Source organism: Vreelandella indica, assembly GCF_037070225.1.
Taxonomy (GTDB): Bacteria; Pseudomonadota; Gammaproteobacteria; order Pseudomonadales; family Halomonadaceae; genus Vreelandella; species Vreelandella arctica.
In genome coordinates this window covers 56,804-113,540 of sequence record NZ_JBANSO010000002.1, presented here as the reverse complement: position 1 = coordinate 113,540, position 56,737 = coordinate 56,804, and the positions used below count along the sequence as shown (strand labels likewise).

The following is a 56,737-nucleotide window of genomic DNA, read 5'->3' as shown; positions in this document are numbered from 1 at the left end:
ACCCGTAATGATATGGACTTTCGGCGCGGCACCTACCGGGTGCGTGGTGATGTGATCGATATCTTCCCCGCTGACTCCGATGAAGAGGCGGTGCGCGTGGAGCTGTTCGATAGCGAGATCGATACGATTCGGTTGTTCGACCCGTTGACCGGTGCCGTTAAGGGCGAGGTGCCGCGTATGACCATCTACCCTAAATCGCACTACGTGACGCCGCGGGAAACCATCCTAAGCGCCATTGATGCCATTAAAGAAGAGCTCAAACAGCGTCTTGAGTGGATGCGCAAGCATGAGCGCCTAGTCGAAGCGCAACGACTAGAGCAGCGCACGCTTTATGACATTGAAATGATGCTGGAATTGGGCTATTGCAACGGTATTGAAAACTACTCCCGCTATCTATCAGGGCGTGCGCCCGGCGAGCCACCGCCGACATTTTTTGATTACCTGCCCGATGATGCACTGCTGTTTATTGATGAGTCGCATGTCAGCGTGCCCCAAGTGGGCGGCATGTATAAAGGTGACCGTTCGCGCAAAGAAACATTGGTGGAGTACGGTTTTCGGCTGCCTTCAGCGCTTGATAACCGACCCATGAAGTTTGAGGAGTGGGAGGCGATTTCCCCGCAGACTATCTTTGTCTCCGCCACCCCTGGGCGCTATGAGGGCGAACACGCCAGTCAAATCGTTGAGCAAGTGGTACGGCCTACCGGTCTGTTGGACCCTGAAATCGAGGTGCGCCCGGCCAGCACCCAGGTAGATGATTTGCTCTCAGAAATTGGTCTGCGTACCGCCGTAGGTGAGCGGGTACTGGTCACTACGTTAACCAAACGCATGGCGGAGGACCTGACCGAGTACTTTGACGAGCACGGTATAAGGGTTCGTTACCTGCACTCGGATATCGATACCGTTGAGCGTGTCGAGATCATACGCGACCTACGTTTGGGTAAGTTTGATGTGCTGGTGGGCATTAACCTGTTGCGTGAAGGGTTGGATATTCCCGAAGTCTCGCTGGTAGCTATTTTAGACGCCGATAAAGAGGGCTTTTTACGTGCGGAGCGCTCGCTGATACAGACCATTGGCCGGGCTGCCCGTAACGCGCACGGCAAGGCGATTCTGTATGGCGACCGCATTACTGACTCGATGCGCAAAGCCATTGATGAAACCGAGCGTCGGCGAGCGAAGCAGACTGAGCACAATCTAGAGCATGGCATTACGCCGACGACGATAACGCGCTCGGTGTCCGATATTCTGGAAGCCGCCCAAGCACCGGGCAAAAAGAACAGCCGTCGGCGCGGCAGTGAACGCAAAGTGGCGGAAAGCGCCGCTGAATATGATGTGTCCACCATGAATAAGCATGATCTGCTGGGCGCGATCAGCAAGCTTGAGGATGCCATGTTCGAAGCAGCGCAAAACCTGGAGTTTGAAGAGGCGGCGCGGCTACGCGATCAGCTCCATCAAATGAAAGAAAAACAGCTGGCGCTGGGCTAGCGGTATGCCAGAAGGGCCAGAGATTCGTCGGGCGGCCGATCGTGTTCAGCAGCAGATAGGCGGGCGGGTAATTGACAAAGCTTGGTTCGCCTTTCCCGAGCTTTCCAGCCAAGCAGACTCTTTCACTGGTGTTCAGGTGTCCCGGGTAGAGACGCGTGGCAAAGCAATGCTGATCCGGTTTGCTGATGAGCGGGTGCTTTATTCACATAATCAACTCTATGGGGTTTGGAAGCTGCATAGCGAGGATAAACCTCCCGCCACAAAGCGCACGTTACGCGTTCGTTTGACGGCAGAAGGGCGCTGCGCAAGTCTTTACAGCGCTTCCGATATCTCGCTTTTGCATCGCGATAATCTCGCCGAGCACCCATTTTTGGCCCGTTTAGGGCCTGATTTATTGAGCCAGGATGTAACCCCCGCCGATGTTCTGCAGCGGTTAACTCTCAAGCAGTTTCACCGGCGAAGTTTGGGCGCACTGTTGCTCGATCAAGGATTAGTGGCAGGGCTCGGCAATTATCTGCGCTCTGAAATCTTATTCTTTACCCAGTTGCCAGCCAGCGCTCGGCCGGTAGATCTCACCACCCATCAACAACAATCGCTTGCGCACGCTATTATCGAAACAACTCGGCAAGCGTACCAAACCGCAGGCGTGACTAATCGAGAGGCCTGGATTGAACAGGCTAAAGCAGCCGGTGAGTCACGTAGGCAGTGGCGTTTTGCGGTGTTCGATCGCGCTGGTCTTGAGTGCCACCGCTGTGGTGCGGTGATCGAGCGCCGGATGGTGGGATCGCGAAGGCTCTACTATTGCCCGCATTGCCAAGGCAGTTAATAGCTTCGATGAGTCAATACCGCGCTTTATTGAGTATTTATACCGTTATCTTGATTGCTGCTAGCAATAACTAAAGTACTAATTTCTGAACCCAAGACGCTACCAAGGAGTGCTGCTGCCGACAGGGCAATACGGTATACTGGCGTCACGCTAAGACGGCACTTGCGCCGATACGCAAGAATGCCGCTGACTAGACGATAACCTAGGAGCTGTTAGTCCATGACCGTGATTCGCCAGGACGACGTTATTCAAAGCGTTGCCGATGCTCTGCAGTACATCTCTTACTATCATCCTAAAGATTTTATTGACGCCATGGCGGCCGCCTACGAGCGTGAAGAGAACCCCGCTGCTAAAGACGCTATTGCGCAAATTCTGATTAACTCGCGTATGTGCGCCACCGGGCATCGCCCGATTTGCCAGGACACCGGCATCGTCACCGTGTTTGTTCACGTGGGTATGAACGTTACCTGGGAAGCGGACATGAGCCTTGACGACATGGTCAACGAAGGTGTTCGTCGCGCTTATTTACTGCCCGATAATGTCCTACGTGCCTCGGTGCTAGCGGATCCTGACGGCAAGCGGGCCAACACCAAAGACAACACGCCGGCCATTATTCACCACCAAATTGTGCCTGGCGACACTGTCGATATTCACGTGGCTGCGAAGGGCGGTGGTAGTGAAGCCAAGTCTAAATTTGCCATGCTTAATCCTTCCGACAGCGTCGTCGATTGGGTAATGGAACAGCTGCCGAAGATGGGCGCAGGCTGGTGTCCGCCCGGTATGCTGGGCATTGGCATCGGCGGCACCGCTGAAAAAGCGATGATGATTGCCAAAGAAGCGCTACTGGATCCCATCGATATTCAGGATTTACAGGCCCGCGGGCCCAGTAATCGCGCCGAAGAGATACGCCTAGAACTGTTTGATAAGGTCAACAAAAGCGGCATCGGTGCTCAAGGGTTAGGCGGCTTAACCACCGTGCTGGATATTAAAGTAAAAGACTATCCGACCCATGCCGCCAATAAGCCTGTAGCGATTATTCCCAATTGCGCAGCAACCCGTCATGCCCACTTCACCTTGGATGGTTCAGGCCCTGCGGCGTTAAAAGCACCGAAGCTTGAGGACTGGCCGGAAATCACTCGCGAAGCAGGCGATAACGTCAAGCGGGTCAATCTTGACACCGTAACGCCCGCTGAGGTCAAAACCTGGCAGCCAGGCGATACGCTACTGCTGAACGGCAAGCTGTTAACCGGCCGTGACGCTGCTCATAAGCGTATGGTGGATATGTTAGCCAAAGGTGAGCCGCTACCTGTAGATATGAAAGGGCGCTTCATTTATTACGTGGGCCCGGTTGATCCAATCGGTGATGAGGTAGTGGGGCCCGCAGGCCCAACGACTGCCACGCGAATGGATAAATTTACCCGCACCATGCTAGAAGATACTGGCCTGTTAGGTATGGTAGGAAAAGCAGAGCGTGGCCAAACCGCCATTGACGCGATTCGTGACAATGAGGCGGTGTACTTAATGGCGGTAGGGGGCTCAGCTTATTTGGTCGCGCAAGCGATTAAAAAATCCCGAGTCGTCGGCTTTGAAGATTTAGGCATGGAAGCGATCTACGAATTTGAGGTCGAAGATATGCCGGTGACGGTTGCTGTTGATAGTCTGGGCACATCAGTGCATCAAACCGGGCCTGCGAAGTGGAAAGAGATTATCGCTCAGTCGGCGTAACAGAATGATAAGATTGATTAGGCTTTGAACGCTTAGGTTTTTAAGCGCATAAGGGCCTCGCTGACGGCGAGGCCCTTGCTTTTATGAGGACGTGGCTATGACCTCCTGGTTGCTAGGGACCAGCATCTTATTGATACACTTATTGGGTATCGTTTCGGCCATTATGGCGTTAATGTCCAGTCGCACCTCTCAAGGGGCTGTGGCATGGATCATATCGTTGCTTACGTTTCCCTATGTCGCGCTTCCTGCTTACTGGTTCTTTGGACGACCAAGATTTTATGGCTATGTGTCTGCTCGGGGGCAGCGTGACACTGTGCTACGCCGTGTGCTGGTACGTTACCGTGCCAATGTAGAGCCTTTTGTGGCACCCTCGAGTAATGCGGATATTCAAGCGGTTGAGCAGCTTGCCATGATGCCCTTAACCCATGGTAATCACGCCACGTTATTAATCGACGGCCCCGCGACCTTTGAAAGCCTTTTTGATGGCATTGATCGTGCCGAACAGTATGTATTGATACAGTTTTTTATTGTTCGCAGCGATGCCCTGGGGCAGCGCTTGAAACAGCATTTACAACGCGCTGCCCAGCGTGGCGTGCGTGTCTATTTCCTCTACGATGAGGTAGGAAGTCGTCAATTAAACGATGGTTACCTAAATGATTTAATCAGCGATGGGGTGGCCGTCAGTGCTTTTCGCTCATCAAGGGGCTTCAAACACCGCTTTCAGCTTAACTTCCGGAATCATCGCAAAGTAACAGTCATTGATGGCAAAGAGGGTTGGATAGGGGGCTTTAATATTGGGGTTGAATATTTAGGCGAAGATCCTCGGCATGGCCCCTGGCGTGACACCCACCTAAAGCTTGAAGGACCCAGTGTCTTAGGCCTGCAAGAAGCGTTTTGGGAAGATTGGCACTGGGCTACCGATGAGGTGATTAGCCTGAACTGGATGGCTGAAACGTCTTCTTCAACTGATCATCATGTTGTTATTGTGCCCTCTGGGCCTGCAGATCGTCAGGATACTGCCAGCCTGCTGGTACAACAGGTTATTCATAGCGCAAAACAGCGCCTATGGGTGACCAGTCCTTACTTTGTTCCTGACCAAGGGGTTCAGGATGCACTGCGACTTGCAGCCATGCGCGGGGTAGATGTACGCGTCATGATTCCCGAACGACCAGATCACTTATTGGTTTTCCTATCCGCCTTCTCGTTTTTACCGGATATGTTAAGAGCAGGTGTAAAAATATACCGTTATCTTCCTGGGTTTTTACATCAAAAAGTAATGCTTGTAGATAGCAGTGCAGCCACGGTTGGCACTGTAAATCTGGATAACCGTTCATTTCGGTTAAATTTTGAAATAACTGCTTTTATTCCAAACCAAGACTTTGCTGCCAGCGTGGAAAGTATGCTGGAAAATGACTTTTCACAATGCCGCCGGGTCAGCATTGATGAAATCAACCAGCGCTCAATGTGGATGAAAGTCGTATCACGTGCTGCCTATTTAATGGCGCCCGTCCAATAGACCGCAAAATAGGAAAACAATATGCGTGCACAAAGGGTGAGACAAGGAGTCCCGGGGTGAATCTCGAAACAAAATGGCTAGAAGATTTCGTAGCACTCGCCAGCACACGCAGCTTCTCTGCGTCAGCACGACAGCGCCACGTAACGCAGCCTGCATTTAGTCGTCGCATTCGTGCACTGGAGCAGGCTGTGGATGTCACTCTTGTCGATCGATCAACTACCCCTGTTGGGCTAACACCGGAAGGGCAGCTGTTTTTGGTTACCGCCCGTAATTTGGTCGAACAGTTAAACGAATCGCTTAGTCATTTGCGCGGCCTTTCGATTGCCAATGAAGCGTTGGATATCGTCGCCGCTCACTCCCTGGCATTAAGCTTTTATCCGCCCTGGATCTCCCGTTTACAACAGGGCTTAGGCGAATTGCCGACACGCCTAGTGGCAATGAACGTAGGTGAGGCGATACATGTGCTACGTGAAGGCAATTGCGATTTAATGCTGGCTTATTACGATCCCTTTGCCACCATGCAGCTCGATGCCGAAGTGTTTCCCTCCTTCTCGATCGGTAAGGTCAATATGCTGCCTGTCTCGCTGCCGGATGCACAGGGAAAAGCCAAATTTTCCCTTCAGCATGACACTTCCATCCCTTACCTTTCCTATACGCAGGGTGCATTTTTGGGGCGCAGTGTGCGTATGCTGCTGAAGAATGATCCGCTACGTATGAAGCTGCGTACCGTGTATGAAACGGCCATGGCCGAAGGCCTGAAAGGGATGGTGCTGCAAGGGGTAGGCGTTGCCTGGATACCGGATTTCTGTATTCGTGAGGAATTGAAAAGCGGCCGCTTGGTCAGGGCGGGCGACCCGAGCTGGGACATTCCCTTAGAAATTCGCTTATACCGCTGCTCAATGGTGCATAAGCCCGGCGTGGAGCGTTTATGGCGGCAAATGATGAAATTACCCAGGGATTTCCTGCAAGCATGAACGTCCCAAGCGATTGCCGCCCTAATTCCTGGAATTTCTAGCTGCTTCCAAAATCGGCAGGCAGGCCTAGAAAATTCTGAATAATAAAAAAGTGGTCTTCAAACAGGCTCTCAGGTTCAAGGTCTGCAAGTGCTACCCAGCGCGCATGATCTCCCCCTTTAACAGGTTTTAAGCGAGGCAGCTGTTGGTCTGGGCGCAACGCAAAGTAGAAAGCTTCTGCCAAAGTGCGCCCCCGCCAACTGCGGTGGGGTTCATCAAACAGACGCTGGCCACGCAGTGACCCCTTAAGCACAGGCTCGGGGACTTTTAATCGCAACCGTTCGCGCAGTTCACGCAAACAGGCATCGAGTAAACGCTCATGAGGGTTAATAAATCCGCCTGGCAGGGCGTAAAGCCCTTTACCCGGTGCCGCCATACGCCGTACCAGCAATACATGACCCGACTGCACCACGACAGCATTTACTGTGACAAAAATAGGCGGGTAGGGGGCATGAGCCCACGCCTGACGGTATTGATCCAATAACTGCTGCTCTTCCAACAGGCGCTTATAGGCGCTGACGTGGCAAAACTTCTTTACACTTTCGACAACGCCAGGGGGCAGGTCGTGGTAAGCCCCCGTACTTAAGTAGTCATCGGTGGAGCTGGGCGAACGGAACAGGCGCTCTCGAATTTGACTCGCTGAAATCCCTTCTACCGACGGCACGCTGACCGACTCCCATTGAGGGAATAGCGACAGGTAGTAGCTAGACTGCCCGCGGCTGGCTCCAATCAAACCAATGCGTGGTAGGCGGGCATTGGCAGGGGCGGCTAAATCACGCACTTTGCGCTGAACATCGCGCACCCAGACATCATCATTGTAGAGTGCGTCCAGTAGCGGGGTAATCTCTAAGCGTCGATTATCAGCCTCATCAAACCCTGAGCGGAGCATGGTTTGACGTTCGTCAAATCGCCACGGGTTACGCAATGAGCGTGCTTGCCACGCAGACCCCACCAGTACAATCACTTGCCGCGCGCGTTTTAGTGCTTCTCGAATAATCGCCAAGTGGCCAAGGTGAGGCGGTTGAAAGCGACCAATAAACACCAAACAGTCGAAATCGCAGGCGGTTGTAGAGCGCGCAATATCGGTGGCCATCCAAGCTTCCTTTTGGTTTGGTGATATTAGGGGGTCAACGTACCAGAAAACTGCGCTAAACGCTGTGGTTAGGTATGCTAGAAAAAATAGGCTATTGATTACGTTTAAAATTGGCCTTAGTACCAACGACACAGGGAGTGGATATGATAAAACGTGCGGCTAATTTTTGGTGGAAAGTCACCCAAGACGCCACCGCATTATGGCTGGAACGTAATGCGTTTAGCTATGCGGCTTCGCTCGCGTTTTATACGCTTTTCTCACTGGCACCCACGATTATTATTGCAGTCACTGTCATCGGTGTTGTGATGGGAGAAGAGGCCGCTCAGGGACAAATAGTCGCTCAACTACAAGGCACTTTAGGCACGGATGCCGCCGTCGCGATTCAAGAAGCCGTTGCTCAATCCAGAATCGAAGAGTCTGGCCTTTTGCCCACGCTATTAGGTGTCGGCGCGCTTGTGGTAGGCGCCACCACTGTTTTTGCGCAAATGCAGTTTTCACTCAATACGATTTGGGGCGTGACAGCCAAGCCAACCTCTAACAGTGCGTTAAGGTTTATCAAAAGCCGCTTGCTCTCGCTGACTGTAGTGCTGTCTATTGGATTTATACTGCTAGTGTCATTAGTGCTAGGGGTTGTGTTACGTGGCATGCTGCTTGCGGCGGACAATCTATTCCCATTCGCTAGCCTGTTTACTACTACCCTTGAGTCGCTCATCTCTGTCGCCATGGTGACCCTCCTATTTGCGACTATTTTTAAGGTGCTTCCGGACGTGGTGCTGCGCTGGCAAGATGTGTTGATTGGTGCCGTTGTTACCGCCGTACTATTTACGCTCGGCCGCAGCGTGATCGCGATCTATCTGGCTTATACGGCGACAGCGTCTACCTATGGTGCTGCCGGTTCAGTGGTAATGATCTTACTATGGGTCTACTACAGTTCGCTGATACTGTTGTTCGGCGCGGCATTTACACGCTCCTTACTACTACGCCGTGGTCGTCCACTGGTACCGCGTAATAGCGCAGTGCTAATTAAGCATGAGTTTGTGTAATAGTGTGTATGGTACGAGGAGGAAAGGATGACTGACTGCTGTGTACGTGCCTTGGTCACTGGTAAAGTGCAAGGTGTCTGGTATCGCCGTGCTACTCAAGAGAAAGCGCTTCAGCAGAGCCTTACCGGTTACGCTAAAAACCTGCCTGATGGGCGTGTCGAAGTGTTGATGTGTGGCCACTCCGATGCCATCAAGCTGCTGAGCGAGTGGCTATGGCAAGGCCCGGAGGGCGCGCAAGTTACCCACGTCGAACTTGAGGTTTTGGATAATTGCCACGCCCCTAGCCATTTTGCTACGCACTAGGGCCTAAGAAGGCCCTAGTGCTATCACATAATGCGCTAATACTTTTATTTAAGCACTTTTCCATTCACGGATATTATTCGCCGTCAGGCTGACAATATTCTGGCGTGCTTCCGGTGTAATCCAGGCGTTGTGGGGTGTTACGATTAAGTTGAGCGGCTCGTTAAGTGCATCGAGCAGTGGATGGCCGTCTCTGGGCGGTTCTGCAGGGAGTACATCAACGCCCAAGCCGCCCAGCTTGCCACTGCGCAGCGCCTCTAGCGCAGCGACTTCATCGATAACTCCGCCGCGGGCGCAGTTGATCAGCAGTAGTGATGGCTTTGCACTGGCCAGACGCTGTCGATTAATCAAATGCTTAGTAGCGTCACTAAGCGGGCAGTGAAGGCTGATCACATCTGCTTCTGGGAGCAGGTCATCCAGCGCAGGACGCTTATCATTGGCTTCATTGCCCGGCCTGGCGGCGAAGGTCACGCGCATGCCAAACGCCTCCGCTAGGCGTGCCACTTCTGTGCCTAGCTCACCTTGCCCCACCATGACTAAATGTTTATCTGACAACTGCAGTGTCGGGTAGTCTTGCAAACAGAAAAAGGCGCTACGCTGCCATTCGCCTGCCGCGACATCACGCTGATAAAGCGGAAGCCGATTGGCTAATGTCAGCATCAGCATCAAGGTATGCTGAGAAACACTGGCGGTGCCGTAAGCCGCGACGTTTTTAACCTCGATATTCTGCTCTTTTGCCGTTTCAAGATTGATATTATTAAGCCCCGTAGCGAGCACACATATCAGTCTGAGTTTAGGTAATTGCTGTAACGTTTCAGCGTCAAGTACCACCTTATTTACAATGGCGATGTCGGCATCCGCTAGGCGTTCAAGTGCTTGCTGGGTGGTACTTTGCTCAAACACCTCAAGGTGTGTGACTGACTCTCTAATAGCGCTTAAGTTGATCCCAGGGCCGAGGCTTTGCGCGTCCAGTATTACTGCATGAGACATTTTATTCTCTCCATTAACTGCCGAAGGCTGCATAACCTTGCTCGGCAGGGGTCACAAAAGGGTATAATGGCGGCGCTTATCAACCGCAGCCTTGGAATTTATCCCGACTGGCCACATATTGGCAGCTTGGCAGCGTTTGTGTTCGCCACTGTTCTTTTCTTTCAGCACTTGGTCTTACCGGACTAGGTCTGTCAGTACTGAATCTGTCAGGGTTGAGCTTTTTAGGAGCCAATAACATGCCCATCTATGAATATGAGTGCAAGGCCTGTGGCCATCGCCTGGAAAAATTGCAAAAAATTAGTGCCGATCCGTTGAAGGATTGCCCTACATGCCAAAGCGATGGCTTGGAACGGCTGGTCTCGGCCGCGGGTTTCCGCTTGGCCGGCGGCGGTTGGTACGAAACCGATTTCAAAACGGGTAGCAAAAAGAATCTGGTTGCTGATGGTAAAACTGCATCCACAGAGACCGCTAAATCAAGTGATTCCAGTGCTACTCCCAAGAGCGTTACTCCCAGTGACAAAGGCGCCGCAGCATAACTGCGGCAGTCAGGGTCGGGGACGCCCGCGACACATTAATTGCCACGTAACAGAACAGGATTTGACATGCGCAGCCATTATTGCGGCCAGCTAAACGAAACTTTGGTGGATCAAACGGTTACGGTATGCGGATGGGTTCATCGCCGCCGCGACCACGGTGGGGTCATTTTCCTCGACATGCGCGATCGCGATGGCATCGCTCAGTTCGTGGTCGACCCTGATACCGCCGAGGCGTTCGCCACTGCCGACCGTGCCCGCAGTGAGTATGTCCTGCGTATCACTGGACGTGTTCGGCTGCGCCCTGAAGGTACTCAAAACGCCACCATGCCCACAGGCATGATTGAAATATTGGCGAAAGAGGTCGAAGTACTTAACACTGCGATTACACCGCCTTTCCAACTGGATGAGCATGGCAAGGTAGGCGAAGAGGTGCGCTTAAAGCACCGTTATATCGACCTTCGCCGCCCGGATATGATTGAGAAGCTGCGCTTGCGTTCAAGCATTTCTCACAACGTACGTGCTTATCTTGAAAGCCAGGGCTTCCTGGATATCGAAACGCCGGTACTCACGCGTGCCACGCCTGAAGGGGCCCGCGATTACCTAGTGCCAAGCCGCACTCACGCGGGAAGTTTCTTTGCGCTTCCCCAGTCACCACAGCTCTTTAAGCAGCTGTTGATGGTGGCCGGTTTTGACCGCTATTACCAAATCGCCAAGTGCTTCCGCGATGAAGATCTGCGCGCCGACCGTCAGCCTGAGTTCACTCAGATTGATATTGAAGCGTCGTTCGTGGAAGAGAACGACATCATGGGCATTACTGAATCCATGATTCGTCAACTGTTCCAAGATGTGCTTAACGCTGAATTGCCTGAATTCCCGCGTATGACCTGGCAGGAAGCGATGGATCGTTTCGGCTCTGATAAGCCGGATCTACGTATTCCGCTAGAATTGACCAATGTCGACGACCTGATGCAGCAAGTCGATTTTAAAGTCTTCTCTGGCCCCGCCAGCGCTGATGATGGTCGTGTCGCGGCGCTGAAAGTACCCGGTGGCGCTAAGCTGTCGCGTAAAGAGATCGACGAATACACCAAGTTTGTCGGCATCTACGGTGCCAAGGGTTTGGCGTGGATCAAGGTCAACGAGCGCGCTAAAGGGCTTGACGGTCTGCAGTCGCCGATCGTTAAGTTCATGGAAAATATCGTTGAAGAGTTGCTCGATCGGGTAGGCGCTGAAGATGGCGATATCATCTTCTTTGGTGCGGATAAGACCCGTATCGTCAACGAAGCCATTGGCGCGCTGCGCGTCAAGCTGGGCGCTGACCTTGAGCTCTACACTCAGGAATGGGCACCGCTGTGGGTCGTCGACTTCCCAATGTTTGAAGCTGACGACAATGGCCGCCTTAGCCCGCTTCACCACCCCTTTACCGCGCCTTCTTGCAGCCCGGAAGAGCTAAAGGCCGACCCAGCGAGCGCACTTTCGCGCGCTTACGATATGGTGCTCAACGGTACCGAATTGGGCGGCGGCTCTATTCGTATCCACGACCAAACCATGCAGAGCACTGTGTTCGAGATCCTCGGCATAGGTGAAGAAGAAGCTCAAGAAAAATTTGGCTTCTTGCTGGATGCGCTTCAGTACGGCGCGCCGCCTCATGGTGGCTTAGCCTTTGGTTTGGACCGCCTCGTCATGCTGATGGTGGGTGCTAAGACTATTCGTGAAGTCATCGCCTTCCCGAAAACCCAAAGCGCTGCTTGCTTAATGACGAATGCCCCAGGCGAAGTCAGTCCTGAACAGTTAAAAGATTTAAACATCCGTCTACGCCAGAAGGCCAAGCCGGAAGCAGCCACCGAATAACGTGGCTGGTTAAGTGCCTAACACCGACGCCCCGGCGTCGGTGTTTTTGTATAAAGCCCCAACGAGTTTCGACGACATGGATGAGAAAAAGCCTGCTAATCCTGTCCGTATCCTGGGTATTGACCCAGGGTCACGCGTGACAGGGTATGGGGTAATTGACGTGGTCGGTGTGAAGCCCTGCTACGTGGCAAGTGGTTGTATTCGCACGGCGGAAGGGGCGCTAGAACAACGGCTGGCACAGATTTATGCCGGTCTTAGCGAAGTCGTCGGGTTGCATCGGCCCAACCAAGTGGCTATTGAGCGCGTGTTTATGGCCAAAAACCCTGATTCGGCGCTCAAGCTAGGCCAGGCGCGGGGTGCGGCGCTTGTCTGCATGGCCAATCATGGATTGAGCCTTGCCGAATACGCCGCGCGGCAGATTAAACAGGCGGTGACAGGCCAGGGCGGCGCGGACAAAGAGCAAGTCCAGCATATGGTGACCGCTATTTTGCAGCTTTCCGCTACTCCCCAGGCTGATGCGGCGGATGCGCTAGCAATTGCATTAACGCATGCCTTTAGTGGTTCTGTCTTTAGCAGCCATGGCCTACCCGCCGCGCCAACACGGGCCCGTCGTCGCTCTACCGGTCGCTGGCGGCTGTAGCGGTTGCTCTGCGTGTGGCTGAACTACTGGTCACCTGTACAGAGTCGCTTTATAGTAAATGTCTGTTTTCACCCTCTTGTTTTATTATTTCAACACCTGTGCGAGCGACTTTATGATTGGACGTCTAAGTGGCCAGTTACTGGCAAAGCAACCTCCCTGGATTGTGATCGACGTTCATGGTGTAGGCTATGAGCTGGAAACCTCGATGAATACGCTGGTAGCACTGCCTGCCGTCGGTGAAAGCGTTTCATTATTTACTCATCTAACAATTCGTGACGATGCCCATTTGTTATATGGGTTTGGTAGAGAGCATGAACGAGCGCTTTTCCGCGCGCTGATCAAAGTCAATGGGGTGGGGCCCAAGCTGGCGTTAGCGATTTTATCAGGTATGGATGAAGACGCCTTTATGCGCTGTGTGCGTGATGATGACAGCAAGGCGCTGACAACACTTCCGGGGGTGGGCAAGAAAACCGCCGAGCGGCTGATTATCGAAATGCGTGACCGCTTCCCCGAATGGGAAGATGGCAGTAACGCACTACTGCTTCTAGAGGCAACTAATGGCCGAGCATCCGCCCGTGATAGCCTTGCCGATGCAGAAGCCGCCTTAGTAAGCTTGGGGTACAAGCTGACTGAGGCATCGAAAATGCTTGCCGACATTGACCCTAATCAGTCCACTGAGGCACTGATTAAAGCCGCGCTCACCCAACGCATGAGTGGCTAAGCGAGCTCGCATTAGAAAACGTCAATTCGACACTGTCATTTTGTAATCGTTATTAAGAAGAGCACTTATGCTAGAACACGATCGGCTGATCGCCGCTGAGCCCGAACAGGGGGAGGTGCGTATTGATTATGCAATTCGCCCTAAGCGGCTGGATGACTATATTGGCCAGCCGCGTGTCCGCGAGCAGTTGGAAATCTTTATTGGCGCTGCACGGCTGCGTGAAGAGAGCCTGGACCACACGTTGGTATTTGGTCCGCCTGGGTTAGGTAAAACGACACTCGCGCATATTATTGCCACCGAGATGGGGGTCGGAATGAAGTCGACCTCTGGCCCGGTGTTGGAGCGGGCGGGGGATCTCGCTGCCATGCTGACCAATCTTGAGCCTGGCGATGTGCTTTTTATCGATGAAATTCACCGTTTGTCGCCGGTGGTCGAGGAAGTGCTTTACCCCGCCATGGAAGATTTCCAACTGGATATTATGATTGGCGAAGGGCCCGCGGCACGTTCTATTAAGCTGGATCTTCCCCGCTTTACGCTGGTGGGGGCAACCACCCGGGCCGGTTTATTGACCTCTCCGCTTCGTGACCGGTTTGGGATCGTCCAGCGGCTCGAGTTTTATAACCTCGAAGAGCTGACCGAAATTGTTTCTCGCTCAGCGCGATTGCTGGGTGTAGAAACCAGCCAAGAAGGGGCGATTGAAGTTGCCCGCCGCTCGCGTGGAACGCCGCGAATCGCTAACCGGCTGCTACGGCGTGTACGTGATTACGCAGAGATGAAAGGTAACGGCGTTGTGGATGTCGCCATGGCCGATGCCGCACTCAATATGCTCAATGTTGATCACCACGGCCTGGACCATATGGATAGGCGGTTACTGCTGGCCATGATCGATAAATTCGATGGTGGGCCGGTGGGGATTGATTCGCTATCAGCTGCTATCAGTGAAGAGCGCGATACGATCGAGGATGTCATTGAGCCCTATCTGATTCAGCAGGGCTTGATAATGCGCACGCCACGCGGGCGCGTCGTCACTCGTCAGGCGTGGCTGCACTTTGAACGTGTGCCCCACGAGCAGGCGACCGACATGGAAGGGGAGCGCCGTCCGTGAGTGATTTGGCTAACAATCGTTATCGTCTGCCGCTGCGTGTTTATATGGAAGATACTGACGCAGGCGGCATTGTCTACTACGTTAACTACTTGAAGTTTATGGAGCGGGCGCGTAGCGAATGGCTGCGCCAATTGGAGCTAAATCAGCAAACGCTGCTAGACGAAGGCACACAGCTAGTGGTATACCGCTTGGCCTGTCACTATGCTAAACCGGCTTGCCTCGATGACATGCTGGAGATTAGTACTCATGTCACCGACATTGGGCGCTGTCGAATGACATTTGAACAGCAAGTTTGGCGTAATGAGGAACTCCTCTGCTCAGCGACAGTCGAGATAGCCTGCTTGAGCGTCGAGCATATGCGACCTAAAGCATGGCCAGAATCGCTTAATAGTTTGATACGGGCCTCTTAACCAAGAGGTCATTCACTGCGTCGGCAATACCGACCCTAATAGATTGATGAGGGCACCTGTGAACGATAACACCATGTCCATTCCCCACTTAATAATGAATGCCAGCACCGTGGTGCAGCTGGTTATGTTGCTACTGTTGGTGGGGTCGATCCTCTCTTGGGTGGTGATTTTCCAGCGTAGTATTGCAATGCGTCGTGCCAAGCAAGAGTACAACCAGTTTGAGGAGTCTTTTTGGTCGGGTGTCGACTTAAATGAACTCTACCGTGAAATTCCCGCTGATGATCCACGCCATGGTGCCGAGCATATTTTTCAAGCAGGGTTTCGCGAGTTTAACCGCTTAATGCCTAAAACCCGGGATGCAGATACCGTATTGGAAGGCGTGCAACGCAGCATGCGCGTTGCCTGGTCGCGTGAAGAAGATCGTCTAACCCAACATCTGGTGTTTCTGGCGACGGTTGCTTCTGCCAGCCCCTATATCGGTCTTTTCGGTACCGTATGGGGCATCATGGGGTCATTCCAAGCACTGTCACTGACCCAACAAGCGACGCTCGCAACGGTTGCTCCCTGGATTGCGGAAGCATTGATCGCAACGGCTATGGGTCTGTTTGCGGCTATCCCAGCGGTGATTTTTTATAATCGACTGTCCAATACATCTTCTCGCTTACTCGGCAAATATGAAGATTTTGCCGAGGAGTTCCACGCTATCCTGCACCGTAATTTACAAGGTCGTGATGGCAAGCCAAGCGCGGGTTAAGGGAGACAGCCATGCAAGGACCTTTCAATCGCAGTGGTAAAGGCAAACCAATGGCGGAGATCAATGTGGTCCCTTTCATTGACGTCATGCTGGTACTACTCGTTGTGTTTATGATTACGGCGCCCATGTTAACCCAGGGCGTACAAGTTGAATTGCCACAAGTCACCTCTCAACCTATAGAGACGCAGGAAGATAATGACCCCATTGTCATTTCGGTTGATAGCGAGGGTGCGTATTTCATCACGTTGGGGGAAGACTCCAACTCAGTCTCGCTGGACGAGATGGCCGCGCGGGTAACCACGATCTTAGAGCGACGCCCCGGCACGCCAGTAATGGTGCGTGGTGACCGCAATGTGGCCTATGGACAAATTGTTGTCTTGATGAGCACGTTACAAGGCGCTGGTGTGGCTAACGTGGGGCTGCTTTCTGAGCCGCCGCAAGATGGGTAAGGGCAGCGCGCACATGGCAGTAAATTCACCACGTGATCCTCAAGATGTCGGCTATAAGTGGCCGACTGTTCTGGCGATAGCCGTGCACGTTGCGATTGTCGTGTTTAGCTTAATCAGTTTGCCGACCCGCAACGCGGAGCCCGATAGCTCTTCGATTGTTCAGGCGACGCTGGTGAGTACGGAAACGTTTACCGATCAGGCTCAGCAGGCAACGGAACAACAAGCGGCGATGAATGCACCGGCTGAAGCGCCTACTGAGCCCGATGCACCAGAAGAGCCGTCGGCCAGTGAACAGCAAGCCGCTGCCGAACAGCAAGCGGCCGAAGCAGAAGCTGCCCAGCAGGCAGCCGAAGAGGAAGCGCAAGCATTAGAAGCCGCGCGCGAGGCAGCTGAAGCAGAGGCAGCGCGCCGGGCTCAAGAAGTGGCAGAGCAGGCTGAGCAACAAGCCGCTGAAGCTGCCGAACGTGAGGCCGAGGCGGAAGCCGCTGCTGAGCGTCAACGTGAAGTCGAAGAGGCGCGCCGCCAGCAAGAGGCTGCCGAGCAGCAACGCCAGGAAGAGGCCGAAGCTGAACGCCAGCGTGAAGCAGAGGAACAGCAGCGCCGCGAAGCGGAAGAAGCCGAACGTGAGCGTGAGCGTGAAGCGGCAGAACAACAGCGCCAGGAAGAAGCAGAAGCCGAGCGTCAACGTGAAGCAGAAGAAGAGCGTCTTCGTGAAGAGGAGGCGGCTCAACGAGAGCGCGAGGCAGAAGCTCAGCGTCAACGCGAAGCGGAAGAGCAGCAGCGCCGCGAAGCCGAAGCGGAGCGCCAACGCCAAGCCGCAGAAGCAGCAGAGGAGGCCATGCAACGACAGCTGGCGGGTGAGGCAGAAGCCGCGGCCAATGCTCAGCAGGCTGAGCAGGCAGCCAATAGCTTTATCAATATTGTCCGTCGCGCTGTTGAGCAGGCGTGGTTGATTCCTGCCGGTGCAAGTGATTCGATGAGTGCTACCCTACAAGTGAGGCTAGGACCGTCTGGAGAAGTATTGGCAACATCGATCGTGACATCCAGCGGCGATAGTGCTTTTGACCGGTCTGTGATGCAGGCCGTGGAACATGCTGCACCGTTTGGTGAATTGAGAGATTTGCCAGCCGATCAGCAGCGTAATTTACGTCAGTTTAATCTGCGATTTACCCCGGGGGATGTTCGCTGATGCAAAGCTTGAGCAAAGTGTGGTTGTTCTGTGTGCTGCTGCTAGTCAGCAGTGTAGCGAGTGCCAATTTAACCATTGAAATCACGCGAGGTAGCGATCAAGCGCTGCCTATCGGCGTAGTACCGTTCGCAGGTTCAGACGGAATGCCCGAAGATGTTGCGCAGATTGTCCAAGATGACCTTGAGCGTAGTGGCTATTTTGATCCGCTAGAGCGTAGCGCGATGTTTGAACAGCCCAATCAATCTGACGATGTTCAATTCGATACTTGGCGTTCATTAGACGTACGTTACTTAGTCGTAGGTAGCGCAGAACAGACCAACGGCGGTTTTGAAATACAGTTTGAGCTCATGGATATTAGCGGTCAGCGGCGGATGATTGGTGAAACCGTGACGGTGAGAGGCAATGACCTGCGCGGCGCCGCTCACTATATCAGTGACCAAATCTTTGAAGCGATTACTGATATTCGTGGTGCGTTTTCAACTAAAATTGCCTATGTCACCGCACAAGGTATTGGAGACAATATGCAGTTCGGCCTGTACGTTGCCGACGCCGATGGACGTCGCAGTGAACAGGTATTGACCTCTGACGAACCCATTATGTCGCCCGCATGGTCACCGGATGGCACTAAGCTTGCTTATGTCTCGTTTGAAACTGAGCGCCCAGCTATCTACATTCAGGATGTAGCAACGGGCCAGCGGATAAAAGCAACGTCATTTGATGGTATCAATGGCGCGCCAGCCTGGTCACCAGATGGCCGCCGTATCGCGATGTCTCTCTCCAAAGACGGCCAGCCAGAAATTTATACCATGGATGTGGCTAACCGCTCCGTAGAGCGTATTACCAATAACAACAGCATTGACACTGAGCCCGCTTGGGCACCTGATGGTCGTAGCTTGCTGTTTACCTCTGATCGCAGTGGTGGCCCCCAGCTTTACCAGTACTCGATGGGCGGTGGCGAAGCCGAACGCTTGACGTTTACAGGTAATTACAACGCCCGTGGGCGCTTCTCTCCAGACGGCGAACAGATATTCTTGATCCACCGCTCTAGCCGCGGTTATCAAGTGGCAAGACAAGATTTGAGCGGCGACCGCTTAGTAATATTAAGTGAATCAACAAGAGATGAATCTCCTAGTGTTGCGCCGAACGGGACCATGGTAATCTTCGCTACCCAACAGGGTAATAGTGGGGTGCTAAGTGCTGTTTCTGCCGATGGCCGCTCATCTTTTAGACTGCCATCAGCACAAGGCGATGTACGTGACCCAGCTTGGTCACCCTTCTTAAATTGATCAACATCATTGATTAATATCGAAATTTTTAGTTTTCAGGCAAGGAGTCTGATTATGCAACTTAAACCGTTGGCTCGCTCATTAGCAGCAGCGCTATCTATCGTGGTAATCGCTGGCTGTTCCAGCACCGGCGGAACCCAGGACGGTGACTCGTACGGTAGCCAGGATGGCAGCACTACCGGTTCCAGCACCTCTGGTACAGGTACGGGTAGTCAATATGGTTCTTCCTCTGGTTCAGGTTCTGGTGCTAATGCAGGCCAGCAAGCTGATTCGCGCATTCCAGAAGTACGCACCATCTATTTCGATTACGACCGCGATACGATCAAGAGCGAATATGAGTCTGTCGTAATGTCGCATGCACGTTACTTGCGTGCCAACCCGAGTGCTCAGGTGGTTCTACACGGGCATACGGATGAGCGCGGCACTCGTGAATACAACATGGCGCTGGGTGAGCGTCGTGCTAATGCTGTAGAGCGCTTCCTAAACATTCAGGGCGTCTCTCCTTCACAAATGAGCGTTGTTAGCTATGGTGAAGAGCGTCCGGCCGTTAATGGCCAAGACGAGAGCGCCTACTCGCAGAACCGTCGTGTTGTATTTAACTATTGAGCATTTAACGATTGAATGCTTAACCACTGATGAATTCGGCGTGCGGCTTATCGCACGCCGTTTACGTCTACGGAGTCATCATGAATCACAGTCTCAAGCGTTACGTTGAGAGGCTGTGCGGTGCGGGAGCCTTAGCGCTCCCGCTGTCCGTATTGCCTTTAATGGCCGTCGCTCAACAGCCGCTCGTCCAAGATCTTTCCAACTCTGACGCTTCCAGCAGTAGCTTCTATCAGCAGACGCAGCGTCAGGAAGCCTCCAGCGGTAATCTGGTGTTATTTAACCAGGTACAGGAGCATCAGCAGGAAATCCAGCAACTGCGCGGTCAGATTGAAGAGTTGCGTCACCAGTTAGAGCAACTGCGTCGTCAATCACAGCAGCAGTATCTCGATATTGAAGACCGGCTGATGAGCAGTGGGCCAACGCAGATTGAGCAATCAACCCCAGCGGTTGAACCCGAAGCTGCCGAGGAAGTGGTTAACGCGCCTTCTACTAGCAATGTGAGTGAAGAGGCGCAAGCCGATTACCAAGCGGCCTTTGCACATGTTCAAGCACGCCGTTTTGAGGAAGCTATCGCGGCGTTTGAAACCTTTGTCAATGATCATCCTGATACCAGTTTAACGGCCAATGGCCACTATTGGCTGGGTGAGTTATATTCGGCTGAAGGTGAGTTGGACGCTGCTGACCAAGCGTTTAGCCGCGTTATTGACGAGTATAGCGGTAGCAGCAAAGTACCTGATGCGATTTATAAGTTAGGCTTAGTAAAAGCGCGTCAAGGCGAAGCAGAACGTAGCCGTGAGCTACTTGAGCGAGTGCGTGACGACTACCCACAAAGCAGCGCTGCGGGCCTTGCCAGTGACTTTTTACGCCAGTCAGCAAGTTAAAATTTGCTCTTTATCGCTTCTAAGAAAAGTTTCAAGGAATCAGCATGAGCTGCAAGATCGACTATCAACCAGCGCCCAACCTATTGGAAAATCGCATCGTGTTGGTAACCGGCGCAGGAGACGGGATTGGCCGAGCGGCAGCATTAAGCTATGCCCAGCATGGGGCCACCGTGATTCTATTGGGGCGCACCATTGCCAAATTAGAGCGTGTTTACGATGAAATTGAAGCGGCAGGCGGGCCTCAGCCAGCGATTTTTCCGCTCAATTTTGAAGGCGCTACCCTAAAAGATTTTCATGATATGGCCGAAACGCTGGATCAGGAGTTTGGCCGGTTAGATGGTTTGCTGCATAACGCTGGGCTATTAGGTCGCATTACGCCTTTTGAGCAATATAACCCTGAGCTATGGCAGCAGGTGATGCAGGTCAATATCAATGGGCCTATCTGGATGACCCAAGCGTTATTGCCACTACTGCAACAGTCTGAAGATGCCTCGGTAATTTTCACTTCCTCTAGCGTTGGCCGTAAAGGGCGAGCTTACTGGGGTGCTTATTCTGTCTCTAAATTTGCCACTGAAGGCTTTGTCGACGTATTGGCTGATGAGCTGAATAATCAGTCACATATTCGGGTGAATTCACTCAACCCAGGCGCCACACGCACCCAAATGCGGCGGACGGCGTTTCCTGGTGAAGATCCTTTCACCCTGCGTACGCCGGAAGAGATTATGCCGACTTACCTGTGGCTAATGGGGCCAGACAGCACAGGCACCAGCGGACAAAAGCTAGATGCCCAGCCACCTCGCACGTAACCGCTTGTTCGTATAATCGCGTCGATGCCCGCCCGCCGTCATGCTTACCTAGAGCTTGAACGCGCCTAGGGCATCTACCAGCGCCGCACACTCTTCAAACCAAATATCAGCGGGCCACTGTTGGTAGTCATCCTCTTCGCTGATATAGCCATAGCCAACCGCGACGGCAGTCATGCCGGCGGCGACTGCGGCCTCCATATCACGCACATGGTCACCGATGTACCAGCAATGCTTGGGATCAACGCCAAGGCGGCGGGCCGCTTCCCAAAGCGGTTCAGGCGCTGGCTTTTTAACACTGAGATCATCCGCGCATAGCAGCGCACCAGGTTCCAGCAGCAGAGCTTCTAGTAGCGGCAAGGTATAGCGGCGCGGTTTATTAGTAACAATTCCCCAAGGCCGCTGATCGCCGTGCCACTCTTGTAACCACACATCAAGCGGCGAGAAAACCCGGCTGTTTACCGCTACGGCTTGCTCATAAGCATCAAGCAAAAACTGACGTGCTTGAGTGTGTCCCTCAGCAGAGGCCTCTAAGCCCAGCGCCAGCGTGACCAGCGCACTGCCGCCATTAGAGACCTGACGGCGAATTACCTCAAAGGGTAACGGCGCTAACCCATGGTGAGCACGCAGTGCATTGGTCGCTTCTGCCAAATCGGGGGCCGTATCTACCAGCGTTCCGTCCAGGTCGAAAAGTATTGCTTGAGGTGCTTGCATCGTCATTTAATCGCTTACCTTGCGGCAGTACATCATGTAATTGACCGAGACATCATGGCTGACCAAGCGGTAGTGGCGGGTAAGCGGATTGTAGGTTAGTCCCGTCTGTTCACGCACTTCTAAACCGCTGTGGCGAGACCAAGCCGCCATTTCTGAAGGGCGAATAAATTTTGCATAGTTATGCGTGCCTCGTGGCAGCAGTTTAAGCACATACTCGGCGCCTAAAATTGCGAACGCGTATGACTTGGCAGTCCGGTTTAACGTAGAGAAAAACACATAACCCCCCGGACGCACGAGGGCGCTGCAAGCACGAATGACGGAGGCAGGATCCGGCACGTGCTCCAGCATTTCCATGCAAGTTACCACATCGTAAAAACCAGGCTTCTGAGCGGCCATGGCCTCCACGCTGATATGTTGGTAATCAACTTTTACGCCACGCTCTTCGGCGTGCAACCGGGCCACTGCTAATGGCGCTTCACCGAGATCAATGCCCGTTACCGTCGCACCGCGGTGGGCCATTGACTCGCTTAGAATGCCGCCGCCACAGCCTACATCAAGCACTTTTTTACCCGCCAGCCCCGCACGCGCATCAATAAAGTCAAGACGTAAGGGATTAATATCATGAAGGGGTTTGAATTCACCCTGCGGATCCCACCAGCGGCTAGCAAGAGCCTCAAATTTGGCGACTTCTGCTGCATCGACATTGTCTTGATAGTGATGAGCAATGCTATCCTGTGGTGTCGCTTGCATAGTGTGACTCCCATAACTTTTGAACATTTAGCAAAATATTGACGTGTAGCCACTTGTTCGCCGTTGCGAGGTGGTATCCATCCACGCCTTCAGTATTATGGACATTCTAACCACTCCTGTGTCGGAACGCATGAAAAGGACCTCTTCTATGATTCGTAAAGCCGTACTTCCTGTTGCCGGGTTTGGTACCCGCTGCTTGCCAGCGTCTAAGGCTATTCCCAAGGAGATGATTACGATTGTCGATAGGCCGGTGATCCAGTATGTCGTTGAAGAGGCAATTGCCGCTGGTATCCGTGAGATTGTGCTGGTCACTAGTAGCAATAAAAGCGCTATCGAAAATCACTTCGATACCCATGCTGAGCTGGAAGCTAGCTTGGAAAAAAAGGGAAAACATGAGCTTCTGACAATGTTGCGCAATATAGTGCCTGACGACGTCAGCATTATTAGCATTCGTCAGGGCGTGCCGTTAGGGCTAGGCCATGCAGTGCTCTGTGCCCGTCCCATCCTTGGCGACGATGAACCTTTTGCGGTGCTATTGCCCGATGTGTTGGTCGATAACAGTGCCAACTCAGCAACGGACTTGGCCGGTATGTTAGCGGCCTATGATCAGCAGCAAACGGCGCAATTGATGGTGGAAGAGGTCGCCTGGGAGCAGGTGGAAAAATATGGCATCGTGGCGCCAGCAGGGGATGTGCCCGCTGCAAACGAGTCAGCCGATTTAGCCGGCATGGTGGAAAAACCCAAGCGTGATGCTGCACCCTCGAATTTAGCAGTCATAGGCCGTTATGCGCTACCAGGCCATATTTTCTCCATATTAGAAAAAACACCGCCCGGTGCCGGTGGTGAAATTCAGTTGACCGATGCGCTGGAAACACTACGAGAACAGATGGGCGTCCAGGCATATCGTATGCAAGGGGTTACCTACGACTGTGGGCAGCCCTTAGGTTACCTTGAAGCCACACTCGCCTATGCGCGCCGTCATCCTGAGTTTGGAGAAGCTTTCCAAGCCCTGCTGTCACGATACCACCAGGGAGAGTAACGCATGCGGGTGTTACTTTACGGCAGCGAATTAAGCGCAGCGACGGCAGCCGCTGCGCTGGCTTGGGTGGGGCATCAGGTTCAGTGGTTACCCCACGCTGATGCGCCTTGGTCAGTGCTTTCTGAGGTGGACTGGTTACGCAGTGAACCTCATTTAATGACGCATCTCGAGCAGGGCTTAGCAGAGGGTACCCTGCAGCTCATTGAGCAGATTGATGATGCCGCCATTCCAGAGGTGGTTTGGATGGCGTTATCACCTTCACAGCGCAGTTCGGCCAGTGCACTACTTGAGGCCCCGTTATTAGCGAATCAGCACGGTATTGTACTGATTAATAACTCGACGTTTCCGGTAGGCGAGACCGAACGCCTGCATACGTTAATGGGGGGGCAGCACTCCAGTGTGGCACTACCCGACACGTTAGAAGAGGGCCGTGCATGGGATTCTTTTACACGCCCAACCCGGCGCTTGCTAGGCTGCGATGATGCGACGGGTGAGCAAGTCACCAGAGAGCTGTTACGCGCCTTTAATCGGCGTAGCGAAGTGTTTCAGTGTATGCCTCGCCGTGCTGCGGAGTTAACCAAGCTGGCCATTAACGGCATGTTGGCCACGCGTATCAGTTATATGAATGAAATCGCCGGTTTGGCTGATACCCTAGGTGTTGATGTCGAACATGTCCGCCAGGGGATGGGGGCCGATTCGCGTATCGGGTTTGAGTACCTGTACCCTGGATGCGGTTTTGGAGGTCCTAACTTCTCCCGCGATTTGATTCGCTTGGCCGATGTGCAACTGCAGAGTGGCCGATATTCAGCGCTGCTTGAGCAGGTAATGGATATTAACGAACAGAAAAAAGAGACGCTGTTCCGCAAGCTGTGGTCCCATTTTTCCGGCGAAATGGCCGGAAAAACCGTGGCGATTTGGGGAGCTGCGTTCAAGCCCGGCACTGCACGTATTGACCACGCGCCCGTAATAACATTGCTTGAAGCACTTTGGGCGCAGGGAGTTAAGGTTCAGCTACACGACCCAGCCGCCGTTCCAGCTCTCCATGCCCTGGTAGGCGAGCGCGAGGATTTGCGCACCTTTACTCATGACCCCTACCAAGCCTGTGCGGGCGCCGATGTACTGATGTTGGTGACAGAATGGAAAACCTATTGGAACCCAGACTGGCATCGGCTGAGCTCGTTATTAAACGCTAAGCTCGTATTAGATGGACGCAATATTTACGATCCTGAATTTGTTGCCAGCTGTGGATTAATGTATCGCGGGATAGGCCGTCGTGCCGACCCGAAGACTCTCTGAGGAAATGTTATGCCAGACGCCACTGCATCCTCTCGTATCGTACCCGATGTGGATCAAAGCTTGACGGCGCAGCATTTGCGCCACCGAAAGGGGCCTACTTTGTGGCCGCTATGGCTATGCTTGTTATTAATCATTGCCCTATTGGGTGCGGCGGCGGCTGGGCTTTGGTACGAACGTGAAAGACTGTTAAATGAGTTACATCGAGTAAGTGGCGAAGTTTCCAATGTTCATGCTCGCTTGGATTCGGATGACACCGATGTACAAGATACGATAACCTTTGTACAAGCTCAGATGTCGACGCTTTTTCAAGAGCAAGAGCAGCTGTCCATTGCGCTGACCGATACTCGCGAAGAGTTGTACAGTCTGCTAACAATGAATGAGGACATGGCCTCTAGTGATTCGATCAATTCGTTGCTGCAGCAGCTGAACCAGCTTAATGAGCAAGCTGAGTTGCGCGACAGCCAGCTGTTGGCGATGCGGGAATCATTGAATGCCCTGGAACAGGCTGGTACCTCAGGACGGCAAAACCTGATTGAGGAAGTGTCCCACCTTGAGCAACTGACCGAACAACGCCTATCCGTACTGGATAGTCAGATCAGCAACATTAGTAGTGATTGGGACGAGCAATTATCAGCGCAAAGAAGCGCTATTGAATCGCGCTTTGATGAGTTGGAGACTTCTGTTGCTGAGGTTGAAACGTCACCGGATCAAGATGCTCTGGCGGCATTAGAGCAGCAATGGTCTCAACGCCTGAATGCACTAGAGAGTGATGTTCGACAAGTCCGTCAGGCACAGCTTGCCTTTAGTGCCCAGTTAGAAATGCTACGTTAAAAGGTAGTCAGAATAGTTGTATAGCGTTGATGCATTCTAGTGCCGAAGAATATTATATAAGTCGTTGAAACTACTGGGTTTTGAGATGACTGGGTAATGAAGCCGCTGATTTAGGTTAGGATAAAAATGTATGGGAAGACAACGGCGATGGACTTCAGCCACCGGTCGCACAGTGTTGGTAGTGCTACCACTGTTATACGCAACACACGGGGCATGGGCGTTAGAGGCGAGCATCACGGGTGTTTCCGATGAAGTCGAAAGTAATATTCAAGCCTATCTACAGAACGTAGAGGCTGAGCAATACACCGAAGCACGTTTAGAAGGTGAGGTTCGTCAACGTACTGAAGAAGCCATGCGTGTGTATGGGTATTATGAGCCTGATATAACCTTTGAGCACACCGGCGATGAGCGCGTCTCGCTTGAGGTTGAGCCAGGACCTCAAATTGAAATTGAAATTTTATCAATTAATGTCAAAGGCGACGCCAGTAACGACCCACCGTTTCAACAAGCAGTAGAAGACTTCCCACTGGAAGAGGGTGACGCACTGCGGCATGCCCCGTGGGAGCGGCTGCGTGGTCAGTTTTCTGGTTTAGCTATCGAGCGCGGTTACTTTGACTGGGGCTTTACGGATCGGCGTATGGAAGTCCGCCCGTATTTACAAAGTGCACGCCTCTATATGGATTTTGACAGCGGCCCCCGCTACCAGTTTGGAGAGACTTCAATAACGGGTAGCCACATAGAGATCGACCGATTACTCCGTATACAGCCGTTTGAAAGAGGCGATCCCTATCTAGCGCAAACGCTGGCTGACTATAACCAATCGCTTGCAGAAACCGGCTGGTTTAGCTCAGTGTCAGTGCGGCCGCGGCTTGAAACAGCGCAAGAGCTGGCGATGTCTCCGTCTGGTGGTGGAGACGCCTGGTGGAGCGAGGCGACTGCTTCCCAGCCAGAGCGCCCACGAGTCACCGGTGCGGCTTTAACCAGTGCTCTAAGCATCAATAAGCCCAGTGATACGCAGTTACCTATTGATGTCAGTGTAGAGCCTGCTGATCGCCACCAGTTTGAAGTCGGCATTGGCTACGCAACCGATGTGGGGCCCCGTCTGCGTTTTGGTTGGGAGCAACCATGGATCAATCGCTATGGTCATAGTCTTGACCATGACCTCTATGTATCCTCCCCAGAGCAGCGGTTTACCGGGGTATATAACGTTCCGCTAGAAGACCCGCTGCGCGATAGCTACCGGCTTCAATACGGTATCCGTAATATTGACGATAGTGATACCCAATCACTAGAAGGCACTGTTGAAGTAGCTCGTCGCTGGGAGTTTGATAACGATTGGGTTCAAACTCTGTATTTCCGTACCACTTATGAAGACTTCGAGCAGGGGGGCGAAGCCGATCAAGTATGGCTGTTTTATCCAGGTATTCAGTGGTCACGAACTCGAACACGTCCTCAGCGCTTTCCGTTGTGGGGCGACCGTCAGCAGCTCTCTTTAGAGTACTCGGATAAGGTTTGGGGGTCGGATGCGCAGTTCACACGCGTTACGGCCGATACGGAATGGATTCGCACTATTGGTAATGATAACCGCTTCCTGGCGCGGGTTAGTTTAGGCGCCATCGAAACCGATGACTTTGCCAAAATCCCACCTTCGTTACGCTTTTTTGCCGGTGGCGACCGCAGTGTGCGCGGCTACTCCTATGAAAGCCTTTCGCCACGTAATGAAGAAGGGCGGCTCCGGGGCGGCCAGCAACTGCTGACTTCGACCCTTGAGTATCAACGGCGTGTTACGGGGGATTGGTGGGCAGCCACCTTCGTGGACAATGGTGATGCGTTTGATAACTGGGGGCCTAACGATTTGAAAACAGGCGCCGGCGCCGGGGTGCGCTGGGTTTCACCGGTCGGGCCAATTCGCTTTGATATCGCACATCCTTTTGACCACGAAGACGATTGGCGTTTGCACTTTTCCATCGGACCGGAATTCTAGGAGAGAGATTTGCCTCAGGTTGAAACAGCGACATCTGATAAGCGCCAGCGACTATCACCCAAATACCGTACCTGGCTTCTGTTGTGGAGCCTTTTACGCCTGATTATCGTATTGCCAATTTGGCTGTTTGGGATTGCGGCGCTGCTTGTTGGGGTAGCGTTATCGCCCTGGGGCACTGGTGTATTGCTCTCGCAGGGGGAGCAGCGGGACTTATTCACCTATGCACACCATGAAGGTGGGCTGCTTGATCGTTTTCTGATCGAAGATTTCCAACTACAGCTGGGTGAAACCCGTATTACTGTGGATGAATTTGAGCTTGCGTGGGGGGATGACTGCGTCCTGTCGGGCCGGTTATGCATCGACACACTCCGCGTGGTAGGCGCTGATGTTCGTTTAGGCGCATCGGGCGAACAGGAGCCGCCGCCAGAAGAAGGGGGAGCGCCACTCGCTATTCGTTTCCCTTTCCCGATCCAGCTACGTTCGCTACAGCTTGACGATGTCAGCCTGCGTCTTGCCGACGGCACCGAGGTCGCGTGGCGCTCGTTAAGCTCAGCGGCTGTTGCCGAAGGCAACCAAGTGCGACTTGAGCCGACCCACCTGGAGCAACCGCGCCTTTATTTGCCGCCATCGGCGGGGGTGTTACTAACGCAAGCCACTGAAACACCTCTTTCTGCTGAGGCTATCGATGCCGCTATATTGCTCCGCGAACCGCAAGAAGAAGCCGTACTGGCAGTAGAGTCTCCTGAAGAGCAGTTAGAAGCACGAGAACGACTGGAATTACCTGCCATTACCTTGCCGGTGGATATTCAAATACCCGAATTTACGCTTAACGATTTTCGCTTGAAAGGCTCCACAGAGTATCAAGTGGAACACCTTCAGCTTGGACTGATGACCGAGGGCGACCGCATTGAGTTAACCGAGCTTGCTGTCGTTACCCCAGACGCTGAGGCTGAATTAACCGCAAAGGCAACTTTAAGCGACAGTTACCCACTTGAAGCTCGTTTGAACGTAGAACTTTTTTTAGCTGAGAGGTTTCCTGAGCTCGATGGAGAAACCTTGACGTTAACGCTGTCTGGCCCACTCGATGCACTTGAAGCACAGTTGGAGGTATCCGGCGCGGTAAACGCGTCGTTAAACGGACAAGTAGACGCGCTAGCCCCTACGCTGCCATTTCAAGTGCAGTTACAAAGTGACCAGGTACAGTGGCCGCTCGCCATTGACGAAACGGCGCAAGCCGACGGCGATGTGGTCACCGACCCTTATGTGGTCGATGAGCTGGATTTACAGATGACCGGCAGCCTGAGTGAGTATAGCGCTCAGCTCGCGATGGCTGTTGAGGGGCCCAGCGTGCCACGTACCCAGATTAACGTCAGCGGTGAGGGCGACCTTGAACACTTTAGCTGGCAGCCGCTTAACCTGACCGTAGGCGAAAGCTACCTGCGTAGTGAAGGCACCGTTAACTGGTTAGCTCCCTTGCAGGTTGATGCGAGTATCCGTTTGGATCAGTTTGACCCTTCCCACTTCGTGGATCAGTTAGACGGCAGTCTGAATGGCGATATTGAGTTTTCCTTGTTCCAGCAAGAGAGCCCACAAGGTGCCGCGTGGGCTGTCAGCGTCCCCAACTTGGCGATTGATGGTGTCCTGCGCGACTACCCCCTGACACTGCAGGCCGCCCTGGACGCCAACAGCAATATGGAGCTGAATATTGAACAGCTGCTGTTTACCCAGGGGGATAACCGGTTGGAAGCGGCAGGCCAAATCAGCGAACAGGCGATGTCGTTAAATGCCGACATTGCGCTACGCCAACTGCAAACCCTCTCACCGGATCTAGCGGGTAACATTGTGGGAACGCTGGAGGCTAGCGGTAGTTTTGATCAGCCGCAATTGCTGGCTGACTTACAAGGCGATGGCGTGCGTTTCGGCGAAAATCGCATTGAACGGCTCACACTAAATGCCGATGTGCAGGGAATCGATGATCCTGCCCTTGATGTGCAACTGGCACTGCAAAACGTCAATGCCGGTGGCCAAGCGCTGTCTACCATGAATGTAACTTTAGCCGGGCGTCTCTCAGAGCATCGTCTCGAGCTTAATGCCCAGGGTACGGACAACAACGTATTAAGCCGTGCTCAACTCGCCCTTGATGGGCGTTTTGATCAGCCGAACCAATTGTATCAGGCCCAAGTAACGCCACTGGAAATCGATTCGGAAGCGGGCGATATTCGCCTTGAAGCACCCTTGGATCTCCGTTACAACTTGGCCAGCGGTCAGGCGAACCTTTCATCCTTCTGCCTACGTCGTGAGCAGGGCGGCTTGGTTTGTTCTGAAGAGGAAATAAATGCTTCGGCGCAACAGGGCAACGCCGTGCTTTCATTACGTGAAGTGCCTATGGAGATGGTGGAGCCTTTTTTACCCGAAGAGTGGCAGTTAGAAGGCGACACAACGGCGGATCTTAACGTTAATTGGCGCCAGGGCGGTGCACAGTGGCAGGCAAATCTACAGGTGCTAAGTGAACTCGCAGTAACGGCCATCAATGATTATGGTCAGCCCGTACAACTGCCAGAAATCAATTTAGACGCCCAGATTGAGGCTAACCAAGCACAAGCGGATGCCAATGTAACGCTTTCGCTTGCCGAGGCAGGCGATCTAAACCTGGATTTATCGATCGATGACCCACTAGGGGCAGGCGAGCTAGAGGGGGAGCTGCGTGCAGACGATGTTTCACTGCAACCTTATCGCCCTATGCTCGTCGGAATGGATCAACTGGAAGGGAATCTGACAGGTAGTGTACAAATTTCGGGCACTACCGATCAGCCCGGCTTGCAGGGCCAGCTTGGGTTACGTGAGATTCGTGTTAATGGTCCTGAAATTCCAGTAGATGTACAAGATGGAGAGTTACTGGTCTCTTTTGACGGTGAGCAGGGCGATATTGACGGTTATCTAGCGGCCGAGCGCGGGCGTTTGGAAATCACCGGTGATGCTTACTGGCCAAACGGTGACGATTGGCGCATTGGTGTCGATCTAAATGCTGTTCAAGAGCCTATTCTGATCGTATTGCCACAGTTTGGTCGTCTAGAAGCGGCGCCTGATGTTCGTGTTCGTGTGACTCCAGAAAGGCTGCAAGTAAGGGGAGATATCAACTTACCCTGGGCAAGGCTGGAAATTGGCGATATGCCGTCTTCGGCCGTTACGCCTAGCGGTGATGAAGTGATTATCACCGAGCGCGACGATCGGCAGGCAGAAATTGAGGCACAGCGTGCTGCCGCCAATGGTGATGAGCCTAGCGCTGCAGATGAACTAGCCGCTACCGGCATGGCCCTTGATGTGCTGGTGACGCTAACGCTGGGTAGTGATATGCAGCTATCGGCCTACGGCTTAGAATCCGGACTGGGAGGTTCATTAGAAATTCGCCAAAGTGGCGGTGCATTACAGCTATTTGGCGATGTCAATTTAGTTGATGGGCGCTTCCAGGCGTTCGGTCAAGACTTGGTCATTCGCCGCGGTGAACTACTGTTTAGCGGGCCCCCTGGGCTACCTACCCTCGACTTTGAGGCCATCCGTAATCCCGACGTCACCGAAGATGACGTTATTGCTGGCCTGCGTGTCACCGGTAATGCCGAAGCCCCCAATGTACTGATCTTCTCCGAACCAGCAATGGATGAAACACGAGCACTTTCATATTTACTACGGGGCCGTGCCCCGGATGCCTCCGGCGGAGGGGTGGATAGCGCACTAACCACGGCGTTGATTGGTATGTCATTAGGACGCACCGGTGGCGCAGTGGGCTCGATTGGCGAGGCTTTCGGTATTGACGACTTAACCCTGGATACCACCGGCGCCGGCGATGACAGTCAAGTCGCCGTCAGTGGCCAACTGACCGATGACCTTAGGATTAGTTACGGTGTGGGAATTTTCTCGCCGATTGCAGAACTAACACTACGCTATACGCTGTGGCGTAATCTTTATCTTCAGGCCGTATCGGGTACCAATCAGGCGGTGGATTTGATCTACACCTTTACCCGTTCCGGTGACCCAAAAATCTTACAGCAGCAATGAGTGAGGGCGATATGTCGCTATTTTCTTCTTCAAGTACCAGTCGTGTACTGCCTGGCCGCGATACCCCTATAGAGACCAGCGATGTTCACACCATCAACGGGCATTCGTTGCATCCACCGTTTCCAGAGGGCCATGAAGAGATTGTGCTGGGAATGGGCTGCTTCTGGGGTGTTGAACGGCTGTTTTGGCAATTGCCCGGCGTCTATGTGACCGCGGCAGGTTATGCCGGCGGTGAAACGCCCAACCCCACCTATGATGAGACCTGCACGGGGCGTACCGGTCACACCGAGGTGGTGAGGGTGGTCTTCGATCCTAAGCAGGTCGACCTGGAATCGCTGCTACAGGTGTTCTGGGAACAGCACGATCCTACCCAGGGAAATCGCCAGGGCAACGATATTGGATCGCAGTATCGTTCAGCTATTTTCACCACCAGCGAGGCTCAGCAAGCAGCCGCTGAACAAAGCGCGTCCGCCTTTCAGCAGGCGCTCAACAAGGCAGGCAAAGGGCAAATCACGACCGAAATAAAACCGCTTGAAGCGTTTTATTATGCAGAGGCTTACCATCAGCAGTATCTCGACAAAAACCCGAATGGCTACTGCGGCTTAAAAGGCACTGGCGTGACCTGCCCGATAGGCTAAAAGCTCATTTTTATCAAAGTTAATTTAACCAAGCTAACCAGCGCATTATAAAGGAAGCCATTATGCAGCAGCGTTATCACCGAAAGCGGGCTTTCCAGCGTAGCGCGATAGGCAGCACTTTGGTACTGCTACTGTGTGCGCCGTTATCCTGGGCGAGCGAGGAGGCCACTAGCGAGCTTTCGATGCCTCAAACCGTTGGCGACACTCAGTTCGCCAGCGAGCGTGAAGCAGTGATGTGGCGCCAGCAAGAGCTCAAAGATATTGAAAGTCTGGTTCGTCAGCTGCGTTTTGACTTAATTAATAATCAAGATGTAGAGGCTGCCGCCCCGCGCTTAACGGAACTCCAAGAGCGTACGACTGCCCAGCAGTTACTACCTGCCTTTATTGAGGGTACGCATGGCGGTGGTTCTGAGGCGCGCGCCTCTATTTGGGAAGAGTGGAATGAGTTTGCCGCTGGCTTTACTGACCTTGAGGATAAAATCACTCAGTTGGTTGAGGTCGCCGAACAGGGGGATACCCGTAATACAGCGAGAGCACTTTCCGAGGTAGGCGCTAGCTGCAAGAGCTGCCATCGCGCCTACCGCTACGACTAGCGTCTCAGTAGGCGCTCAAAGAGAGACTTAATCGCCTGATTGTATGCGGTCAATACGGTAAAGCGTTTCCACTTGCTCTAAGCCACTGATGGTGCAATTCAGGTCTTTAACGCGACCATCGCTTAAACCGTAAACCCAGCCATGTACCGAGATTTGCTGCCCACGCTGCCAGGCGCGCTGCAAAATCTTGGTACGGCACAAGCTATTCACCTGCGCTTTAACGTTGAGCTCGCACATACGGTCAATTTGGTCTTCCAGAGGAAGATGGTCTAGCGAATCACGGTGACGGTTGTACTGTTCGCGAACCGAATGTAGCCAATAATCGACCACACCGCATTCGCCACCCATCATGGCGGCCTTAATGCCCCCACAACCATAGTGTCCGACAATCATAATATGGCTGACTTTAAGCACATCCACCGCGTACTGAACCACCGACAGGGCGTTCATATCCGTATGGTGGAGCAGGTTCGCTACATTGCGGTGAACGAAAACTTCCCCAGGCGGCAGCGCAATAATTTGATTGGCGGGCACACGGCTATCCGAACAGCCAATCCATAAATAGTCTGGGTTTTGCTGACTTGAAAGCCGTTTAAAGTAGTCGGGGTCCTCTTCGCACATGCGCTCAGCCCAGGCACGATTGTTATCGAGTAGCGTCGCAATAGAGTCAGACATAGTGTCTCCAGCAAGATTAAATAGAGTTAAGTCGCTGATCGAGAAGCGGAATAATAAATCTTAGCAAGTATAAGGGATTGGACAGTATAAAATAGCAGCAAATGGTTTTAACCCCCCCGGACAGTCAGGTCAATATCCTTGTTTGGCCGTCAGGGGTAATCATTTTTAACTTCACAGGAGCAAACGATGGCCGACTTTTCCGAATATGAATATGACCTCCTGGTGATTGGTGCAGGCTCCGGCGGCGTGCGTGCTGCGCGTATGGCAGCCGCCACCGGTGCCAGAGTAGCGATTGCCGAAGACCGATACCTGGGTGGTACCTGTGTCAACGTTGGCTGTGTGCCCAAAAAACTTTACTCATACGCCGCCCATTTTCACGACAGCTTTGATGACTCGGCCGGTTTTGGCTGGCAGTTGCCTGGCCCGGCAAGCTTTGACTGGGCGACGCTGCGTGATAATAAAATAAGCGAAATCAAACGGCTAAACGGTATTTATCAGCGCATGCTGGAAGGCGCGGGAGTAACACTTTTTAATGCCCGGGCTCGGCTGGCTGATGCGAATACAGTGACGTTGAGCGGAGAGCATGGTGATATTTCGATAAGCGCAGAAAAAATCCTGGTGGCCACGGGTGGGTGGCCATGGGTGCCCGATTTTCCGGGTAGTGAATATGCGCTGGACTCCAACCAAATCTTTGATCTTGATACGTTTCCCAAGCGCTTTCTAGTTTTGGGTGGCGGTTACATCGCGGTCGAGTTCTCCAGTATTTTCAACGGGCTTGGCAGCGAGACACACCTCATCTACCGTGGCGAACTGTTCCTGAAAGGGTTTGATCAACAGGTTCGTGAATTCACTTGTGCCGAAATGGAAAGAAAAGGGGTCAACCTCCACTTCAACACCAATATTGAGCGTATTGAAGCCACCCAGAATGCCTACAACGTTCATCTCACCGATGGGCAGGTAATGGAAGTCGATGTGGTGCTGGCGGCAACTGGGCGCAAAGCTAATATCAAAGACCTGGGTCTGGAGGCGCTGGGTATTAACCTGAATGAGCAGGGCAAGATCCCTGTCAACGATCGTTTTGAAACGGCGCAACCGTCGATTCTTGCGCTAGGCGACTTAATCGCTGGCCCAGAACTAACGCCAGTGGCCTTGGCAGAAGCGATGCAGCTGGTGGATGTCCACTATGCCGACACCGTCCCCCAGCCGCTCGATTACACCACGATTCCAACCGCCGTTTTTTGCCACCCTAACATCGGCACGGTAGGGCTTTCCGAAGAGGCGGCTCGTGAAAAATTCACCAATATCCGCGTTTATAGCACCAATTTTCGGGCCATGAAGCACACCTTGTCGGGTAGCCAAGAGCGCACCTTAATGAAATTGGTGGTAGACGATGCCACTGATGTGGTGGTCGGGGCCCATATGGTCGGCGACGACGCAGGTGAAATCATTCAAGGTATAGCTATCGCGGTAAGGGCAGGCCTTACCAAGCATGACTTTGACCGCACTGTGGGTATCCACCCAACGGGAGCAGAGGAGTTCGTCACTATGCGCACGCTCACGCGTACTTGACCCGGTGCTTATGTTGCCTTGCGACGAGCGCTGGATGCCCGTGCAGACATCGCATATGAAGATCGTGCATGTGAAGACAAGTTGTGAGTGAAAACAGATTTAGGTGTGCCCGTTGGCACGCCTTTTTTTGTTGGCAAGTTGGGCTATTCTGAATCAGTAACGACGGTTCTGAGCGCGAGCAGATAGCTAACAAGCCGTCTCTCATAACAAAAAATTATGGAAAGTAGGGTGGTGAATAATATGATTTTTGAATTGCTCATAATCAGCTGTTATAATGATCATCAAATTCGCTACAGCGAAGCATAACTATGAGTACGCCCATACAACCGTTTACCCCCTCTGCTGACTTGGCCAGGCCTACAGTGGCCGATGCCGTTGTTGGTCATGCAGAGACACCGTTGTTTATTCGCAAACCTAATGCGGATGACGGCTGGGGAGTGTACGAGCTTATCAAAGCCTGCCCGCCGCTTGATGTGAATTCTGCCTACGCCTATTTGTTACTTGCTACACAGTTTCGTGATACCTGTGCAGTTGCTACCAATGAAGAGGGTGAAATCGTTGGTTTTGTATCGGGCTACGTGAAGGATAACGCCCCGGATACTTATTTCTTATGGCAGGTGGCCGTCGGCGAAAAAGCACGCGGTACGGGGCTCGCGCGCCGATTGGTCGAGGCGATTATGTCGCGCCCCGAGCTTGACGATGTGCATCATCTTGAAACCACGATCACGCCAGACAATCTAGCCTCTTGGGGCTTATTTCGTCGCTTGGCCGCGCGCTGGCATGCGCCGCTCAATAGCCGCGAATACTTCTCTACCGAACAGCTCGGAGGGGAGCATGACCCGGAAAACCTGGTTCGTATCGGTCCGTTCCAAACAGACCGCATCTAATACGTGCGTTTAACCATAAACAGCACGTAGTGAACATACTGTTTTTCCCGCTCATGTTGCTCCGGGCTAACAACGCCTAATGGCAAAATGATTGACCAAGGAGGTCGCAATGCAGACCCAGACGCTTGAACGCATGGAATCCAATGTACGTACTTATTCTCGTTCATTCCCGGTGGTGTTTACCAAAGCGCAAAATGCGCGCCTAACCGATGAGAACGGCCGTGAATACATTGATTTCCTCGCCGGCGCGGGCACGCTTAACTACGGCCACAATAATCCGCACATGAAGCAGGCAATGATTGATTACCTGTCAACAGACGGTGTTGTGCACGGTCTGGATATGTGGACCAATGCCAAGCGCGATTATTTAGAAACGCTTGAGGAAGTCATCTTCAAGCCACGCGGTCTCGACTACAAAGTGCATTTACCAGGCCCGACTGGTACCAACGCTGTCGAAGCCGCCATTCGTTTGGCCCGTGTTGCTAAAGGCCGTCACAACATCGTGACGTTCACCAATGGCTTCCACGGTGTAACGATGGGCGCTTTGGCTACCACCGGTAACCGTAAGTTCCGTGAAGCCACGGGGGGTATCCCGACGCAGGGTGCCAGCTTCCTGCCCTATGATGGCTACATGGGCGAACATACCGACACGCTGGATTACTTTGAAAAGCTGCTGGGCGACAAATCCGGCGGGCTGGATGTTCCCGCTGGTGTCATTATTGAGACCGTTCAAGGCGAGGGCGGTATCAACGTGGCAGGCCTGGAGTGGTTGAAGCGTTTGGAAAGCATTTGCCGAGCCCATGATATTCTGCTGATTATCGACGATATCCAGGCAGGCTGTGGTCGTACCGGTAAGTTCTTCAGCTTTGAGCATGCAGGCATCACGCCAGACATTATTACCAACTCGAAGTCACTCTCTGGCTTTGGCCTGCCATTTGCGCATGTCTTGATGCGTCCAGAACTGGATAAGTGGAAGCCAGGTCAATATAACGGCACCTTCCGTGGCTTCAGCTTAGCGATGGTGACAGCCACCGCCGCGTTAAAAAAATATTGGACCAACGATACCTTTGAGCGTGATGTTCAGCGCAAAGGACGTATTGTAGAAGAGCGTTTCCAGAAGCTTGCGGCACTGCTGACTGAGAGCGGCATGCCTGCCACTGAACGTGGGCGTGGTTTGATGCGTGGCATTGACGTGGTATCTGGAGATATCGCCGATAAAATTACCAGCAAAGCTTTTGAGCACGGCTTGATAATTGAAACCAGTGGTCAGGACGGTGAAGTCGTGAAGTGTCTGTGCCCACTGACCATCAGCGATGAAGACCTGCTGAAAGGCCTGGATATTCTGGAAATGTGCGTGAAAGCTGTTGCTAGCGAGTAATTTGGCGTTAGGATAAAGCGTCAGCTCACACCCGTTTCGTTAGGGAAACTGCGGCTAGTAATCGCTAGCCGCTATGCTATGGAGTACTTCTATGATCGTTCGTAATCTCGAAGAAGCGCGCAAAACAGAACGCCTAGTCACCGCTGAAAACGGCAATTGGGATAGCACACGTCTTGTTTTAGCCAATGATAACGCTGGCTTCTCGTTTCATATTACCCGAATTTTTCCCGGCACTGAGACCCACATTCATTATAAAAACCACTACGAAGCGGTGTTTTGCTATGAAGGTGAAGGCGAGGTGGAAACCCTGGCCGACGGTAAAATCTGGCCGATCAAAGCAGGCGACATTTACCTGCTAGATCAGCACGATGAGCACCTGCTACGCGGTAAAGAAAAAGGAATGACGGTTGCTTGCGTCTTCACACCGCCGATTACCGGCAATGAAGTCCACCAGGAAGACGGTTCATACGCAGCAGAATAGAAACGCTATTTAGAAAGAAATTATGAAATCGTCAGCTTGAGATGAAAAAAGCAGCCCGCTGAATAGCGGGCTGCTTTTTTAGCTAGGTGCCGAGTTTTGTCTATTGACCTGTATTCTCAAAGGTTTTCTCAAAAACTAAGGTGATTTCACCCAGCGTTAAGCCAAATTTTCGCATAGCCGTTCGATTGATCAAGCGGCCATCCGGTTGCAGGTACATCCAATCATCCATGGTGAACGTAATCATCCGCCCGTCGATAGCAATCTCTAACGGGTATCGCATATGGAAAGCATGTCCATATTGGCGAGCTTTAACGTGTCCCTCCACGTCGCTGGCGGTGCCAACCCAGTGATGCGCGTCGATACGTTCAAACGTCCATACCCGTCGGTCGGTTTCACCATCTGAAAACACGAAGGACTCATCCAGCGTTAGTGTATCGGCCTCGTAGGTGCCCTGGATTTCCACCGTGAAGCGGCGCTGTACCTCACCAGAATAATCCTGCACCATGCCCCAGGCTCGCGTAGTCCCGGTAAAGTACTCGGCAATATCCAAGCGGGGCTCTGAATCAGCGTAATCTTCGATATCAACACCCACACAGCCAGTCAGCAGGAAGAGCAGTATGAAAAAGCTTATGCGCAGCGAATGGATCATGGCATCATTTCCTATATTAAAATGGGCTCAGGTACAGCTATGGTAAAATAATTTAACAGAATAGAGCAGCTAAGCTGTTGTAGCCACTGCGTCTTACTCGGGTTCGCTTAATATATATTATGTTAAATAAGATAAATTGTGTGTCTGAATAATCGTGATGACGTTGGACACTAGTCGCCCATCTCCTTATTATTCCCTCCACCTATTTGTCCAAGGATATCTCTCGTTATGCGCCCAGGTGTTTTGTGGCTAATAGCTAGCTTGTCGCTTTCAATTGCAGGCTGTGCAGCAACCAAGCCAGAAACGAATGAACCGCCTCCCCTAAGTGAAGCGTCTTTTAATACTCGAATCCTTGAATTAGAGAGCCAATTGGCGCAGCAATGCGACACCCGTTCTGAGCTTCAGACACGCCAACTTGATCAGCAGCAGGTACTCACTGCTGACGTACGTGAAGTCGGTAGTTTGTTACGTTCGCTACGCCTAGATGTACAGCAGTTAGAAGCCCGTGGTGAAGAACCTGTCATCATCCGCGAAGAGTGTGAAGTTGATGAGACGCTAAGCACGAAAACGCTACTGGGTCGTAGCGAATGGGTTGGATTTCCAAGCCTGGGCACCTACCTCAAGGCGCGTGTCGATTCAGGAGCCAACACCTCATCGCTGTCGGCCGACGAAATCACCCGCTTCGAGCGGGACGGTGAAGACTGGGTGCGCTTCAAACTAGCGCTAAACGACGACGATGTGGCCGTTGAGTCGCAGCGTGATGAATGGGTCGAGGCACCTATTGTGCGTCGGGTTCGTATTCTTCAAGCTTCTGGTGAAGAATCCCGCCCGGTTATTTCATTATTAATGACGTTGGGACCGATCCGCGAAAACGTCGAGTTCACGCTGAATGACCGCTCACATTTAGAGTATCCGGTGCTACTGGGCCGGCGCTTTTTAATGGATATCGCTGTAATAGACGTCGCCGATACCTACTTACATGACCGCCCCGAGTTTCCTGGTGGCGAGCCAGCCGATCAAGCTGCTGAAGATGAAGCAGTTGATGACGACGATACAGAAGAGTAACTGCTCTCCCCTGGCGCTTTACGTAGAAAGGAATCTCCATGTCACGGTTAATGTTTTATATCATTGTCGGCTTGCTGTTGGTCGCGGGCATTGCCACCAGCGTACATCGCCATGTGCAGTTTGAAATCCCCTGGCTGCCCGGTGAACAACGCCAGGTCTGGGAAATTGAAGCGGGCATAAACTTCAATGCTCAAGATGGCCCTGTGCAAGTCGACTTGGCACTGCCTTCTCATCAGGCGGGCTATCGTGTATTAACTGAAAATACAGCATCGTCAGGGTATGGCTTGGCCTACCAAGCAGATGAACTAGGCCGTACCGCTCAGTGGACGATTCGCGAAGCGGCTGGCAGCCAAACGCTGTACTACTCTGTTCAAATGCTTGTATCGCAAGATGCCCAGGCACCGGTGCAAACGCCGCCTGAAATGACCCCAATCACACCATGGGAAAGTCCTTATGACACGGCGGCTAGCCAGCTGATCGAACAAGCCTGGGCTCGCAGCGCCAATAACGCGACGTTTGCCCGGGAGCTGATCCGAGATGTGAATGGTGAGCGTCAGGGCGAAAACGCGCGTCTTCTGTTATCTCAGGAAAACCCAGCGGCATTAGTGGTCCGCTTGCTTAACCAAGCGGGCGTATTAGCGCGCGAAGTAAGCGGCCTGCTATTGGAAGATGGACGTCGCCGCCAAACACTTAGTAGTTGGATCCAAGTGTTTGACGAGTCTGGTGAACAGTGGTCAATTTTTCACCCGCTGACAGGCGAGCAAGGCAAACCTGAAAACCTACTGTTGTGGGAAACGGGCGGTCGAGCCGTTTTAGAAGTACAAGGGGGCACCAACTCTCGGGTCACCTTCTCAATGATGACCCATGATCAGCCGGCATCAGCCGCGGTGCGCAACCACTATTCCGAGGACACGCTGCTGAATTTCTCCATTCATAGCCTGCCGTTGGAAGAACAAGCGCTATTCCAGACCATTCTGCTGATTCCGATTGGCGCGCTAATGGTGGTGTTTTTACGTGTCTTGGTAGGCATAAAGACATCCGGTACCTTCATGCCGGTTTTGATCGCCCTCGCCTTCATTCAGACCACCCTGCCCACTGGCCTTATCGGTTTCCTGCTTATCGTTGCGGTCGGGCTGATTATCCGTAACTACCTCTCTTACTTGAACTTGCTGCTGGTGGCCAGGGTCTCCGCGGTCATCATCACGGTGATCGCGATCATTTCTATCTTTACTGTACTGGCCTATCGCATGGGGCTGAGTGCTGGCTTAACGATTACCTTCTTCCCGATGATCATCCTTGCCTGGACTATCGAGCGGATGTCGATTCTATGGGAAGAGGAAGGTCCTAAACAGGTATTGATCCAGGGTGGCGGCAGCTTGATCACCGCCGTCCTTGCCTATCTGGCGATGAACAATCCCTGGGTACGCCATATCACGTTCAACTTCTTAGGCGTGCAGTTGATACTCATGGCGTTGATCTTGCTGCTGGGTAATTACACTGGCTACCGACTGTTGGAGTTACGCCGCTTTAAGCCAATTATTGATGATGAGAAACCATCATGAGTTGGTTCAACAACTGGACGTGGCCCACGCGCTTGCGTGATAAAGGCATCATTGGCATGAATCGGCGTAATATCCGCTACATTGGCCGTTATAACAGCCGCCGACTCTATCCCTTGGTGGACGATAAACTTAAGACCAAACTGCTCGCCCAGCAATATGGGATAACGTCGCCAGAATTGATCGGCACTGTGACCACCCAGTTCGGGGTTAAGCACATCGGCGAAATGCTCACGGGCCATGCAGGCTTTGTTATCAAGCCTGCTAAAGGTAGTGGCGGCAAAGGAATTTTGGTGATTGAAAAGGTCGAAGATAATGCCTTTATCAAGCCAAGTGGCGCCAAGCTAACCCTCACCGATGTTGAGCGGCACGTCTCTAATATTCTTTCCGGTCTCTACTCATTGGGCGGCTCGCCCGATGTGGCGGTGATTGAGACGCTGATCAATTTCGATGAAAGCCTGATGGATTACACCTACGAGGGGGTGCCCGATATCCGGGTGATCGTCTTTAAGGGCTATCCCGTTATGGCCATGATGCGGCTTTCCACCGCCGCCTCTGATGGCAAGGCAAACTTGCACCAGGGTGCCGTGGGAGTGGGGCTAAACATTGCAACGGGGGCTGCACTACGCGCCGTTCAGTTTGACCGGCCCTGCTTTAGTCATCCCGATACGGGTCACGACCTGGCAAGCTTAGTGGTGCCTCAGTGGGAAACGCTGCTGAACCTGGCGGCGGGCTGTTATGAAATGACCGGCCTGGGGTATCTCGGTACCGATATGGTGTTGGATCGCAAGCATGGGCCGATGCTGCTTGAACTGAATGCACGCCCCGGCCTAGCCATTCAAATGACCAATGGGGAAGGTTTGCGCCGTCGCCTGGATCTAATTGAGCGGCAGCCGGATGGCGTGCCTGCCAAACAGCGTGTCGCCTTTTCCCAACACCATTTCGCGCGGCAAAGTGAGCTGGTAGAAAGCCCTGACACCACCTCTTCCAGCGCGTAGACTGGCTATTGACGAGAGCCTAGGCTAACCACGTTCAACGAGTTGTCCATGACCCAAGCGAATACACTACTGCAGCAGGCGGAGTCTCAGTGCCACATCCGCGGCGTTCGTTTCACGCCCATACGCAGGCGCGTGCTAGAGCTGATTGCTGAAAATGGTGGTGGGCTGAAGGCGTATGATCTGCTGGATAAGCTGTCTACCGAACATGCGGCGGCTAGGCCGCCGACGGTTTATCGGGCGCTTGAGTTTCTGATTGACCAGGGCTTGGTGCATCGGATTGAGTCACAAAACTCCTATGTGGCCTGCGCGTGCCCTGAGCATGTGCATGGTTTTCAGTTGCTCATTTGCCGACACTGCGGGTACGTAGAAGAGCTGCATTTAGATGAGATCAGTGATCAACTGGCGGCTCTGGCAAACAGCCAAGGGTTTAACGTTGAGCGCCAAACCATAGAGCTGCAAGGGCTCTGCCAGGATTGTCGAACAAGCTGATGTATTCAATAGCTAGCGAGTAGAATGTATGTCCCGTTTTGACCAAGTAGCTCCAGACGCCCTTTTTAAGCAGCTTGAGCGTGCTACCCCTGATGATAGCCTGCCCGCTATTGCAACCCTGCTAACGGCTGTGCGCTTTAATGCCGATGGTTTAATCCCTGCGATTGCCCAACAGCACGACTCCAAAGAAGTGCTAATGATGGCGTGGATGAATCGTCAGGCGCTAGAAGAGACGCTAACCACGCAGCGGGTCTGTTACTACTCGCGCTCACGGGGAAAATTGTGGCGCAAAGGTGAGTCATCAGGCCAGCAGCAACAGCTTGTGTCCGCTGCCCTTGATTGCGATGGTGACACCCTGCTTCTGCAAGTTGAGCAAACAGGACCCGCTTGCCATACCGGCCGTCGTAGCTGTTTCTATATTGGCGTGGCCCAAGAGCAGGCATCGATTACCAGCACGCCGCTAATCGATCCCGATGAGCTCTACGGCAACAAAGTCTCTTCCTAGCCATGAAACGCCTAGCCATGAGCCGCTGGCTAACATCACTGCGATCAGCCCTGCGCTGGGCATTAACAAGCGTGATGATTGGCTGTATTAAAACCTACCAATATACGCTTAGCCCCCTTTTGGGCCCTCGCTGTCGCTTCTGGCCCAGTTGCTCGTCTTACACTATTGAAGCAATTCAGGTGCACGGGCCGATAAAAGGTGGCTGGATGGCCGTGAAGCGTATCGTCAAGTGCCACCCAGGCAGCCCTGGCGGCATGGACCCAGTACCCGGCGGCCGAAGCGAGCAGCTTTGCCGCGAGGACGAAGATGCATCCTCTTCCTGTTGCAGCGACCACCCTTCCCGCTAGCGCTGGTGTGCCACCTGATAGATCTTTTCAAGCATCGCATGTAAGCCGTTGCTACGGGTCGGCGAAAGATGCTTATCCAATCCCAAATCAGCTAAAAAGTGCGGTTCGGTAGCACGAATCTCTGCTGCTGAGCGGTCACTATAAATGCGCAGTAATAAGGCAATCAGGCCCGACACAATAGCGGCATCGGACGTCGCCTTAAAAATCAGCTTATCGCCCTCCTCTTCATGCCGCATCCATACATTAGACTGGCAGCCCTGGATTTTAAACTCCTCGACTTTCCAATCGTCGGGGAAGTCAGGCAGCTGTTTGCCCATATCAATAATGTACTGATAACGATCCATCCAGTTATCGAATATCTCGAAATCTTCAATCAGCTCTTGCTGGGCCAATTCGGCGCCGGAAGTGCTCATGGTATTTCCTTCTAAATGGGTAATGGCTACTGGTATAACTATTAATGAAGCTATGAATCTGCCCCATTATAACGAGTCAATGGCGAATTGCTTAACCGATGACGCTGCTGCTCTTTATGCCACTCAATGTCTTCGGTATGCAGATAGCGTGATGTGGTATCGAGACGCGCATGACGCGCGCTTTCAGCCAAATGGCGCAGACTAATGCCCGACTGAGCCTGATGGGTAATCGATGTATGCCGTAACCAGTGTGGCGTTGCCTGACGCAGCGCGTTGACATGCTGCGATGCGCCGTCCTCCTCTTCAAGCGCTAGGGCTGCCTGCTGAAACGTTGCCCGAATCAGTCTATAAAGCTGGTTGTGGCCCAAACCGCGTTGCCCATCCAGGGCGCGTAGAGCCGGCGCATTATGCTCCAGCTCGCTAGGCTGGTCAGGCAAGCCTAGCGCCTGGCGCCACTGGCGCAGGCAAGCTAGCATGTCGTCGGGCAGCGGAATCCGCGCCACCTTGCTGCCCTTACCTACCACGCTCCACCACCAACGCCCTTCGCTGCGCTGGAAATCGCCCATGCGCGCGTCTGCCATTTCACTGATACGCGGAGCAAGTAGATAGGCAAAACCAAAGATAAAGCGTCGACGCGCCTGCTCAAAAAACCTTCGACTCCCCTCTTCCACCGCTAACGGCTCATTGAGCCACTGCCAGAACCACGCCCATACATCGCTCTCCAGGTAACGCTCAATGCGCGGCGCCTGATTGTTCAAGCGCCGTGATTTATCACGCATCAGGCGAAACGGGTTATGGCTAACCCACCCGGCTTCTACCAGCCAGGCAAACATGCCCTGCAGAATCACTAAGCTCTGGCGCCGACTGGCGGGCGATAAAGGCCCACGAAACGGCCGCCACGCTGGGTGCGCGTGGGGCTTGGAGGGCCCTACCCACTGATCACTGGGCTGAGGGTCGGCAAGGAACAGTTCAAACCGGCGCAGCGCTTCTCTATGGATATCTGCCAGCGTGAGTCCTTGGCTATTCAGCCAGAGTAAAAGCCGCTCGGATTCCCGGCGGTACGCTTTCCAGGTTTGTGGGCTGTCAACGTACTCTTCAAGCCAAGCCATCACCGCCTGAGCATCATTTTGTGCCGTAATTCTGACATTAATCTGCTCGCTTACAGGCCTGTGATCGAGCAACAGCGGCTCCACTCCGCCCGGTGTTAACGCAGTTGGCATGTATTATTCCCTGAGCAATCGATGTTCTCTATGTGCCAGAGTGAGGGTCGGCAACGATTCTGACGAAATCCTCCAAAAAGCGCATTAACCATCTGTTTTACAAGCCTTAAATTAACTATTTCATCACGTGCAGACGATGCGTTACCTGCTGTATTCCCACACCCAGTAGCCAAAAGCCGTGGCACATAAAAGCCATGTGCCAATAACGACTGCGGCCGCAACGTGGCTGATCGGCTTGATTGCCACTTTAGCTGCTTTCGAGCGACTTGCTTCTATCACATTCGATGGCGTCAGCTTGATGACAAGGACGATGCCCAGCGGGACCAAGATAATGTCGTCAAGATAGCCCAGGATCGGCATGAAGTCCGGAATGAGATCAATTGGACTCATGGCGTACGCTGCGATTGCGAGCAGCCGAACGACTATGGGGGGTATTCGGGTCTCGCGCCACAAAATAACCGTCAGCGCATCATGCTGAATGCGTTTTGCCGCAGCTCGCAGCCTGCCAAAGATCACGGTAGACATCTAACTACTCCTTGCGCGATTGGCATCACTCGCAACTCTCAGGGATGATCAGGCCGAGACAATAGCGGGCTATTTAGCCAGGCTTGTTTGTAGTTGTTTCAACTGACCCTGGAGGACAGCTTTTTCCTGCAGTAATTCGCGATTCTGATCGTTGAGGAACTGGTTTCGGTCGTCAGCCGCTGCCACGCGCTCTCTGAGGTCGGAGATCCGCTGCTGGCAGGCCGCGAGATGTTTTTCAGAATCCGTTAGGGCCGCACCAAGCTTCTCCCTGTGTTCGGCGTCGCTATCTCGCTCCAGCTGGAGGCGGTCGACTGTCGCTTCCAGCGTTTCTGTTCGCGTTGCCCATTGTGTTATGACGGCCTGGCTCGCGTGCAATTTTTCTTTCAAGTTTTCAGCGTGATCCTGACTGGCCTCATAGCGCTGGTTTATTTGGTCGCGATGTTGTCTCAGCGTGTCGCGGTCCTGTTCGCTGGAACGGAGCTGCTGCGTCAGCTGATCCACCTGACCCTCCAGCCCTGACTGGGTCCTGTGGAACTGGTCCCGTTCATGACGGCGATCCTCGGCAATCTCCTGCTGGTAGTGCTCGAAATGGCTGCGGATATCGCGGTTTTCCTGCTTCATCTCTTGGACGGTTGCAGTGGTCTCACTGAGTTTCTCCTGACTTGCCTCCAGTTTGGGGTCGTTTGCGGGAGAGGGCGAAATGACACCCGAAGGGTAGCGTCTATTGCAGAAATTCAATTAAAAAGGATGCCCTCAGTAGTTATCTTTTTTAGACATCCAAATGGAATCGGCCATAGGACATAAATGTAAGCCAAATTGATATTCAGCCCCCTCTCTCAATGGTCAACACAGCTCACAAGTATTGTCTGTGAGAAAGGACTCGCCCTCTTAGGTGACTAACAGGTTCCGCATATCAGTGAACGCGGACAATAAAGTCCAACCATTTAGACTCATGCCCCAACCAAAACAGTCTAAAGTCCCGACGGCAACGAAACACCGACGCCGAATTCATAGACGAGTTGACCACCAAAATAAGCAGTTGTGACGATCAGTCCTGCAATCGCCAGCTCGAATACCACTGCACCCCAGCAGAGGCGCCTCGATAGAACGGTGCCTCGCCACCAAATAACTGCGCGTAGCAGCCCCCAAGCCACTAAGACACCTGCTGTAATACTTCCCAACTCCTCATGCCTTTCTAATATTGCAAGGGACGTACCGTTGGCCAGCGCGACATCGAGCGCAAGGTCACCAAAAACAAAAGCGACTGCGGCGGCCAGCCCCGCGCCTAGCCCGAGTCCAGCCGAGATATTAGCAATAGCACCGCGACCATCGAGGGACACACCCCGAGAAACAACGACGAAATCGAACGCCGCCAGCGATAACGCAAAGACGATTGGGAAATGCACAATCAATGGGTGGATTTGTTCAATCGGTAACATTGGGTATAGCTCCTATGAAATAAATGGAATATTTGGTGTGCACGAGTTAGAACCACACTCTAAAGCCGGCAACCAATGCCAGATTGTCAACGTCTCCGCCGTCGGCACGGGTCAGATCAGCCGTGTTGCCATATTGGCGCTTCCAGCTGACGCCGATATAAGGCGCGAATTCTCGACGAACTTCGTAACGTAATCGCAGACCTAGTTGCACATCATTCAACCCGCTACCGACGCCAAATCTAGGTACTGAACTGGCTGCAATATTGGTTTCAAATCGAGGTTGCAGTATGAGGCGTTGCGAGAACAACAGGTCGTAAGTGCCTACTAATCTAGCCGAGACGTCGCCATCCTCGCTGATAAAGAGGGCGGGCTCGACTTCGAATCGATAAGGCGCTAAACCTTGGACGCCCAGCACCGCAAAACTGCGATCCTGATCGGGGCCAGAGCCATACTGTCGGTCATAGCGCAGGCCGACCTGCAAATCCCAAAACGGCGCGATCATTCGGCTATAGAGCGCTTGAAGTTCCAACTCGCCGCCGTTTGCTGATGTTTGGTCGTCACCTTCAAATTTCATCCACAGTTTGTTGGTGTCGGTGCCATACCAGCCCTGCATATCCCAGCGCAACGTATCGGCGCCGTCGTTATCGCGATACTCGAACTGGTCTGCGATGATCATACCCAGCGGTAAGTTGTCTTCAACGGGTTCCGGCCAACCGGATTCCTCCGCAAAAGCAAACGTATGGAGAACAATCAAAAAGCTGCCTAGCACAATTCGAATCGAGGGGGATGTGGTGAGCAATTGATTATCCATTGCGGTTCTCCGATGACACTGCATCATTGGTCACCGACACCACTCGAAACATACCCATGTCCAAGTGATACAACAGGTGGCAGTGGAAGGCCCAGTTGCCGGGGGCATCTGCACTGATCAGCGCGGTCAGCCGCTCACCAGGCTTCACGTTGAGCGTGTGTTTGCGTGGCCGGTATTCACCGGCGCCATTCTCGAGTTCCATCCACATACCGTGCAGGTGAATCGGATGTTCCATCATGGTGTCGTTGACCAGCACCAAGCGCAGGCGTTCGCCATACTTAAAGTGGACAGGACCATCCACTTCAGAAAACTTTTTACCATCGAACGACCACATGTACCGATCCATCACGCCGGTCAGGTGCAATTCTACTTCGCGTTCCGGAGTCCGTTGATCGGGATACGGCGACAGGCTGCGTAAATCGGTGTACACCAACACGCGACGGCCATTGTTCTCCAGTCCGTCACCCGGTTCGCTCAGGCGATTACTCGGAAATTCAGCAACCATTGTGTTGCCTTTACCGTGACGGTCCGGGCCATGCTTTACTGGCGATGATGCTGTTGACATGCCAGTGCCTCTATTGCGTGACATGTCCATACTGTCCATCGTCTGCTTCTTAGCAGGCATTTCACCCGGCATCGCCATAGTCCCATCTTTCATGTTCATCGCAGGCAAGCCATCTTTGGGTGCCGACGTCATACCCGGCATGGCCATCGCACCCATGCCCATATCCTTCATTGTGCGCACCGGAGGATTGCCTAGCGGCGGTATTGCTGCCTCGAGCCCTGCTTTGGATGCCAGGGTTCCGCGCGCATAACCGCTGCGGTCCATGGAGGCTGCGAAAATCGTGTATGCCGCCTCGTCGACAGGCTCGACAATGACGTCATAGGTTTCCGCCACGCCAATTCGAAATTCATCAACAGCGACCGGCTGAACATTCTGCCCATCTGCTTGTACCACGGTCATTTTCAGTCCCGGGATGCGGACATCGAAGTAGCTCATCGCAGCGCCATTGATAAACCGCAGGCGTATGCGCTCTCCCGGCCGAAACAAGCCTGTCCAATTGGAATCTGGTGCCATTCCGTTAATTAAATAGGTATAGGTCGCAGCGCTTACGTCGGCGATATCCGTAGGCGCCATCCGCGATCGCGCCCAGACCATGCGTTCTCGAACCGTTTTACCCCAACCGTTTTCTTCAGCATCGTTAAACAACTCGGGAACTGTTCGGCGTTGATAGTTGTAGTAATCGCTTTGCTTCTTCAGTTTCTTCAGAACGCTCATTGGGTTCTCAAACGTCCAGTCAGAAAGCATGACCACATATTCGCGGTCGTATGCAAACGGTTCGGGGGCAATCGGATCAATAATTAACGGCCCATAGTGACCTTGCTGTTCCTGCAATCCAGAATGACTGTGATACCAGTACGTGCCACTTTGCTTTACCGGAAAGGCGTAACGAAACGTCTCACCTGGCTTGATACCCGCATAGCTGACACCGGGGACGCCATCCATTTCATAGGGGAGCAGTAAGCCATGCCAGTGAATGGAAGTGTCTTCATCCAGTTGATTTGTGACCCTAATAACTGCGTCCTGCCCTTCTTTTAGGCGAACAAGCGGACCGGGAATGGAACCACTGATCGTCACCGTATCGCCCATTCGCCCGCCAATATCAAGGGGCTGACGGGTAATATTGAGATCAATCGGGCCGGTTGCTTGTTCGGGGCGTAAGCCTAAGCCTAAGGTTTCTCCGGCAAAAGCCGGGACCAAAGAATTGAGCCCAAGGATTGCACCTGTAGCACCCGCTTGCGTTATAAAGCGGCGTCTTGATTTCGAATACATCGTTTGGTTGTTCATTGTTCGCTCCAACAAATAATCTTGGTTGCTTGCGCGCTATCCCGGCGTAAAAAGCACGCCCTGGCGGAATAACTTAGTTTTGGAAATTGGCACTATCCAGTCAATGACGACGATAGGCCACTGACATCAAAAAGTTGGCAGGCTAATTCAGCAGGCGATCATAACGATGAACTGGCGAATCGACTGTTCTCTGAGGCGGAACATGCTCGCGTGCCGAGTTCGAAGTGACCTGCGCTTGAGGCCATATGGATTCACTGAATTTGAATACAGCGACAAGATTGTCGTCGAGGTCATCGATGCGCGTCGTCGGTTGGAGGGCATCCTGTTGGAGATGCTCTGTGGCATTAACCGCACAATGGGTAAAGCAATGGTCATAAGAACACTCACCATCGCACGGTCCACCATCGACTGAATGATGCGCATGTTCGTCTATCCCTGTGCTTGCATTTGCATAGCACACCCCGACACCCGCGCCTAAGACCAAGGGGAGGACCAGAAACGAAGATATATAAAGGCGGAGGATCGACATGCTTGCCACAATATACTCCCCCGGCGTATTTAACAAGGCCAAGCGACCAGGATTAGAATCATTCAATCTTGGCTGCGCATCAACGGTCACGTGAGAACTCGAGACTGATATCAAGCTGATGGTCGTTGTATACTCCTAAGGAGTATGTCGACCGAGTGATAACACCATGTCCAACCTTGAAAAATCAGATTTGCCCGCCTCTCGAAAAGCGATTTCGAGGCGCCTTAAGCGAATCGAAGGTCAAGTCCGCGGCGTAGATCGAATGCTGGAACAAGGTCGCTACTGTGTCGACATCTTGCAACAAATTCAGGCCACGAAAGCCGCGTCGAAAAAAGTTGAAACCGAACTTCTACGTGATCATGCAAATTCCTGTATTGAAGGTGCACTTAGAGAAGGCTCTTTGGATGAGCAAAGAGATAAGATCGTTGAACTCGTCGATCTGTTTGAACGAGGTCGCTGAGGGTCTGGTACCGAGAAAAAGTGCCTGCGTCTAGGCCGCCTCGCGTGAGCGTTTTACAATCTCAGAGACCGTGTTCTTGCTAATACCGAGATCCCGTGCAATCCATCGATAGCTCTTACCTTGTTCAATGAGGTGAAGCACTTTAGGTGAAAGTTTGTCGGATTTTGGGCGGAAGCCCTTCTTTCGGCCCAGCTTTTTGCCGCGAGCTTTTGCTGCAGCAAGACCGGATTTTACGCGTTCACTAATTAAATCACGTTCAAATTCTGCGATGCCGGATAGAAAGGTTGCCATCATCCGACCATGGGATGTCGATAGATCAAAGGTCATGCCGCTTATGGCGACCACCGAGACTTTCCAGTTTTCCAGGTCGCGGAGCGTGTTGAGCAGGTCGATGGTTGATCGACCCCATCGAGACAATTCTGTCACGACTACCGCATCGATTTCCCGGCGTTGCGCCAAGGCCATAATTTTCTTTCGTTCTGTGCGATCCAATTTCGCACCTGACCCCGTTTCCTTGAAAACTCCAATGACGTCGTAGTTCGCTCGCTTAGCGAATGCTCGAAGATCGCGTGCCTGCCGCGCACACGATTGATCAGCTGTCGACACTCGACAATAAATGGCTACCCGGTGTCCCAATTAAACCTACCTCTCTTCATGGCTTGCAAAGCCGCATGTTTACTGGCTGGATTGGTGTCCTGTTTAGCCTTTAGTTTAACTGGGACAGTATCGCATGCCAAGACGCACCATTCTGACCGAACGACAACGGGAAGCACTGTTCGGATTGCCAGCGGATGAAGACTCGATGCTCCGCCACTACGTGTTGAGTGACGAGGACATGCAGCATGTCAAAACAAGGCGACGCCCCGGCAACCGATTGGGTTTCGCATTGCAGCTATGTGCCTTGCGGTATCCCGGTCGACTACTCCAACCAGGCGAATTCATCCCAGACCCAATTATCAAATTTATTGGGGCGCAACTGGGTTTGTCGAAAAGCGACCTTGCCGACTATGCGGAGAGACGGCAGACACGCTATCAGCATTCGGTGTCGCTCCAGAATCTATACGGCTATCGAACTTATCAGGCTTCTGACCTAGATTTCGCCCAGTGGCTGGCATCAGCCGCTGAACAGGCCCACTCTAACGAAGGTTTGGCACGCGAAGTGGTCGCCCAAATGCGCCTTCGGCGCATTGTTGTACCGGCACCTTCAACGGTTGAACGATTGTGTGCAGATGCTCTGGTCGCCGCCGACAATCGTATCTCTAGGCGCATCGCGGATCGTCTCGACAACACCACAGTGGACAGACTCACCGCATTGCTCAGCGAAACAACGGTGACAGGCGTCACCCGATTCGTCTGGTTGCGCCAACACGAACCGGGCAGCAACTCACGGGTGGTCAATGGGTTGCTCGATCGGCTGGAACGGATCGTTGATTTGGAACTCAGCCCTTCTTTGCTTCAGGGTGTGCCCTCGCACAGAGTAGCCCGCCTTCGTCGCCAGGGTGAACGCTACTATGCCGATGGCATGCGTGATCTACCTACGCATAGAAAACTGGCGATACTAGTCGTCTGTGGTGTTGAATGGCATGGCGCAATCGGTGACGCCATCGTCGAAACCCATGATCGAATTGTGGGTCGGCTGTACCGTGCTTCTGAGCGTTTTAGAGATGATCAAATTAACGATCAACGTGCGCTCATCCAACAAACACTCAAAACTTTTTCCGAAGTAGGCGCATCGATCATCGCGGCGCGAGAAGCCGGCGAGCCCGTCGACACAGCCATTGAACAGGATTGCGGCTGGGAGGTATTCAATCGCCTGGTCGAAGATGCCACCGCTGTGAATGCCAAAGTTGGAGCCGATCCTCTGGATTTTGTGAACAGTGGCTACGCTAGATTTCGTCGCTATGCACCACGGTTTCTGAACACACTCGCGATCGAAGGTGCGCAGTCAGCAGGACCGATACTCAAAGCAATTAACGCACTCCAACAACTGAACCGATCGAATAATCGGGGGTTACCAAACAATCTACCGATAGCCTTCGCTAGACCCAAATGGCGAAAGAGGTTGCAGCGCACAGACCGTCGAACTTGGGAAACTGCGATTCTTTTCGCTATTCGCGATGCATTTAGGGCAGGCGACATCTGGTTAAAAAATAGCCGTCGATATGCAGAGCCATCGAAAGAGTTGATACCGGTTAACGCCGTTGCAACGTCATCAGCACTGGCAGTACCGTTGGACCCTCTCGACTGGTTAACGCAACGGAAACAGGTGCTGGCTCAAGCATTTGAAGCCACAGGCGAAGCCGCACGCCGTGACCGGCTACCAAACGGGCTAATTCAAGACGGCGTACTCAAACTCTCCAAATTGGAGAAACAGGCGCCCGACAATGCCCATCAGCTAGTCATGGATTTGTACCGGCGTGTACCGCAAACACCGGTCACTGACATTCTGTTGTCGGTAGACCGTGAAATCGGGTTTACAGAAGCTTTCACAGATTTGCGAACAGGAGCGCCGTGTCGTGACCAAATCGGGCTCCTAACCGTACTACTCAGTGACGGCGTCAATTTGGGCCTTCGCAAGATGGGTGCCGTATCTACCACGCATTCTTTCTGGGAGTTGCTTAGGATTTCTCGGTGGCACGTACAAGACGATGGCTATCGGCAAGCACTTGCGATGATCGTAGACGCGCAAAGTCGACTGCCTATGTCCAAAGTCTGGGGGCCCGGAGAGTCCGCGTCGGCCGATGGTCAATTCTTCCGAGCCTCAGGGCCTGGCGAAGCCATGAATGTGGTGAACAGACGCTATGGCATAGACCCAGGGATAAAGGGGTATACCCATGTCTCCGATCAGTATGCTCCGTTCTCGACGCAAGCGATTCCGGCAACAGCACACGAAGCGCCTTATATTCTCGACGGACTGTTGTCGAATGACGCCGGACGGCGAGTGAAGGAACAATATGCAGATACCGGTGGGTTTACCGATCATGTGTTCGCCATGTGCTCACTGCTGGGCTACCGTTTTGCACCTCGTATTCGCGATCTACCGGCGAAACGCCTGTATGCATTTAATCCAAGCGAGGTACACAAGACACTGAGGCCGTTGGTTGCGGCCAAGATCAACGAAGACCTTATCGTACGCAATTGGCCCGACATCCTCCGGTTATCAGCAAGTGCAGCGGCAAACACAGTGAAACCCAGTCAGCTCTTAAAACGACTATCTGCTTACCCGCGACAGAATGAACTGGCTGTCGCCCTACGTGAGATCGGTCGAGTTGAACGATCGTTGTTTATGATGCAGTGGATGTTGGACGCTGAGTTGCAACAGCGCGTACAGATGGGGCTCAACAAAGGTGAGTCACACCACGCCCTAAAGCGCGCAATCAGTTTTCATCGTCGAGGTGAGATTCGTGATCGATCCTCTGAGGGACAACACTATCGAATTGCTGGGATGAATCTCATTGCGGCAATCATTATCTATTGGAACACCAAAAAGCTGGGGGAAATTGTCGAGACACTCACCAATGCCGGTGAGGCACCAAATCCCGATCTACTGCCCCATGTATCCCCTCTGGGGTGGGAGCATATCAATCTAACTGGTGAATACCATTGGCCCGATGCTTAGGGTGTCATTTCGCCCCCTCCCGCAAACAACCCCAGTTTGGACGTGAGTGAGGCCGCCCGGAGCTGTTCCTGTTGAAGAGCGTGGGCCTGGGCATCGCTTTCGTTGCGAAGCGCTTCATTGGCCTTCTCCAGCCCGCAGCGTTGCTCTTCCAGTGACTCGCACCGCTGCCGCACCTCTTCCAGCTCGGTGCGCCATTGCTGTTCCAGCGTCTGGTGCGCTTCGCGCTCCTGCGTAATACGTTCATCGGCCGCGTATTGAGCTCGCTCATGCAGGGCTTTCACGGCGGCCACCAAGTCAGCCGGGAGTCCGTTCAGATCCGCTGCGGCTTCGCTGCCTGATTTCCAACGTTTCAGCATTGGCCCGAGAGTGCTGCGACTGCCGGTACCGAGTTCCGATCGCACCCGGTCGACAGTGGGCTCGTCACCGCGTTGGCGGACGCGTTGCGCAGCGTTGGCGACATCCTGGTAAGTAATTCCGGCGCGGGCCATGACATGCCTCATTTTATCATATAACGTGATATGTAATATTACATTATTTATTCGATAATTAACAAAATTTATTTAAGATGCCTAACGCACGTTAAAGCGCGTTAACGTGCGTTAGTGTGTGGTCTGTTCTATCCTGCTCCTGTAACGCCGGTACATCAGCGGCTCTTGAAAGCACGCCTCGAATTGGAGCGGTCATGGATCCAAAACCCACCGTCAAGTCCACATTACGTAACGCGGAAAAGACCGTATTAGCCGATACGGCTAATCGGTACATCCACATGGCCACCACCGACAACACGCGGCGGACCTACCGTGCGGCCATTCGCAGCTTTGAGCGCTGGGGTGGACGTCTCCCGACACAGCCGGCGACCCTTGCGGCCTATCTGTCCGATCAGGCAGACGCGCTTAATCCTCGCACGCTGGATGTTTACCTGACGGCCCTGGGGCGCTGGCACCAGACTCAGGGATTGCGTGATCCCGCTCGAGACCCCGGCGTGCGCAAAACGTTGGAAGGGATTCGTCGCGCCCATGGTCGGCCGAAACGGCAAGCCCGGGCGCTGCGCCTCGAACACATTGCGGCCTTCCTGGAAACACTCCAGCAACAGCCTGACTCGCTCAAGAAGCATCGTGACTGGGCCCTGCTGCAGGTCGGTTTTTTTGGGGCGTTTCGCCGCAGTGAATTGGTAGCGATTGAGGTGAAGCACTTGTCGTGGGAGCCGGAAGGGCTGGTGGTGACCCTGCCGCGCTCTAAAACAGACCCTCACGGTGAAGGCCTGAAGCGGGCCCTGCCTCGGGGCAACGAGCTGGTCTGCCCGGTCAGCGCCCTCGAAACCTGGCTAGAGCATGCCGGCATTCACGAAGGCCCCGTCTTCCGCGCCGTCAACCGCTGGGATCGGTTGCAATCCCAGGCCCTTTCAGGCGGGTCGGTGAACCGAATCCTGAAAGCGCTTGGGGAAACCTGCGGCCTGGACTTCGTGCCGACCCTGAGCAGTCACAGCTTCCGGCGCGGTCTATCCACCGCCGCCGCGCGGGAAAAGGTCGACTTTGCGCAGATCAAGCGCCAGGGTGGCTGGAAGCATGACGGGACGGTGCGGGGCTACATCGAGGAAGGACAGCAATTTACGGACAACGCCGCAAACACCTTACTGACCAAAGTCGCCAGGTTGATCCGGGACACCGACTAATGGTGAGTGTGGTCGCGGCTGGCTACGCTGCCCGGAAGCACTCAGAATACGATGAACAGGTATCTGTAGTGGCTCACAAAGCTAATCTGTTGGGCCCGCAATTATCCTGAGCAGTGGGACCACATTGGGTGAGAAAGGGCGCCCGGTTGGGCCCAGATTAGCTACGAACCGACCAACCCCTGACCGTCATACTCGACGGTTCCGCAAGGCAGCTGTTCCCGCACCTGCACCACCTGGTCCGTCGTCCAGTTGAGCGACGCTGCAAGCCGCTTAAGAGTGACAGGACGACCCTGGACCAGCTCACGCAATAGCGCCACATGAAGCGTGGCCTCCGCTTCTCCGGTCAGGCCCAGCCGATTCACGATTTCTCGCATATCATTCACGGGGCCTTGCCTTATCCCGCGCAGCAGGATAGTTGTTTGACATCCTTGGTAAACGTTTGAGCGCACAGCTTCAAACCTTCTACCATCGTCAGGTACGGGAA

Annotated in this window: 58 protein-coding genes (2 of these 58 cut by a window edge); 41 read left to right on the top strand and 17 right to left on the bottom strand. The window is 53.2% G+C overall.

Annotated elements, in window-relative coordinates; all coding sequences use genetic code 11:
* The 5 genes from uvrB to V8L71_RS02165 all read left to right on the top strand — a co-directional run.
* Positions 1–1,482, top strand: partial view of an excinuclease ABC subunit UvrB gene (uvrB, locus tag V8L71_RS02185; protein WP_101147259.1) — the 3' portion only. The gene continues 543 nt to the left of window position 1, outside the view; 1,482 of the gene's 2,025 nt are visible here — the last part of the coding sequence; its start codon lies beyond the left edge, outside the window; it ends in the stop codon at positions 1,480–1,482.
* A 4-nt stretch (positions 1,483–1,486) separates the two neighbouring features.
* Positions 1,487–2,308: an endonuclease VIII gene (nei, locus tag V8L71_RS02180; RefSeq protein ID WP_101147260.1), complete on the top strand. Its 822-nt coding sequence runs from the start codon at positions 1,487–1,489 to the stop codon at positions 2,306–2,308.
* 219 nt (positions 2,309–2,527) lie between these two features.
* Positions 2,528–4,033 (top strand): fumarate hydratase, encoded by a 1,506-nt coding sequence (locus V8L71_RS02175; RefSeq protein ID WP_101147261.1) that lies wholly within the window; start codon positions 2,528–2,530, stop codon positions 4,031–4,033.
* Positions 4,034–4,130: 97 nt separating this feature from the next.
* Positions 4,131–5,549, top strand: coding sequence for a cardiolipin synthase (cls, locus tag V8L71_RS02170; RefSeq protein WP_101147262.1), 1,419 nt, complete (start codon positions 4,131–4,133; stop codon positions 5,547–5,549).
* 56 nt (positions 5,550–5,605) lie between these two features.
* A complete protein-coding gene (locus tag V8L71_RS02165) occupies positions 5,606–6,523 on the top strand; it encodes a LysR substrate-binding domain-containing protein (protein WP_008957993.1) in 918 nt (305 codons plus the stop codon).
* A gap of 37 nt (positions 6,524–6,560) precedes the next feature.
* Here V8L71_RS02165 and V8L71_RS02160 read toward each other — a convergent pair whose 3' ends face one another.
* Positions 6,561–7,655, bottom strand: a complete 1,095-nt coding sequence (locus tag V8L71_RS02160) for a bifunctional nicotinamide-nucleotide adenylyltransferase/Nudix hydroxylase (RefSeq protein WP_101147263.1) — start codon at positions 7,653–7,655, stop codon at positions 6,561–6,563.
* Positions 7,656–7,798: 143 nt separating this feature from the next.
* Here V8L71_RS02160 and V8L71_RS02155 point away from each other — a divergent pair, with 143 nt between their 5' ends.
* Both V8L71_RS02155 and V8L71_RS02150 read left to right on the top strand, forming a co-directional pair.
* Complete coding sequence (locus V8L71_RS02155) at positions 7,799–8,698, top strand: YihY/virulence factor BrkB family protein (protein ID WP_101147264.1); 900 nt, start codon at positions 7,799–7,801, stop codon at positions 8,696–8,698.
* Positions 8,699–8,725: 27 nt separating this feature from the next.
* Positions 8,726–9,001, top strand: a complete 276-nt coding sequence (locus V8L71_RS02150) for an acylphosphatase (RefSeq protein ID WP_101147265.1) — start codon at positions 8,726–8,728, stop codon at positions 8,999–9,001.
* 48 nt (positions 9,002–9,049) lie between these two features.
* On the opposite strand, the gene V8L71_RS02145 is transcribed toward V8L71_RS02150, so the two are convergent.
* The gene (locus V8L71_RS02145; protein WP_336273093.1) at positions 9,050–9,988 is read right to left on the bottom strand and encodes a D-2-hydroxyacid dehydrogenase; all 939 of its coding nucleotides are present in this window, start codon (positions 9,986–9,988) and stop codon (positions 9,050–9,052) included.
* A 236-nt stretch (positions 9,989–10,224) separates the two neighbouring features.
* On the opposite strand from V8L71_RS02145, the gene V8L71_RS02140 reads away from it, so the two are divergent.
* From V8L71_RS02140 to V8L71_RS02080, 13 genes are all read left to right on the top strand, one after another.
* A complete protein-coding gene (locus tag V8L71_RS02140) occupies positions 10,225–10,524 on the top strand; it encodes an FmdB family zinc ribbon protein (protein ID WP_008957987.1) in 300 nt (99 codons plus the stop codon).
* 66 nt (positions 10,525–10,590) lie between these two features.
* The gene (gene aspS, locus V8L71_RS02135; protein WP_336273092.1) at positions 10,591–12,372 is read left to right on the top strand and encodes an aspartate--tRNA ligase; all 1,782 of its coding nucleotides are present in this window, start codon (positions 10,591–10,593) and stop codon (positions 12,370–12,372) included.
* A 76-nt stretch (positions 12,373–12,448) separates the two neighbouring features.
* On the top strand, positions 12,449–13,012 hold the full coding sequence (ruvC, locus tag V8L71_RS02130) for a crossover junction endodeoxyribonuclease RuvC (protein ID WP_101147268.1): 564 nt from the start codon (positions 12,449–12,451) through the stop codon (positions 13,010–13,012).
* Positions 13,013–13,124: 112 nt separating this feature from the next.
* Positions 13,125–13,733: a Holliday junction branch migration protein RuvA gene (ruvA, locus tag V8L71_RS02125; RefSeq protein WP_336273091.1), complete on the top strand. Its 609-nt coding sequence runs from the start codon at positions 13,125–13,127 to the stop codon at positions 13,731–13,733.
* 67 nt (positions 13,734–13,800) lie between these two features.
* Positions 13,801–14,838: a Holliday junction branch migration DNA helicase RuvB gene (gene ruvB / locus V8L71_RS02120; protein ID WP_176302109.1), complete on the top strand. Its 1,038-nt coding sequence runs from the start codon at positions 13,801–13,803 to the stop codon at positions 14,836–14,838.
* Positions 14,835–15,248 (top strand): tol-pal system-associated acyl-CoA thioesterase, encoded by a 414-nt coding sequence (ybgC, locus tag V8L71_RS02115; RefSeq protein ID WP_336273090.1) that lies wholly within the window; start codon positions 14,835–14,837, stop codon positions 15,246–15,248. The genes ruvB and ybgC overlap by 4 nt, the downstream gene beginning before the upstream one ends.
* Positions 15,249–15,306: 58 nt before the next feature.
* Positions 15,307–16,002, top strand: coding sequence for a protein TolQ (gene tolQ / locus V8L71_RS02110; protein WP_176302111.1), 696 nt, complete (start codon positions 15,307–15,309; stop codon positions 16,000–16,002).
* A gap of 11 nt (positions 16,003–16,013) precedes the next feature.
* Positions 16,014–16,451, top strand: a complete 438-nt coding sequence (gene tolR / locus V8L71_RS02105; protein ID WP_176302112.1) for a protein TolR — start codon at positions 16,014–16,016, stop codon at positions 16,449–16,451.
* A gap of 13 nt (positions 16,452–16,464) precedes the next feature.
* Positions 16,465–17,640 carry a cell envelope integrity protein TolA gene (gene tolA, locus V8L71_RS02100; protein WP_336273089.1) on the top strand — a complete coding sequence of 392 codons (1,176 nt, stop codon included), beginning with the start codon at positions 16,465–16,467 and terminating at the stop codon, positions 17,638–17,640.
* On the top strand, positions 17,640–18,926 hold the full coding sequence (gene tolB / locus V8L71_RS02095) for a Tol-Pal system beta propeller repeat protein TolB (protein ID WP_336273088.1): 1,287 nt from the start codon (positions 17,640–17,642) through the stop codon (positions 18,924–18,926). Before tolA ends, tolB begins: the two co-directional genes overlap by 1 nt.
* 54 nt (positions 18,927–18,980) lie before the next feature.
* Positions 18,981–19,532, top strand: a complete 552-nt coding sequence (pal, locus tag V8L71_RS02090) for a peptidoglycan-associated lipoprotein Pal (protein WP_336273087.1) — start codon at positions 18,981–18,983, stop codon at positions 19,530–19,532.
* A gap of 80 nt (positions 19,533–19,612) precedes the next feature.
* Positions 19,613–20,413, top strand: a complete 801-nt coding sequence (gene ybgF / locus V8L71_RS02085; protein WP_336273086.1) for a tol-pal system protein YbgF — start codon at positions 19,613–19,615, stop codon at positions 20,411–20,413.
* A 44-nt stretch (positions 20,414–20,457) separates the two neighbouring features.
* The gene (locus V8L71_RS02080) at positions 20,458–21,219 is read left to right on the top strand and encodes a YciK family oxidoreductase (RefSeq protein ID WP_336273085.1); all 762 of its coding nucleotides are present in this window, start codon (positions 20,458–20,460) and stop codon (positions 21,217–21,219) included.
* Between the two features lie 48 nt (positions 21,220–21,267).
* Here V8L71_RS02080 and V8L71_RS02075 read toward each other — a convergent pair whose 3' ends face one another.
* Both V8L71_RS02075 and ubiG read right to left on the bottom strand, forming a co-directional pair.
* The gene (locus V8L71_RS02075) at positions 21,268–21,936 is read right to left on the bottom strand and encodes an HAD-IA family hydrolase (RefSeq protein WP_336273084.1); all 669 of its coding nucleotides are present in this window, start codon (positions 21,934–21,936) and stop codon (positions 21,268–21,270) included.
* Positions 21,937–22,680: a bifunctional 2-polyprenyl-6-hydroxyphenol methylase/3-demethylubiquinol 3-O-methyltransferase UbiG gene (ubiG, locus tag V8L71_RS02070; protein ID WP_336273083.1), complete on the bottom strand. Its 744-nt coding sequence runs from the start codon at positions 22,678–22,680 to the stop codon at positions 21,937–21,939. It lies immediately after the preceding gene.
* A gap of 148 nt (positions 22,681–22,828) precedes the next feature.
* Here ubiG and galU point away from each other — a divergent pair, with 148 nt between their 5' ends.
* The 7 genes from galU to V8L71_RS02035 all read left to right on the top strand — a co-directional run bounded on the left by galU (position 22,829) and on the right by V8L71_RS02035 (position 33,114).
* Entirely contained in the window at positions 22,829–23,719 is an 891-nt protein-coding gene (gene galU, locus V8L71_RS02065) for a UTP--glucose-1-phosphate uridylyltransferase GalU (RefSeq protein WP_336273082.1), read from the top strand.
* Positions 23,720–23,722: 3 nt separating this feature from the next.
* Positions 23,723–25,015, top strand: a complete 1,293-nt coding sequence (locus tag V8L71_RS02060) for a nucleotide sugar dehydrogenase (RefSeq protein WP_336273081.1) — start codon at positions 23,723–23,725, stop codon at positions 25,013–25,015.
* Positions 25,016–25,024: 9 nt separating this feature from the next.
* Positions 25,025–25,846 (top strand): GumC domain-containing protein, encoded by an 822-nt coding sequence (locus V8L71_RS02055; RefSeq protein WP_336273080.1) that lies wholly within the window; start codon positions 25,025–25,027, stop codon positions 25,844–25,846.
* Positions 25,847–25,976: 130 nt separating this feature from the next.
* A complete protein-coding gene (gene tamA / locus V8L71_RS02050; protein WP_336273079.1) occupies positions 25,977–27,830 on the top strand; it encodes an autotransporter assembly complex protein TamA in 1,854 nt (617 codons plus the stop codon).
* 9 nt (positions 27,831–27,839) lie between these two features.
* Positions 27,840–31,883: an autotransporter assembly complex protein TamB gene (gene tamB, locus V8L71_RS02045; protein WP_336273078.1), complete on the top strand. Its 4,044-nt coding sequence runs from the start codon at positions 27,840–27,842 to the stop codon at positions 31,881–31,883.
* An 11-nt stretch (positions 31,884–31,894) separates the two neighbouring features.
* Positions 31,895–32,521, top strand: coding sequence for a peptide-methionine (S)-S-oxide reductase MsrA (gene msrA / locus V8L71_RS02040; RefSeq protein WP_336273077.1), 627 nt, complete (start codon positions 31,895–31,897; stop codon positions 32,519–32,521).
* A gap of 62 nt (positions 32,522–32,583) precedes the next feature.
* Entirely contained in the window at positions 32,584–33,114 is a 531-nt protein-coding gene (locus V8L71_RS02035; protein WP_008957966.1) for a c-type cytochrome, read from the top strand.
* Between the two features lie 27 nt (positions 33,115–33,141).
* On the opposite strand, the gene can is transcribed toward V8L71_RS02035, so the two are convergent.
* Positions 33,142–33,789, bottom strand: a complete 648-nt coding sequence (can, locus tag V8L71_RS02030; protein ID WP_176302125.1) for a carbonate dehydratase — start codon at positions 33,787–33,789, stop codon at positions 33,142–33,144.
* Between the two features lie 186 nt (positions 33,790–33,975).
* On the opposite strand from can, the gene gorA reads away from it, so the two are divergent.
* The 4 genes from gorA to V8L71_RS02010 all read left to right on the top strand — a co-directional run bounded on the left by gorA (position 33,976) and on the right by V8L71_RS02010 (position 38,104).
* On the top strand, positions 33,976–35,358 hold the full coding sequence (gorA, locus tag V8L71_RS02025) for a glutathione-disulfide reductase (protein WP_336273076.1): 1,383 nt from the start codon (positions 33,976–33,978) through the stop codon (positions 35,356–35,358).
* A gap of 308 nt (positions 35,359–35,666) precedes the next feature.
* Positions 35,667–36,245 (top strand): diaminobutyrate acetyltransferase, encoded by a 579-nt coding sequence (gene ectA, locus V8L71_RS02020; RefSeq protein ID WP_008957963.1) that lies wholly within the window; start codon positions 35,667–35,669, stop codon positions 36,243–36,245.
* 109 nt (positions 36,246–36,354) lie between these two features.
* Complete coding sequence (gene ectB / locus V8L71_RS02015; RefSeq protein ID WP_035558202.1) at positions 36,355–37,623, top strand: diaminobutyrate--2-oxoglutarate transaminase; 1,269 nt, start codon at positions 36,355–36,357, stop codon at positions 37,621–37,623.
* 91 nt (positions 37,624–37,714) lie between these two features.
* A complete protein-coding gene (locus tag V8L71_RS02010) occupies positions 37,715–38,104 on the top strand; it encodes an ectoine synthase (RefSeq protein WP_008957961.1) in 390 nt (129 codons plus the stop codon).
* Positions 38,105–38,204: 100 nt separating this feature from the next.
* Here V8L71_RS02010 and V8L71_RS02005 read toward each other — a convergent pair whose 3' ends face one another.
* On the bottom strand, positions 38,205–38,753 hold the full coding sequence (locus tag V8L71_RS02005; RefSeq protein WP_336273075.1) for a DUF3833 domain-containing protein: 549 nt from the start codon (positions 38,751–38,753) through the stop codon (positions 38,205–38,207).
* 228 nt (positions 38,754–38,981) lie between these two features.
* Between V8L71_RS02005 and V8L71_RS02000 the strand changes: the two genes are divergently transcribed.
* From V8L71_RS02000 to yidD, 6 genes are read left to right on the top strand one after another with little or no spacing between them, the layout of a single operon-like run.
* The gene (locus V8L71_RS02000) at positions 38,982–39,818 is read left to right on the top strand and encodes an ATP-dependent zinc protease family protein (RefSeq protein ID WP_101145524.1); all 837 of its coding nucleotides are present in this window, start codon (positions 38,982–38,984) and stop codon (positions 39,816–39,818) included.
* A 38-nt stretch (positions 39,819–39,856) separates the two neighbouring features.
* Complete coding sequence (locus V8L71_RS01995; protein WP_101145525.1) at positions 39,857–41,380, top strand: inactive transglutaminase family protein; 1,524 nt, start codon at positions 39,857–39,859, stop codon at positions 41,378–41,380.
* Entirely contained in the window at positions 41,377–42,375 is a 999-nt protein-coding gene (locus tag V8L71_RS01990) for an alpha-L-glutamate ligase-like protein (protein ID WP_101145526.1), read from the top strand. Before V8L71_RS01995 ends, V8L71_RS01990 begins: the two co-directional genes overlap by 4 nt.
* Positions 42,376–42,423: 48 nt before the next feature.
* Positions 42,424–42,864 carry a transcriptional repressor gene (locus V8L71_RS01985; protein WP_008957956.1) on the top strand — a complete coding sequence of 147 codons (441 nt, stop codon included), beginning with the start codon at positions 42,424–42,426 and terminating at the stop codon, positions 42,862–42,864.
* A gap of 28 nt (positions 42,865–42,892) precedes the next feature.
* Positions 42,893–43,369 (top strand): phosphoribosyl-AMP cyclohydrolase, encoded by a 477-nt coding sequence (gene hisI / locus V8L71_RS01980; protein WP_336273074.1) that lies wholly within the window; start codon positions 42,893–42,895, stop codon positions 43,367–43,369.
* 17 nt (positions 43,370–43,386) lie between these two features.
* Positions 43,387–43,716, top strand: a complete 330-nt coding sequence (gene yidD / locus V8L71_RS01975) for a membrane protein insertion efficiency factor YidD (RefSeq protein ID WP_336273073.1) — start codon at positions 43,387–43,389, stop codon at positions 43,714–43,716.
* On the opposite strand, the gene V8L71_RS01970 is transcribed toward yidD, so the two are convergent.
* From V8L71_RS01970 to V8L71_RS01940, 7 genes are all read right to left on the bottom strand, one after another.
* The gene (locus tag V8L71_RS01970; RefSeq protein ID WP_008957953.1) at positions 43,713–44,129 is read right to left on the bottom strand and encodes a SufE family protein; all 417 of its coding nucleotides are present in this window, start codon (positions 44,127–44,129) and stop codon (positions 43,713–43,715) included. The two genes, yidD and V8L71_RS01970, sit on opposite strands and share 4 nt — an antisense overlap.
* A gap of 50 nt (positions 44,130–44,179) precedes the next feature.
* A complete protein-coding gene (locus V8L71_RS01965; RefSeq protein WP_336273072.1) occupies positions 44,180–45,349 on the bottom strand; it encodes a tyrosine-type recombinase/integrase in 1,170 nt (389 codons plus the stop codon).
* Positions 45,350–45,490: 141 nt separating this feature from the next.
* On the bottom strand, positions 45,491–45,874 hold the full coding sequence (locus tag V8L71_RS01960) for a YkvA family protein (RefSeq protein ID WP_023007037.1): 384 nt from the start codon (positions 45,872–45,874) through the stop codon (positions 45,491–45,493).
* Positions 45,875–45,943: 69 nt separating this feature from the next.
* Positions 45,944–46,495, bottom strand: coding sequence for a hypothetical protein (locus V8L71_RS01955; protein WP_336273071.1), 552 nt, complete (start codon positions 46,493–46,495; stop codon positions 45,944–45,946).
* Between the two features lie 350 nt (positions 46,496–46,845).
* Positions 46,846–47,313, bottom strand: coding sequence for a DUF2231 domain-containing protein (locus V8L71_RS01950; protein ID WP_092034156.1), 468 nt, complete (start codon positions 47,311–47,313; stop codon positions 46,846–46,848).
* A 46-nt stretch (positions 47,314–47,359) separates the two neighbouring features.
* Positions 47,360–48,124, bottom strand: a complete 765-nt coding sequence (locus V8L71_RS01945; protein WP_092034159.1) for a copper resistance protein B — start codon at positions 48,122–48,124, stop codon at positions 47,360–47,362.
* Complete coding sequence (locus V8L71_RS01940; protein WP_336273070.1) at positions 48,117–49,973, bottom strand: copper resistance system multicopper oxidase; 1,857 nt, start codon at positions 49,971–49,973, stop codon at positions 48,117–48,119. Before V8L71_RS01940 ends, V8L71_RS01945 begins: the two co-directional genes overlap by 8 nt.
* A gap of 235 nt (positions 49,974–50,208) precedes the next feature.
* Between V8L71_RS01940 and V8L71_RS01935 the strand changes: the two genes are divergently transcribed.
* Together V8L71_RS01935 and V8L71_RS01930 are read left to right on the top strand one after the other, a co-directional pair.
* Complete coding sequence (locus V8L71_RS01935) at positions 50,209–50,385, top strand: hypothetical protein (RefSeq protein WP_336273069.1); 177 nt, start codon at positions 50,209–50,211, stop codon at positions 50,383–50,385.
* A 283-nt stretch (positions 50,386–50,668) separates the two neighbouring features.
* Positions 50,669–50,962 (top strand): metal-sensitive transcriptional regulator, encoded by a 294-nt coding sequence (locus tag V8L71_RS01930; RefSeq protein WP_336273068.1) that lies wholly within the window; start codon positions 50,669–50,671, stop codon positions 50,960–50,962.
* Between the two features lie 30 nt (positions 50,963–50,992).
* Here V8L71_RS01930 and V8L71_RS01925 read toward each other — a convergent pair whose 3' ends face one another.
* Positions 50,993–51,598 carry a recombinase family protein gene (locus V8L71_RS01925; RefSeq protein WP_041932919.1) on the bottom strand — a complete coding sequence of 202 codons (606 nt, stop codon included), beginning with the start codon at positions 51,596–51,598 and terminating at the stop codon, positions 50,993–50,995.
* A 94-nt stretch (positions 51,599–51,692) separates the two neighbouring features.
* Here V8L71_RS01925 and V8L71_RS01920 point away from each other — a divergent pair, with 94 nt between their 5' ends.
* Complete coding sequence (locus tag V8L71_RS01920; protein WP_136629443.1) at positions 51,693–54,581, top strand: Tn3 family transposase; 2,889 nt, start codon at positions 51,693–51,695, stop codon at positions 54,579–54,581.
* Here the strand turns inward: V8L71_RS01920 and V8L71_RS01915 are convergent.
* Positions 54,578–55,069 carry a DNA-binding protein gene (locus V8L71_RS01915; RefSeq protein ID WP_336273067.1) on the bottom strand — a complete coding sequence of 164 codons (492 nt, stop codon included), beginning with the start codon at positions 55,067–55,069 and terminating at the stop codon, positions 54,578–54,580. The two genes, V8L71_RS01920 and V8L71_RS01915, sit on opposite strands and share 4 nt — an antisense overlap.
* A 194-nt stretch (positions 55,070–55,263) precedes the next feature.
* Here V8L71_RS01915 and V8L71_RS01910 point away from each other — a divergent pair, with 194 nt between their 5' ends.
* Positions 55,264–56,253: a site-specific integrase gene (locus V8L71_RS01910; RefSeq protein WP_063091982.1), complete on the top strand. Its 990-nt coding sequence runs from the start codon at positions 55,264–55,266 to the stop codon at positions 56,251–56,253.
* A gap of 161 nt (positions 56,254–56,414) precedes the next feature.
* Here the strand turns inward: V8L71_RS01910 and V8L71_RS01905 are convergent, their stop codons facing one another.
* Positions 56,415–56,627, bottom strand: a complete 213-nt coding sequence (locus V8L71_RS01905; RefSeq protein ID WP_223305241.1) for a hypothetical protein — start codon at positions 56,625–56,627, stop codon at positions 56,415–56,417.
* A gap of 20 nt (positions 56,628–56,647) precedes the next feature.
* Positions 56,648–56,737, bottom strand: partial view of a mercury(II) reductase gene (gene merA, locus V8L71_RS01900; protein ID WP_085682210.1) — the end only. The gene runs 1,314 nt beyond the window's last position; only the last 90 of its 1,404 coding nucleotides appear in the window; its start codon lies beyond the right edge, outside the window — the gene reads right to left on this strand; it ends in the stop codon at positions 56,648–56,650.

What these genes read in the sequence shown, in the direction of transcription:
- nei (WP_101147260.1), top strand. Translation starts at nt 1,487, where the DNA reads ATGCCAGAAGGGCCAGAGATTCGTCGGGCGGCCGATCGTGTTCAGCAG.
- V8L71_RS02175 (WP_101147261.1), top strand. Translation starts at nt 2,528, where the DNA reads ATGACCGTGATTCGCCAGGACGACGTTATTCAAAGCGTTGCCGATGCT.
- cls (WP_101147262.1), top strand. Translation starts at nt 4,131, where the DNA reads ATGACCTCCTGGTTGCTAGGGACCAGCATCTTATTGATACACTTATTG.
- V8L71_RS02160 (WP_101147263.1), bottom strand. Translation starts at nt 7,655, where the DNA reads ATGGCCACCGATATTGCGCGCTCTACAACCGCCTGCGATTTCGACTGT.
- V8L71_RS02155 (WP_101147264.1), top strand. Translation starts at nt 7,799, where the DNA reads ATGATAAAACGTGCGGCTAATTTTTGGTGGAAAGTCACCCAAGACGCC.
- V8L71_RS02150 (WP_101147265.1), top strand. Translation starts at nt 8,726, where the DNA reads ATGACTGACTGCTGTGTACGTGCCTTGGTCACTGGTAAAGTGCAAGGT.
- V8L71_RS02145 (WP_336273093.1), bottom strand. Translation starts at nt 9,988, where the DNA reads ATGTCTCATGCAGTAATACTGGACGCGCAAAGCCTCGGCCCTGGGATC.
- V8L71_RS02140 (WP_008957987.1), top strand. Translation starts at nt 10,225, where the DNA reads ATGCCCATCTATGAATATGAGTGCAAGGCCTGTGGCCATCGCCTGGAA.
- aspS (WP_336273092.1), top strand. Translation starts at nt 10,591, where the DNA reads ATGCGCAGCCATTATTGCGGCCAGCTAAACGAAACTTTGGTGGATCAA.
- ruvC (WP_101147268.1), top strand. Translation starts at nt 12,449, where the DNA reads ATGGATGAGAAAAAGCCTGCTAATCCTGTCCGTATCCTGGGTATTGAC.
- ruvA (WP_336273091.1), top strand. Translation starts at nt 13,125, where the DNA reads ATGATTGGACGTCTAAGTGGCCAGTTACTGGCAAAGCAACCTCCCTGG.
- ruvB (WP_176302109.1), top strand. Translation starts at nt 13,801, where the DNA reads ATGCTAGAACACGATCGGCTGATCGCCGCTGAGCCCGAACAGGGGGAG.
- tolR (WP_176302112.1), top strand. Translation starts at nt 16,014, where the DNA reads ATGCAAGGACCTTTCAATCGCAGTGGTAAAGGCAAACCAATGGCGGAG.
- tolA (WP_336273089.1), top strand. Translation starts at nt 16,465, where the DNA reads ATGGCAGTAAATTCACCACGTGATCCTCAAGATGTCGGCTATAAGTGG.
- tolB (WP_336273088.1), top strand. Translation starts at nt 17,640, where the DNA reads ATGCAAAGCTTGAGCAAAGTGTGGTTGTTCTGTGTGCTGCTGCTAGTC.
- pal (WP_336273087.1), top strand. Translation starts at nt 18,981, where the DNA reads ATGCAACTTAAACCGTTGGCTCGCTCATTAGCAGCAGCGCTATCTATC.
- ybgF (WP_336273086.1), top strand. Translation starts at nt 19,613, where the DNA reads ATGAATCACAGTCTCAAGCGTTACGTTGAGAGGCTGTGCGGTGCGGGA.
- V8L71_RS02080 (WP_336273085.1), top strand. Translation starts at nt 20,458, where the DNA reads ATGAGCTGCAAGATCGACTATCAACCAGCGCCCAACCTATTGGAAAAT.
- V8L71_RS02075 (WP_336273084.1), bottom strand. Translation starts at nt 21,936, where the DNA reads ATGACGATGCAAGCACCTCAAGCAATACTTTTCGACCTGGACGGAACG.
- ubiG (WP_336273083.1), bottom strand. Translation starts at nt 22,680, where the DNA reads ATGCAAGCGACACCACAGGATAGCATTGCTCATCACTATCAAGACAAT.
- galU (WP_336273082.1), top strand. Translation starts at nt 22,829, where the DNA reads ATGATTCGTAAAGCCGTACTTCCTGTTGCCGGGTTTGGTACCCGCTGC.
- V8L71_RS02060 (WP_336273081.1), top strand. Translation starts at nt 23,723, where the DNA reads ATGCGGGTGTTACTTTACGGCAGCGAATTAAGCGCAGCGACGGCAGCC.
- V8L71_RS02055 (WP_336273080.1), top strand. Translation starts at nt 25,025, where the DNA reads ATGCCAGACGCCACTGCATCCTCTCGTATCGTACCCGATGTGGATCAA.
- tamA (WP_336273079.1), top strand. Translation starts at nt 25,977, where the DNA reads ATGGGAAGACAACGGCGATGGACTTCAGCCACCGGTCGCACAGTGTTG.
- msrA (WP_336273077.1), top strand. Translation starts at nt 31,895, where the DNA reads ATGTCGCTATTTTCTTCTTCAAGTACCAGTCGTGTACTGCCTGGCCGC.
- V8L71_RS02035 (WP_008957966.1), top strand. Translation starts at nt 32,584, where the DNA reads ATGCAGCAGCGTTATCACCGAAAGCGGGCTTTCCAGCGTAGCGCGATA.
- can (WP_176302125.1), bottom strand. Translation starts at nt 33,789, where the DNA reads ATGTCTGACTCTATTGCGACGCTACTCGATAACAATCGTGCCTGGGCT.
- gorA (WP_336273076.1), top strand. Translation starts at nt 33,976, where the DNA reads ATGGCCGACTTTTCCGAATATGAATATGACCTCCTGGTGATTGGTGCA.
- ectA (WP_008957963.1), top strand. Translation starts at nt 35,667, where the DNA reads ATGAGTACGCCCATACAACCGTTTACCCCCTCTGCTGACTTGGCCAGG.
- ectB (WP_035558202.1), top strand. Translation starts at nt 36,355, where the DNA reads ATGCAGACCCAGACGCTTGAACGCATGGAATCCAATGTACGTACTTAT.
- V8L71_RS02010 (WP_008957961.1), top strand. Translation starts at nt 37,715, where the DNA reads ATGATCGTTCGTAATCTCGAAGAAGCGCGCAAAACAGAACGCCTAGTC.
- V8L71_RS02005 (WP_336273075.1), bottom strand. Translation starts at nt 38,753, where the DNA reads ATGATCCATTCGCTGCGCATAAGCTTTTTCATACTGCTCTTCCTGCTG.
- V8L71_RS02000 (WP_101145524.1), top strand. Translation starts at nt 38,982, where the DNA reads ATGCGCCCAGGTGTTTTGTGGCTAATAGCTAGCTTGTCGCTTTCAATT.
- V8L71_RS01995 (WP_101145525.1), top strand. Translation starts at nt 39,857, where the DNA reads ATGTCACGGTTAATGTTTTATATCATTGTCGGCTTGCTGTTGGTCGCG.
- V8L71_RS01990 (WP_101145526.1), top strand. Translation starts at nt 41,377, where the DNA reads ATGAGTTGGTTCAACAACTGGACGTGGCCCACGCGCTTGCGTGATAAA.
- V8L71_RS01985 (WP_008957956.1), top strand. Translation starts at nt 42,424, where the DNA reads ATGACCCAAGCGAATACACTACTGCAGCAGGCGGAGTCTCAGTGCCAC.
- hisI (WP_336273074.1), top strand. Translation starts at nt 42,893, where the DNA reads ATGTCCCGTTTTGACCAAGTAGCTCCAGACGCCCTTTTTAAGCAGCTT.
- yidD (WP_336273073.1), top strand. Translation starts at nt 43,387, where the DNA reads ATGAGCCGCTGGCTAACATCACTGCGATCAGCCCTGCGCTGGGCATTA.
- V8L71_RS01970 (WP_008957953.1), bottom strand. Translation starts at nt 44,129, where the DNA reads ATGAGCACTTCCGGCGCCGAATTGGCCCAGCAAGAGCTGATTGAAGAT.
- V8L71_RS01965 (WP_336273072.1), bottom strand. Translation starts at nt 45,349, where the DNA reads ATGCCAACTGCGTTAACACCGGGCGGAGTGGAGCCGCTGTTGCTCGAT.
- V8L71_RS01960 (WP_023007037.1), bottom strand. Translation starts at nt 45,874, where the DNA reads ATGTCTACCGTGATCTTTGGCAGGCTGCGAGCTGCGGCAAAACGCATT.
- V8L71_RS01955 (WP_336273071.1), bottom strand. Translation starts at nt 46,495, where the DNA reads ATGAAGCAGGAAAACCGCGATATCCGCAGCCATTTCGAGCACTACCAG.
- V8L71_RS01950 (WP_092034156.1), bottom strand. Translation starts at nt 47,313, where the DNA reads ATGTTACCGATTGAACAAATCCACCCATTGATTGTGCATTTCCCAATC.
- V8L71_RS01945 (WP_092034159.1), bottom strand. Translation starts at nt 48,124, where the DNA reads ATGGATAATCAATTGCTCACCACATCCCCCTCGATTCGAATTGTGCTA.
- V8L71_RS01940 (WP_336273070.1), bottom strand. Translation starts at nt 49,973, where the DNA reads ATGAACAACCAAACGATGTATTCGAAATCAAGACGCCGCTTTATAACG.
- V8L71_RS01930 (WP_336273068.1), top strand. Translation starts at nt 50,669, where the DNA reads ATGTCCAACCTTGAAAAATCAGATTTGCCCGCCTCTCGAAAAGCGATT.
- V8L71_RS01920 (WP_136629443.1), top strand. Translation starts at nt 51,693, where the DNA reads ATGCCAAGACGCACCATTCTGACCGAACGACAACGGGAAGCACTGTTC.
- V8L71_RS01915 (WP_336273067.1), bottom strand. Translation starts at nt 55,069, where the DNA reads ATGGCCCGCGCCGGAATTACTTACCAGGATGTCGCCAACGCTGCGCAA.
- V8L71_RS01910 (WP_063091982.1), top strand. Translation starts at nt 55,264, where the DNA reads ATGGATCCAAAACCCACCGTCAAGTCCACATTACGTAACGCGGAAAAG.
- V8L71_RS01905 (WP_223305241.1), bottom strand. Translation starts at nt 56,627, where the DNA reads ATGCGAGAAATCGTGAATCGGCTGGGCCTGACCGGAGAAGCGGAGGCC.